The 57,671-nt window shown below is 73.4% G+C and carries 29 protein-coding genes (2 of these 29 cut by a window edge); 21 read left to right on the forward strand and 8 right to left on the reverse strand.

Annotated features, from left to right (window positions below):
- On the reverse strand, positions 1-3,343 hold the 5' portion of the coding sequence (gene eccCa, locus ACFZB3_RS01875) for a type VII secretion protein EccCa (protein ID WP_391369700.1). 584 nt of this gene lie to the left of the window's left edge; the window shows 3,343 of its 3,927 coding nt (coding positions 1-3,343); the start codon lies at positions 3,341-3,343; its stop codon lies beyond the left edge, outside the window.
- A 344-nt stretch (positions 3,344-3,687) separates the two neighbouring features.
- Between eccCa and eccD the strand changes: the two genes are divergently transcribed.
- From eccD to ACFZB3_RS01965, 18 genes are all read left to right on the forward strand, one after another.
- The gene (eccD, locus tag ACFZB3_RS01880) at positions 3,688-5,088 is read left to right on the forward strand and encodes a type VII secretion integral membrane protein EccD (protein ID WP_391368095.1); all 1,401 of its coding nucleotides are present in this window, start codon (positions 3,688-3,690) and stop codon (positions 5,086-5,088) included.
- 71 nt (positions 5,089-5,159) lie between these two features.
- Positions 5,160-6,740, forward strand: coding sequence for a type VII secretion protein EccB (eccB, locus tag ACFZB3_RS01885; protein WP_391368097.1), 1,581 nt, complete (start codon positions 5,160-5,162; stop codon positions 6,738-6,740).
- 221 nt (positions 6,741-6,961) lie between these two features.
- Positions 6,962-7,300, forward strand: a complete 339-nt coding sequence (locus ACFZB3_RS01890) for a hypothetical protein (RefSeq protein WP_391368100.1) — start codon at positions 6,962-6,964, stop codon at positions 7,298-7,300.
- Between the two features lie 54 nt (positions 7,301-7,354).
- A complete protein-coding gene (locus tag ACFZB3_RS01895) occupies positions 7,355-7,678 on the forward strand; it encodes a WXG100 family type VII secretion target (RefSeq protein ID WP_362598932.1) in 324 nt (107 codons plus the stop codon).
- A gap of 122 nt (positions 7,679-7,800) precedes the next feature.
- The gene (locus tag ACFZB3_RS01900; RefSeq protein WP_391368103.1) at positions 7,801-8,250 is read left to right on the forward strand and encodes a type VII secretion system-associated protein; all 450 of its coding nucleotides are present in this window, start codon (positions 7,801-7,803) and stop codon (positions 8,248-8,250) included.
- 103 nt (positions 8,251-8,353) lie between these two features.
- On the forward strand, positions 8,354-11,401 hold the full coding sequence (locus ACFZB3_RS01905; RefSeq protein ID WP_391368106.1) for an AAWKG family protein: 3,048 nt from the start codon (positions 8,354-8,356) through the stop codon (positions 11,399-11,401).
- A gap of 91 nt (positions 11,402-11,492) precedes the next feature.
- A complete protein-coding gene (locus ACFZB3_RS01910; RefSeq protein WP_391368108.1) occupies positions 11,493-11,942 on the forward strand; it encodes a YbaB/EbfC family nucleoid-associated protein in 450 nt (149 codons plus the stop codon).
- 7 nt (positions 11,943-11,949) lie between these two features.
- Positions 11,950-12,315, forward strand: coding sequence for a hypothetical protein (locus tag ACFZB3_RS01915; protein ID WP_391368110.1), 366 nt, complete (start codon positions 11,950-11,952; stop codon positions 12,313-12,315).
- 18 nt (positions 12,316-12,333) lie between these two features.
- Positions 12,334-40,575 carry a hypothetical protein gene (locus ACFZB3_RS01920; RefSeq protein WP_391368112.1) on the forward strand — a complete coding sequence of 9,414 codons (28,242 nt, stop codon included), beginning with the start codon at positions 12,334-12,336 and terminating at the stop codon, positions 40,573-40,575.
- A gap of 34 nt (positions 40,576-40,609) precedes the next feature.
- Positions 40,610-41,923, forward strand: coding sequence for a ricin-type beta-trefoil lectin domain protein (locus ACFZB3_RS01925; protein ID WP_391368114.1), 1,314 nt, complete (start codon positions 40,610-40,612; stop codon positions 41,921-41,923).
- Positions 41,924-42,071: 148 nt separating this feature from the next.
- Positions 42,072-42,326 (forward strand): hypothetical protein, encoded by a 255-nt coding sequence (locus tag ACFZB3_RS01930; RefSeq protein WP_391368117.1) that lies wholly within the window; start codon positions 42,072-42,074, stop codon positions 42,324-42,326.
- The gene (locus ACFZB3_RS01935) at positions 42,323-42,691 is read left to right on the forward strand and encodes a helix-turn-helix domain-containing protein (protein WP_391368120.1); all 369 of its coding nucleotides are present in this window, start codon (positions 42,323-42,325) and stop codon (positions 42,689-42,691) included. Before ACFZB3_RS01930 ends, ACFZB3_RS01935 begins: the two co-directional genes overlap by 4 nt.
- A gap of 127 nt (positions 42,692-42,818) precedes the next feature.
- On the forward strand, positions 42,819-43,331 hold the full coding sequence (uraD, locus tag ACFZB3_RS01940; RefSeq protein WP_391368123.1) for a 2-oxo-4-hydroxy-4-carboxy-5-ureidoimidazoline decarboxylase: 513 nt from the start codon (positions 42,819-42,821) through the stop codon (positions 43,329-43,331).
- Positions 43,332-43,335: 4 nt separating this feature from the next.
- Entirely contained in the window at positions 43,336-43,743 is a 408-nt protein-coding gene (gene uraH / locus ACFZB3_RS01945; protein ID WP_391368127.1) for a hydroxyisourate hydrolase, read from the forward strand.
- 4 nt (positions 43,744-43,747) lie between these two features.
- Positions 43,748-44,653 (forward strand): factor-independent urate hydroxylase, encoded by a 906-nt coding sequence (gene pucL, locus ACFZB3_RS01950; RefSeq protein WP_391368130.1) that lies wholly within the window; start codon positions 43,748-43,750, stop codon positions 44,651-44,653.
- Positions 44,654-44,777: 124 nt separating this feature from the next.
- Positions 44,778-46,154, forward strand: coding sequence for an 8-oxoguanine deaminase (locus tag ACFZB3_RS01955; RefSeq protein ID WP_391368133.1), 1,377 nt, complete (start codon positions 44,778-44,780; stop codon positions 46,152-46,154).
- 231 nt (positions 46,155-46,385) lie between these two features.
- Positions 46,386-47,774 (forward strand): solute carrier family 23 protein, encoded by a 1,389-nt coding sequence (locus ACFZB3_RS01960; protein WP_391368136.1) that lies wholly within the window; start codon positions 46,386-46,388, stop codon positions 47,772-47,774.
- A 55-nt stretch (positions 47,775-47,829) separates the two neighbouring features.
- Positions 47,830-48,450 carry a TMEM175 family protein gene (locus tag ACFZB3_RS01965; RefSeq protein WP_391368139.1) on the forward strand — a complete coding sequence of 207 codons (621 nt, stop codon included), beginning with the start codon at positions 47,830-47,832 and terminating at the stop codon, positions 48,448-48,450.
- Between the two features lie 5 nt (positions 48,451-48,455).
- On the opposite strand, the gene ACFZB3_RS01970 is transcribed toward ACFZB3_RS01965, so the two are convergent.
- Entirely contained in the window at positions 48,456-49,538 is a 1,083-nt protein-coding gene (locus tag ACFZB3_RS01970; RefSeq protein ID WP_391368142.1) for an AsnC family transcriptional regulator, read from the reverse strand.
- Positions 49,539-49,672: 134 nt separating this feature from the next.
- On the opposite strand from ACFZB3_RS01970, the gene ACFZB3_RS01975 reads away from it, so the two are divergent.
- Both ACFZB3_RS01975 and ACFZB3_RS01980 read left to right on the forward strand, forming a co-directional pair.
- Positions 49,673-50,935, forward strand: coding sequence for an amidohydrolase family protein (locus ACFZB3_RS01975; RefSeq protein WP_391368145.1), 1,263 nt, complete (start codon positions 49,673-49,675; stop codon positions 50,933-50,935).
- A complete protein-coding gene (locus ACFZB3_RS01980; RefSeq protein WP_391368148.1) occupies positions 50,935-52,506 on the forward strand; it encodes an AbgT family transporter in 1,572 nt (523 codons plus the stop codon). Before ACFZB3_RS01975 ends, ACFZB3_RS01980 begins: the two co-directional genes overlap by 1 nt.
- A gap of 5 nt (positions 52,507-52,511) precedes the next feature.
- Here ACFZB3_RS01980 and ACFZB3_RS01985 read toward each other — a convergent pair whose 3' ends face one another.
- The 4 genes from ACFZB3_RS01985 to ACFZB3_RS02000 are packed head-to-tail and all read right to left on the reverse strand — an operon-like array spanning position 52,512 to position 55,723.
- Entirely contained in the window at positions 52,512-53,309 is a 798-nt protein-coding gene (locus tag ACFZB3_RS01985; RefSeq protein ID WP_391368151.1) for an alpha/beta fold hydrolase, read from the reverse strand.
- Positions 53,310-53,353: 44 nt separating this feature from the next.
- On the reverse strand, positions 53,354-54,358 hold the full coding sequence (locus ACFZB3_RS01990) for an LLM class flavin-dependent oxidoreductase (RefSeq protein ID WP_391368154.1): 1,005 nt from the start codon (positions 54,356-54,358) through the stop codon (positions 53,354-53,356).
- The gene (fdxA, locus tag ACFZB3_RS01995) at positions 54,358-54,678 is read right to left on the reverse strand and encodes a ferredoxin (RefSeq protein ID WP_391368157.1); all 321 of its coding nucleotides are present in this window, start codon (positions 54,676-54,678) and stop codon (positions 54,358-54,360) included. The genes ACFZB3_RS01990 and fdxA overlap by 1 nt, the downstream gene beginning before the upstream one ends.
- Position 54,679: 1 nt before the next feature.
- Positions 54,680-55,723 (reverse strand): FAD-dependent oxidoreductase, encoded by a 1,044-nt coding sequence (locus ACFZB3_RS02000; protein WP_391368160.1) that lies wholly within the window; start codon positions 55,721-55,723, stop codon positions 54,680-54,682.
- A gap of 220 nt (positions 55,724-55,943) precedes the next feature.
- On the opposite strand from ACFZB3_RS02000, the gene ACFZB3_RS02005 reads away from it, so the two are divergent.
- Positions 55,944-56,933, forward strand: coding sequence for an ABC transporter substrate-binding protein (locus tag ACFZB3_RS02005; RefSeq protein ID WP_391368163.1), 990 nt, complete (start codon positions 55,944-55,946; stop codon positions 56,931-56,933).
- On the opposite strand, the gene ACFZB3_RS02010 is transcribed toward ACFZB3_RS02005, so the two are convergent.
- Entirely contained in the window at positions 56,902-57,327 is a 426-nt protein-coding gene (locus tag ACFZB3_RS02010) for an acyl dehydratase (RefSeq protein ID WP_391368166.1), read from the reverse strand. The two genes, ACFZB3_RS02005 and ACFZB3_RS02010, sit on opposite strands and share 32 nt — an antisense overlap.
- On the reverse strand, positions 57,324-57,671 hold the 3' portion of the coding sequence (locus tag ACFZB3_RS02015; protein WP_391368169.1) for a MaoC family dehydratase N-terminal domain-containing protein. It continues 159 nt past the right edge of the window; the window shows 348 of its 507 coding nt (coding positions 160-507); the start codon falls outside the window, past its right edge; its stop codon occupies positions 57,324-57,326. Before ACFZB3_RS02015 ends, ACFZB3_RS02010 begins: the two co-directional genes overlap by 4 nt.

Below are 57,671 nucleotides of genomic sequence, written 5' to 3' on the forward strand. Positions count from 1 at the left end.
GCAGCAGGTTGGTCTTGCCGCTCTCGGAGTCGGCGACGGCCACCAGGTGCGGGGTGCGGGAGAAGTCGTGCCAGACGGTGCCGAGGGTCTCCTCGTCCTGGCCGAGCGCCAGCCGGAGGCCGTCGGCGAGTTCCGGCGCGGGGAGCTCGGCGGCGGGCAGCCGGTGCGGCAGCATCCGCACCTGCGGGGCGCGCGGCCCCTGCCAGGCCGAGGCGATCCGGTCGACCAGGTCCGCGACGCCCTCGCTGAGCGTCTCCGGATCGGACGAGCCGTCACCTCGGGGCAGCGCGGACAGGAAGTGCAGCTTGGCGTCGACGGTGAGACCGCGGCCGGGGACCTGGGGCACCGAGCCGGCCTTCCGGATGTCCACCACGGAGTCCATGGTGTCGCCGAGCCGGAGTTCGAGCCGGGTCGCGGACTGGTCGCGGACCGGGGCGGTGAGCTCCAGCCAGCGGGCGGTGGCGACGACCAGGTGAATGCCGTAGTTGAGACCGCTGGTGGCGATCTGGTTGAACGTCGGGATGAACTGGTCGAAGTTCTGCCGGACCGCCGACCAGCCGTCGATCACCAGGAAGACGTCGCCGTGCGGTTCGTCGGGGAACTCCCCGGCGGCACGGCGGCGCCGGTAGGTGGCCATCGAGTCGATGCCGTGGTCGAGGAAGAACTGCTCGCGGTGGGTGAGGACCGCGGTGACCTCGGCGACGGTACGGCTGATCCGCTCGGTGTCCAGGCGCGCCGCGACCCCGCCGACATGCGGGAGCCCGGTCAGCTGGGAGAGCGTGCCGCCGCCGAAGTCGAGGCAGTAGAACTGCACTTCGCGCGGGGTGTGGGTGAGGGCGAGGGCCATGATGAGGCTGCGCAGCACGGTCGACTTGCCGCTCTGCGAGCCGCCCGCGACGGCGACGTGGCCGCCGGCCCCGGCGAGGTCCACCACCAGCGGGTCGCGCCGCTGGTCGAAGGGCTTGTCGACCAGGCCGACGGGAACCCGCAGCCGCCCGGTGCCGGTCCAGCGGGCGGCGACCAGGCCGCGCTCCGGGTCGGCGGCGAGGCCGCCGAGCAGGGTGTCCAGCGAGGTGGGGGCGTCCAGCGGGGGAAGCCACACCGGGTGGGCGGGCGGCCCGGAGTCGCGCAGCCGGTCCAGGGCCACCGACAGCAGGCTGTCGGCGCTCTCCTCCTCCTCCGGTTCCGGCACGATCGCGGCCGGTGCGGGGGCGCGGGGCACGATGTACCCGGTCGACCACGGCACCACCTGGGTGGCGACCCGGGCCTGGGCGACGGCGCCGCCGCGCCTGCGGTAGGGACCGGAGACGTAGGCCGCGCGGAACCGGGTGAGGGCCTCGACGCCGCTCTTGAGGTAGCCGCTGCCGGGCTGGGAGGGCAGTTCGTAGGCGTCGGGGACGCCGAGGACGCCCCGGGACTCCATCGCGGAGAAGGTGCGCAGACCGATCCGGTACGACAGGTGGGATTCGAGCTGGTGCATGCGGCCCTCGTCGAGGCGCTGCGAGGCGAGCAGCAGGTGCACGCCGAGGGACCGGCCGAGGCGGCCGATCATCACGAACAGCTCCATGAACTCGCGGTGCGAGGCGAGGAGTTCGCTGAACTCGTCGACGACGACGAACAGGCTGGGCAGCGGGGCGAGGTCGGCGCCGCCGGCCCGGGCCTTCTCGTACTCCAGGGCCGAGGTGTAGTTGCCGGCCGCCCGCAACAGCTCCTGGCGGCGGATGAGTTCGCCGTGCAGGGCGTCCTGCATGCGCTCCACCAGGGCGGCCTCGTCGGCGAGGTTGGTGATGACGGCGGAGGTGTGCGGGAGTTCGTCCAGACCCAGGAAGGTGGCGCCGCCCTTGAAGTCGACGAGGACGAAGTTGAGGGTCTCGGAGGAGTTGGTGAGCGCGAGGCCGAGCACGAGGGTGCGCAGCAGCTCGGACTTTCCGGAGCCGGTGGCGCCGATCAGCATGCCGTGCGGGCCCATGCCGCCCTGCGCGGACTCCTTGATGTCCAGCTCCACGGGCCTGCCGTCCGCGCCGACCGCGACCGGGACGCGCAGCCGGCCGGAGCCGGTGTGCCGACGCCACAGCGTGTCGGGGTCGAGGCGGTGCAGGTCGGCGATGCCGAGCAGGGTGGTCAGCTCCATGTCCGCGGAGAGCGGTTCGACCGCGTCGGAGGTGAGGCTCATCCGGTACGGGGCGATCAGCCGGGCCAGCGACTCGGCGGCGACCGGGCCGACCCGGTCGGGGCGGCCGAGGACCGTGGTCTGCTCCTTGCGGCTGCGGTCGGTGCGGACCAGGGCGACGGCGTCCGGGCCGACGTCGAGGCGGAGGGTGGTGCGGCCGGGCCGCCAGGTGAGGGTGTCGGACAGGTCGAGGACGACGGCGTTGCGGAAACCGGGCCCGTCGAAGCGGTGGCCCGCCGGGATGCCGGTGCCGTCCACGACGACGACCACCAGCGGCTCGTCACGGCCGGGCACGGCCTCCGGGTCGAAGGCGGGCCGCTCGGCGAACTCGCTGCCGAGCTGGTCCTCCAGATCGGTGAAGGCACCGGCCACCATACGCAGCGGGCCGGCGCCGTCGGTCTCCTGCGGGTGCTGGTTGTGCGGCAGCCACTTCACCCACTCCCATTCGCCGCGCACCTCGTCGGCGGCGCAGACGACGATCCACAGCTCCTCCGGCGGGTGGAACAGGGCGAGTTGGCACAGCGCGGCACGCAGCATCCCGCGGGCGGCGCCCCGGTCGCCGCGCAGCAGCACCCGGGACCAGGACCGCAGGTAGAGGGCGATGGGCTGGCCGGGGACGGTGCTGTAGGCGCGGATGAAACGGCGCAGGGCGTGCGCGCACAGCGGTTCGAGGTCCTCGACCGGCTTGGTCGAGACGGGCGTGAGCCGCATGGCGAGCTGCTGGTCGCCGACGGCGATCCGGACCTCGCCGAAGTCGTCGTCCTTGACCCGGCGTTCCCACAGCCGGCTGGTGCGGACGACGGAACGCAGCACCCGGGGTTCGGGGTGGCGCCAGGCGAGGGCGAGCTGCTGCTCGACCACGGCGCGCTGCACGGTGCGCCGGCTCTGCGCGAGGTAGCGCAGATAGTCGCGGCGTTCGCCGCGCAGCCGCTGCTTGCGGTCGCCCGCCTTGCGCATGACCTGCCCGACCATCATCGCGCCGGCGGCCATCACCATCATGCCGAGCGCGATGTACATGAAGACGCCGCTGGACTGCCCGCCGGTCCGCAGGAACAGCATCATCATCGAGACCGACATCATCGCCATCGGCAGATACGTCCACACCGCGGACGTGTCCGGGACGGTCTCCATGAGGGTCGGCGGCTCCTGGAGCACCAACTCGCCGGCCGGCATGTCGGGTCCGCGACGGCGGGCCGGACGACGGAACAGGACCACGCTCAACGCTTGGCACTCCTAACGGACTTCGCGCACCGCGGCGTACGTGGGGGGATGCGTGCCGGGCAGCACCTCGGCACTCGCTCGCGGATGACGCTGTCAACACCGTTCGTGGGGGCTCCCGTTGACAACGGTCGCAGGGAGTGTCAGTAGTGTGCACCCCGTCAACTCCATACGTCCATGTCACCCCCTGCTTTCCCACGCGCCCCCCTGTCGACCCCCGCCGTTCCGCCTCGCTCCCCCCACCCGGCACGCCGCGCCGCGTGCCCCCGTTCCGATGTCCAGGAGACGTGAGCCCCGGTATGACCGACACTTCCGTGACCGGCCTGTGCCATCTGACCGTCCGTGCCCCGCGCCGCACCGTCGACCTCGCCGTGCCGTCCGACGTGCCGGTCGCCGACCTGCTGCCCACGGTGCTGCGGTATGCCGGCGAGGACATCGAGGAGTCCGGTCTCGAACACGACGGCTGGATACTCCAGCGCCTGGGCGGACGGCCGCTGGACGAGGAGGCGACGCTGGCCTCGCTCGGGCTGACCGACGGCGAGGCGCTCCATCTGCGGCCGCGTACCGAGGCGTTGCCCGAGGTGCGGCTCGACGATCTGGTGGACGGGATCGCGGCGGTCACCCGGGACCGGCTGCACGGCTGGAGCCCGGAGGCGGCGCGGCGGCTGCTGCGCGGCTTGGTGGCGGTGGCGGTGCTCGCCGGACTCGTCCTGCTGGCCCTGCCGGGCGCCCCGGTGTCCCTGCGCGTGACCACCGCCTGCGGCACCGGCCTGCTGCTGCTGGCCGGCGCGGCCTCGGCGAGCCGGGCGGTCGACGACCCGGCCACCGGCACCGTCCTCGGCCTGCTGGCGTCACCGGCGCTGGCGCTCGTGGGCTGGCTGCTGCCGGGCGGCGAGCTGAGCGGGCCGCAGGCCCACCAGGTGCTGGGGGCACGGCTGCTGGGCGCGGCGGCGGCCTGGGCCGGTGCCGCGGTGCTGGCCCTGGCGGCCGCGGCGGCGCGCACGCCGCTGTTCCTGGGGTCGGCGCTGGTGGCGCTGGCGACGGCGGTGGGCGGCGTGCTGATGACGGTGTTCGACGTGCGCCCGGCGGCCGCGGCGGGTGTGGTCGCGGCCCTGACGGTGCTGGTGGGCGGCCTGGTGCCCGCGCTGTCGTTCCGGTTCGCGGGGATGCGGATGCCGGCGTTGCCCACCAACGCGGAGCAGTTGCAGGAGGGCATCGAGCCGTACCGGGGCGGCGACGTCGCCGTGCGCACCGAACTGGCCGGCGAGTGGATGACGGCGCTGTACGGCGCGACGGGCGTGCTGGCGTCGGCCTGCCTGGTGGCGCTGGCCCACCGGCCGAACCTGCCGGCGCTGCTGAGCGCGCTGGTCCTGTCGCTGCTGCTGCTCCTGCACGGCCGGGGCCTGGTGAACACGGCCCAGCGGCTGGTGCTGGTGCTGCCGGGCGCGTGGGGTCTGCTGCTGCTGGCGTTCGGCTGGGGACTTGAGCTGTCCGGCAGCGACCGGGCGCTCCTGGTGGCGGGGCTGCTCGCGGTGGCGGGGTCGCTCACGGTGGCCGTGTGGACGGTACCGGGGCGGCGCATGGTGCCGTACTGGGGACGGGCCGCGGAGCTGCTGCACTCGCTGCTGGCGATCGCGCTGCTGCCGCTGACGCTGTGGCTGCTGGGTGTGTTCGGCACCCTCCGCGGCCTCTTCGGCTGACTCGCCCTCGGATCCCGACCGACAAGAAGCCCGACCGACAAGAAGTACGACGACCCAGCCGGGAGGAAAGCGTGCGGTCGAAGCGCGACCAGGTGCAAGCGCACACGTTCATGATGGGCCGCCTGACCTCGGGCATGCTGATGGCCGACCCGGACGCGCCGGAGAGCCCGCTGGGCCGCACCACCAGGGGCGCGCTGGTCGGCGTGGTCGTCGGCGCGCTGGTCTGCGGCGGGGCGCTGGTGTACGGGCTGGTCAGGCCGGGCGGCAACGACGCCTGGCGGAGCGGCGACACCCTGATCGTCAACAAGGAGACGGGCGCCCGCTATCTGTACACGGGCGGCCGGCTGCGCCCGGTGCGCAACTACGCGTCGGCCGTGCTGATCGGCGGCTCCGACCTGAAGACCACGTCCGTCGGCACGGCGTCGCTGGCGGGCACCCCGGTCGGCAGGCCGGTCGGGATCACCGGCGCCCCGGACACCCTGCCGGGCCCCGGTGACCTGGAGTCGTCGCCGTGGCAGGTGTGCTCGACGGGCTCCGGCACGGGGACGGCGCTGGTGCCGGGTGCTCCGGTGGCGACGGATCCGATGGGTGCGGGGACGGGGCTGGTGGTGCGCGGCCCGGACAAGCGGCTGTACCTGGTGTGGCAGGGCAGCCGCCTGGAACTGGACGAGCAGTCGGGCGCGGCGGAGTCCCTCGGCTACGGGCCGGTGACGCCCCGTCCGGTGTCGGCGGCCTTCCTGGACGCCCTGGTGAGCGGCCCGAAGCTGGCCGCCCCGGAGGTCGCGGGCCGCGGTGCGGCGGGGCCCGCGCTGGGCGGCCGGGCGACCCGGGTCGGGCAGGTGTTCCGGGTGGTGGCGGGCTCCGGGAACCAGGAGTACGTGCTGCAGAAGGACGGCTTGCACCCGCTGACGGCCACCCGGTCGGCGCTGCTGCTCGGCGACCCGGACACCCGCAAGGAGGCCTACGACGGCACGGCACCCGCGGTCGTCACCATCGACGTCTCCGACCTGCGGGCGCACCAGGCGCCGGGGACGGCGGGGGACCCGTCGGTGTCCGGGCTGCCGGACAGCCCGCCGCGCGCGGTCCGGCCGGCGTCGGGGGAGTCGGTGTGCGCCCAGGTCGACCCGGACGACGGACAGGTGCGGGTGACGTCGGTGCGGGTGGCGGAGTCCGCGCTGTCCCCGGCGGCGCAGGCGGACACGGCGGCGCTGACCGCGGCGTGCGTGCGGGTGGACCGGGTGGTGATGCGGCCGGGGCACGGCACGCTGGTACGGGTGCTGGGCGCGGCCGGTGCGGCGGTCGGGGACACCACGTTCCTGGTGGACGACGACGGGGTGAAGTACCGCATCCCGGACGCGAACGCGCTCTCCGCCCTCGGCTACGACGGTGCGACCCCGGTCCGGGTGCCGTCCACGCTGCTGTCGATGCTGCCGACCGGACCGGAGCTGAGCACCCGGGCGGCGGCGTCGGAGCCGGTTTCCGGGGCGGCGCCGGTGCCGGGCGCGGCGGCGCAGTGCGGCAGCGGCACCCGCGGTGCGGCCGGGGGTGCGCCGTCGGACACCGTGCGGATCCAGGGGCCGGACCCGGGTGCCGCTTCGGACTCGGTCTCCGGGGCGGGCGCGGGTTCCGCGGGCGCGAGCCCGCAATCTTGACGAGTTCACGCCGAACCAGACCGAGTTCAGGCCAAGTCCCGCCGGAGTCGAACCGTTCCCCCGCGGAGGATCGTGTTCCAGTCAAGTTGCCTGACAGTTAAAGCAATTGATCGGAAACGGACACCAACCTCAGATCTTCCTCAGGTCGTTGTCAGTGCAACTTGCGTCAACCTAGGCTCACTTGTGCACGTACTGTAGATCGACTTACGAGAGGTGGGACGATGGCAGGAGACGGCCAGCAGTCAAGCGAAGGTTCGACACGGAACGGAATCCAGGCCCTGGAGAGCGCTTTCAGCGGCATTGTGAAGATCCGTCAGGACGTCGACAGCACGCGTTCCACCCTGGGCAGCGGCTACCAGGGCAGCGACGGCGGTCAGTACGGCGAGCTGCTCGCGCAGTGGGACGGCCAGTGCAACGTCATCCTCAAGAACCTGGAAGACGTCATCGACCGGCTGAACCAGAGCCTCGTGGAACACAACAAGACCCAGGGTTCCTCGAACGACTCCATCAACCAGGCCTACAACGCGGCGCAGTCGGCCTTCGACCAGCTGGCCGGCTGAGCGACGCCCCGCATCGACACGTCCGACCCCCACACCGCGTGAAAGAGGCAAGCCGTGGCAGACAACCTGACGGACGGTTACATCTACGTCAGCTACAACCACATGTCGAACGCCGCCGACGACATGGTGATGCAGACCAAGGCGATCGCGCAGACCCTGTCCAACCTTGAGCAGGAACTCAGCGAACTCTCCAAGACCTGGTACGGCAACGACGCCGACGTCTACCGCCAGAAGCAGGCGGCCTGGGACGGCGCGGTGACGAACATGGAGAACCTGCTCACCTCGCACGCGCAGCTCCTCAGCGACATCTCGGACAGCTACAAGTACAGCGAGAACTCGCTCAGCCAGATGTGGTCCGAGGTCACCATCGGCCGCTGAGCCGACCGGTCCCACCGCACCGCACCGGCCGGTCTCCTGCGTGGTCGGTGCGGTACAGGCATCTTCCCGAACCGCCGCCGCGCCGCACACCGGACCGGCGCGCCCCGCCAGCGGAGGCACTCATGGCAGACCTGACCCATCTGGACTCGACGGCGCTGAAGAACTTCAAGAACAACGACGTCGCCGACTTCATCAGCGACCTGCTGGAGATCCGCAAGGACAAGGCGGGGATCCGGTCCCTGAAGAACCTGCTCGCGGAGACCGGTGACGACTCCGCCTCGGGCGCCGCCAAGATCCTGCGGATCGGCCTGATGAACGGCGGCGACAGCAAGGACCCGGTCGGCGGGTCCACGCTCGTGGAGGCGCTCAAGACGCAGGCGGGCGCACTGGACAAGATCCTCAAGGGGCAGAAGACCCTCTTCGACGACATCGACGACGCGCTGGACGAGACGATCACCACCCTGCTGAAGACACAGGGCGACAGTCTCACGTCGATCGACGGCGAGAAGCTGCTGGACATCTTCGACACCGTCGACGGCGACATGAGCGGCACCGACTCGAACAACTCCTGAGGCCGGTCCGCGGTCCGCCGGCTCCCGCTGAGCCCCGGTCCCCGCGCCCCCGGACCCCCCACCCCGTCCCCGCCCCCCATCCCCAGCAGCGGAGTTCCGTCCCATGGCCGACAGCACCAGCACCTCCGGAACCCCCAGCTACGACCCGGACGACTACTTCGCCCAGGCCGTCACCGACTTCACCGGCTACACCCTGCCGCCCCGGTCCACCCTGTTCGACAAACTCAGCAGCTCGAACAACGACGACTTCTCCGACCTCAAGCTGTTCCGGATGGACATCCAGGGCATCGACATGCGAGCGGTGACCGCGGCCGACTACTCGGCGCTCTCCGGCTGGCAGGTCAACAAGGGCGAGGACTACGACCTGGCCTTCTACGACGCCGGCGGGGACGGCGCGCACAGCAGCGTGGACATGAAGAAGGCCCGGATCGTGATGATCGGCGTCACGGTCGACGAGAACGGCCGGGCCACGCTCTGGGGCGACGGGCAGATCACCGGCGGCGGCGCCTTCGAGGGGTCGTACTCGCACGTCCAGTGGGACTCCGGTCCGATGGCGCAGTACATCTCCGGCAGCAAGCTGGTCCTCGACCAGTTGCTGACGAGTCCGTCGTACTCGACGAAGGGCTTCTCGTACAGCGGGCTGTCGGTCACCGACGACAACGCCGTCGACATGCTCTCCTTCGAGTCGACCGGGCAGTCCTTCGACCGGGTGGTGCAGTTCTTCAAGGACCACTCGGACATCGTGAACCAGTGGATGACCTCGCTCGGCGAGGACCAGGCGGCCTGGAAGGGGAAGGCGGCCAGCCTCTTCTGGCACCTGCTGGACGAGCTGAAGACCAACTACGACGGCTACGTCTCCCAGTTGGGCGGACGTGACTTCACGGCGACCAACAGCACACTCGGCGGCTACGTCCCGAAGTCGAAGCTGAGCGACGCGCTGGCGGCGGCGCAGCAGGCGCTGAAGGACGCGGTCACCTCCCTGCAGACCGCGTGGAACGACTGGGCCTCGGACGGCCAGCACGACCCGCACTACCACGTGAAGAAGATCCTCGACGCGATCAGCCAGTGGATCATCAACAACAACATCAACCACGTGCTGGAGGAGACCTCGTACGGCGGTGAGACCTCCGTCACGACCTATTCCACCGACGCCGGGTTCAAGCAGTCCGTCCCCGAGTACGGCGACCTCACCCAGCACACCACGTGGCAGAAGATCGCCGACGCCGCCGTCAAGAGCTGGTCGGACAACGCCGACTCCAAGCTCAAGGAGCCGGCCATCGACGCGCTCAGCGCCGTGAAGAACGCCTGGGCCGACGTGCAGGACGCCTTCGACGACGAGATCACCAACAAGAACAAGGAAACGCTCGCCGAGGTCCTCCAGAAGGAGGAGAACGAAATCGCCGAGGAGGAGGCGAAGGAGAACAACGACAAGCTCAACGAGAACCTGAACAACCTCAACAACAATCTCAACGACAACCTCAACAACCTGAACGACAACCTCAACAACCTCGGCGACAACTTCAACAATCTCAACGACGGTCTGAACAACAGCCTGAACAACCTGAACGACGGCCTGAACGACAATCTCAACAACCTCGGGAACAACTTCAGCAGCCTCAACGACGGCCTGAACAACAGCCTCAACAACATCGGCGACGGCCTGGATTCGAGCCTCAACAGCCTCAACGACGGGCTCAACAACAGCCTCAACAACGTCGGTGACGGGCTCAACGACCTCAACGCCAACGACCTGGCGAACGCCGCGCTGACGAGTCTCAACCCGTCGCTGCTCAACAACGACTCCACGAAGAACGGCTCGACGTCGCTGAACTCCCCGACCGGGGGCACCACCCAGCTCAACGGCGACGGCACCCTCACCACCACGTTCCCGGACGGCTCCACCCAGACCATCGACCCGTCGACCGGCCTGGTCACCACCACGTCACCCGACGGGACCACCTCGGTCTCCCAGCTCAACCCGGGCAGCACCATCACCAACCCGGACGGCTCCACCACCACCCTCAACCCGGACGGCACGCTGACCACGAGCTTCCCGGACGGCACGAGCCAGACCATCGACCCCGCCACCGGCCAGGTCAGCACCCTCAACCCGGACGGCAGCCTGAGCACCTCCACGCTCAACCCGACCGCGGGCTCCTTCACCACCCCGGACGGGTCCACCGCCCAGCTCAACGCGGACGGTTCGGTGACCACCCACTTCCCGGACGGCTCCACCGAGACCCTCAACCCGGACACCGGTCAGATCTCCGTCACCGACCCCTCGGGCCACGTCACCACCTCGCATCTCAACGCGGGCGACTCCTTCACCAACCCGGACGGCTCGACCACCACGCTGAACCCGGACGGGACCCTCACCACGAAGTTCCCCGACGGCTCCACCCAGACCCTCAACCCGGACACCGGGCAGCTCACCACCACCGACCCGTCCGGGCACACGACCACCACGGACATCGACGGCAACGGCCTGCCGTCGTCGTCCTCGACCGACACCAGCGGCCTCAACAGCAAAGGTCTGGACACGAGCGGCCTCGACACGAGCGGTCTCGACAGCAGCGGTCTCCACACCGGCGGTCTGGACACGAGCAGCCTCAACAGCGGTGGCCTGAACAGCAGCGGACTGAACTCCTCGGGCAACCTGGACTCCGGTCTCGACGGCGGGTACGACGACTACGACAGCACCCCCTACACCGGCGGCGCGCTGCGCTCCGACGCCCTCACCGACGGGACCGCCCTCGCCGCCTCCACGGGCACCCAGAGCGCGTCCGGCGGGACCCCGCTCAACCCGATGGGGATGGGCGGCATGGGCGGCATGGGCGGTGGCATGGGCGGCGCCGGCGGGCAGGGCGGCAACAGCGAGCGCACCCGAGCCGTACTCACCGACCCGGCGGGCGGCGCCACCAGGCGCGGCCGGGGAAACCGGGCGACGTCCTCCGTGGACGAGGACGAGGACGTCGTGTACACCCGGCCCACCACGTCCAGCGCCCCGTACCCGGTGGGCGGCCCCGGTGCCGCGGGCCAGAACGGCCGCTCCACGGAGAGCGGCGACCGCACCCGGGAGGCGTGGCTCACCGAGGACGAGGACGTCTGGGGCACGGACGAGGGCGGGTCGCCCGCGGTGATCGGCCGCTGAGGCCGCACCGGCGCAGGAGGGCCGGGACCGGCGGCCGGGTCGGCGTCGAGGTCGGGGGAGTCCGGGATCTGGAGAGTCTGGGAGGTGCGGAGTGGACAGCGAGTCGATAGAGCAGCGGTTGGCCAAGGCCATGGCCGAACTGGAGGCCACCGAGGCCGCCGTGGCACGCGCGGAGGGTGAACTCGCCCACGCGGAGAGCACGGTGCGCTCGGCGGACCGCGCGGTCGAGGTGACCGTGACCGCGCAGGGCGACCTCACCGCGCTCACCTTCCTGGACGACAAGTACCGGACGATGCCCGCCGGTCAGCTCGCCGCGAGCGTGCTGGAGGCGGTGCAGGAGGCACGGGCCCGCATGGCCCGCCACGTCATGGCGACCTTCGCGCCCTTCACCGAGGCACACCCCGAGGCCCCCGAACTCACCGGCTTCGACGTGGACTGGAACAAGATCTTCGGGCCCGGTGTGCTGGAGGGCCCGAAGAACGGCCGTCGTCGCGGAGCCGGCCGGCTCCGCGACGAGATCAGCGAGGACCCGGAGGACTGAGGAGACGATGTCGGAGAACGCCTACTACGCCAGCCCCCAGGGGCTCGTCTCCGGGACCCGCCAGATCGAGCAGATCAGCCGGCTGGTCACGGACATGGTCAACGAGTTCATCACCGATGTGTCGGCCACCTCCGGCTGGCCCGGACACGACGACAGCTACGCCCAGCAGACGCTGCCGCAGGAGAAGCAGCAGCGGCTGAACGCCATCAAGACCGGCACCTCCCTGTCCGAGGCGATCGTCGGCGTGGGGGACGGCACGCTCGCCAACCTGAAGAGCGTGCTGGGCACCCAGGGCGGTGTGCTCGACGCCATCCACGACTCCAGCATCAACACGGGCGACACCGGCAGCGGTTCGCACGGCGGAAAGCACTGACGCAGCGGATCGCGCCCGATGTCCATCCAGGTGTCTCCCCAGCTGAACAACCTGTTGTTCGTGCTGATCGGCGAGAAGATGCTGCAGGCCGACGAGGACATGGCCTACGCCAACGGCAAGCCGTACGAACGGCTGGGCCGGCGTGTCCGCGACCTCTCGGACCTGATCGAGCAGACCGCCGGGGGAGTCGGGCGCTCGCTGCCGCCGCAGGTCGGGAACAACTACGTGCGCGCGATGCACCTGTTCCTCGACAGCGGCGGTGTCAACTACCTCAAGGACTTCGCCGACCAGCTCGACGACCTGGCGAAGTCCCGCACCAAGTCCTCCATGGACATCATGGAGGCCAAGTGGCAGATCATCGCCGAGCTGATCCGGCTGCTCATCGAGCTGGCCATCATCGCGGCGCTGTCGATCTTCACCGGCGGTTCCGCCTCCAGCCAGGCCGCCGTGGCGAAGGCCCGCAGCCGGGTCGCCATTCTCACGCTGCTGGAATGGCTGATGAAGCGCACGCATCTGATGCCGAGCCTCACCGAGGCGATCGAGGAGGCCTTCACGACCTTCGCGGTGCGGCTGGCCATGATGCTGGGTGCGCCCAAGGGCCGCCGCCCGGGCGGGTTCGACTGGTCGCAGATCGTCCAGGACGGCGTCTTCGGCGCCTTCACCGGCCTGTTCCACGGCGCCCTCTCGGACCTCGCGAAGAACCTGAAGAAGAACTTCAAGAACATCCTGAACGGCCCCAACCCGTTCAAGAACATCAAGACCGACGGCAACAAGTTCAACCACAAGTTCGACGACGCCTACACCAACGGCAAGCCGGACCCGAAGCCGAACCCGAAGACCACGCCGAATCCGACGCCCAACTCCAAGATCACACCCACGCCGACGCCCACGCCGACCCCGACGCCCACCCCGAAGACGAGCCTGGGCGACAGGGCGAAGCACGAGATCGGCGAGGACATCGAGCACTTCCTCACCGAGGGCGGCGCGGAGGCGCTCGGCGAACTCGCCACGGCGTCCGTCTTCGGCTTCCCCGTCGATCCCCTGACGACCTTCCTGGGCGGCGGGCTCAGCTCGGTGAGCGAACGCCACCTGGGGCAGGGCGCGAGCGCCTTCGGAAGCAAGTTCAACATCAACCAGCCGCCGGCCGTGAACTCCGTGAACACCATCGGCACCGCGGACACGCCGGGCGACGCCGACTCCTCGTCGAACGGCCCGTCCCACTCGTCCGGCACCGACGGCAGCTCGACCGCCTCCGGCCCCGGTTCCGTCAACACGGCGTCCAGCAGCCGTGGTTCCACCACGGGAAGCGACAGCGACGACGTCCAGGGCGAGGTGCGGAACACCGGGCAGACCGATGTGACCGATGTGACCGATGTGGGGAACGACATCCCTCAGACCACCGGTCAGCACACCGCCCCCGCCGGGACGGGCACGGCCGGCGGCAGCAACCCGCGGTCCACCGCGCCCACGAGGACGCCGGAACACGGAGACGCCGACAGCGACACGCAGACGCAGTCCCCGGAACAGACCTCGCAGGAGAACCCCGGGAGCACCACGGCGACCCCGCCCCCGTCCACCACCACGGTCACCCCGCCGCCGTCGGCCACCGGCACACCCCCGGCCGCCTCCGGTGCCCCGGCCCCCGTACGCACCGTGCAGCAGGAGCCGCACGGCACCGATGACGTCGAGAGCACGGCCGACACCGGCGGCCGGCAGACCAACACCCCGTCGGACACGGCTGCGCCCGCGCCTTCCACGGCCGTCCCGACGCCGGGTGCCGACACCACCGTCGTACCGCCGGGCACCACGGGCGCCGGCACTCCGACCACGGGCGCAACGACCACGGGCAGCCCGGCTCACGGCTCCGCCGCGAACCCGACCGGCGGCAGCGGCCCACGCGCCTCGGGCCCGGGGCGCACGCAGGACACGGGGCCGGGCACCGACGCCACGAACCCCACCGGCACGGAGAACACGGACAGCACCGGCTCGCCGGGCAACGACACCGAGCCCCTCCCCACGTCCGGCACGACTGGCACGACCGGCACGACCGGTACGTCCGACGGGACCGGCGACACGGATTCCGGTGCCGGTGTGCCTACGCCGGTGCCCACCAGCAGCAGCGCTCCGTCGCCGACCGTTTCGACACCGGAGCCGGCCCCCGCCTCGGCCCCGCTCGCCGACACCGGTTCCGCCACGCCGGCCCCGACGCCCGTCCGTACCTCGTCGGACTCATCGAACCCGTCGAACCCGTCGAACCCGTCGGACACTTCGACCGAACCGGCCCCGGACAGCCCGCCCACGCCGGACACCCGAACCACGCCCGACACCGGAGCGACTCCGGCCGGCATCACCCCCGCCCCCGGCCCGGAGACCTCGTCCACCCCCGCGTCCGTCGTGCTCACCCCGTCCGTCGCACTCGCGGCCGTGCCGGAGCCCGGCACTCTCGCGGACGCGCGGGGCGGGGTGACACCCTCGGAGCGCCGTCACACCTGGGTCGACCCGGTCTCCCGGCCCAGCGGGCCGGACGGCAACCCCACCCAGTACGTGGTGCGGTCCGCGTTCGCCGTACGGCGTTTCACCCATGGCGGCGAGCCGGTCACCGACCTCACCGTCGCCTACCGGCTCACCGGCAGCCCCCACCTCGGTCCGCACGCCGACGGGGTGCACCAGCGGCTCGCCGACGGAGTGGCACGGGTCTTCAACACCGGTGGCCACCGGCTGCCCGACGGGAGCCTGCTGCACGTCACGGTCGTATCGGCCGCCCCCGGCGAACCGGCCCACCTCGACGTCACCCTCACCGACCCGGCGGACGGGGTGCCGACCACCCACCACTCGTGGCCGGCCGACATCTCCGACTCCGACCTGGCCCACGAGATCGGCCACCAGCTCGGACTGCGCGACGAGAGCGGCCTGGACCCGACCGCCCCGCACCGCGGCGGCACGAACAGCGTGATGGGGGACCACACCCCGGTCACGACGTCGTCAGCGGCCACGGAGTCCGACCCCGGCCCGGACCCGGCGTACGAGCCGGGCGGGCTGCGGCCCCGTCACCTCGCGCTGATGGGCACCCTGATCGGCGCCCCTGAGGACGACCACCTCGGCAGCGGCGGCGGCCGACGCGGTACGGTCCCGCCGGCCGCGGTCACGGGCGACCCGGGCGCGGACCCGCCCGCCCCCGCCGTCCCCACCCCGCCGTCCCCGGTGGTCACCACGTCCACGTCCACGCCCGTCCCCGGCACCGTCACGAGCGACGCGGCCCCGCCCACGGAAACGGATCCGCAGGACCCGGAGGCGACGGATCCGCAGGACCCGGATCCGCAGGTCAGCGACCCGCACGGGACCGCCCCCGCCGTGGTGCCGGCCCTCACCGTCACCTCTCCGGAGGGCGACACCGTGTCCCTGGCCGACCCGGCGGCCGGCGGTGGACGCCGTACCTCCTACCTCGGCGGCTACGGGCGGCGGCACGACGGCCAGGTGGGTCTGGTGCACGTGGAGCCGTTCTCGCCGGATGTGGTCGACGGGGTCCACCGGCAGGTGCTGGCGGCGCTGGGCAGGCCCGCACCGCGCCCGGACGACCCCGTCCTGGCGCAGCTGCGGGACGTGCTGTCGGCGGAGCAGATGGCCATGAACCTGCCGTATCTGCGCAGCCTGGGCGGCCATCGGATCACCCTGCGGGTGAACGGCGTCGACCGGACCGTGGACGTGCGGCTGACCCTCGACGACGCACGGCCGTCCGCACGGCAGGGCACGCTCGACACGAGCGACCCGGACAAACACGTGGAGCGGCGCGGGCAGGGCACCCGGGAGATCGTCTCCGCACAGCCGTCCGGCACGTTCTCCACCCTCCCGGTGCCGTGGACCGGTTCGATACCGATCGGGGCGGCGGGCCCGGTCCGCGGGGTGGACCTGGCGCTGTCCGCGACACTCACCCACAACCAGGCGGACGGCTCGGCCACGGTCACCCAGGTCGTGCAGACCACCAGCGCGCAGCGCAGCAACGAGCCGTCCCGCGCCTACGACTTCACCGGCACCTGGCAGGTGCGCACGGACGCGGATGGGCCCGCGCCGACCCCGGCACCCGCCGCCGACCCCGACCCCGCCCCCGCCCCTGACGGCACTCCGGCACCCGACTGGCGTCCGGCCGTGCAGCACGGGCCGGTCACCGTCTGGTTCCCGCAGCACCTGGTCGATGCAGACGCCGACGCCGACGCCGACGCCGATCCCGACGCCGACCCCGCCCAGGAACTGCCCCGCCCCGCCGATCTCGACCAACTGCCGGTGTACGGGGTGGACTCGGTGCTGAACCCGCGCCGGCTGTACGAGGGCGCCGCGGACCACTTCCGGGCCGACCTGGACGCCACCGCGGCGGCCCAGCTCGCCGACTTCCTCTCGGAGCCGGTCCTGCGGGGCACCTTGCCGATGCAGCGCGACGGCGGGCTGTACTCGCCGGTGCTCACCGACGCCGACGGCCGTGCGGTGGGCATCATGCGACTGGACGCGGTTGTCACCCCGGTCACCCCGGTGGCCAAGAGCATCGACAAGAAGATCAACCTGGAGAGCCACCTCGTCAACACGGTCAAGAACGACCAGAACACCACGTTCAACAGCGGGGTGACCATCGCCGGCAGCGCCGGTCCGGCCTTCACCGGCGACCACCGGCCGGGGCACCCGGACGCCTCCGGCAGCGTCGGCGGAACGTTCACCGTCAAGGGCACCGCAAGCCTCGCGGCGCAGAACGCGTTCGGCACCAGCGCCCTCGCGGGCACCATGCACGCGGTGCGGACCAACCGCAGCCATCTGCTGACCGAGGCGGACGTCGCCTACACCCTCACCCTGATCCGCCCCGACGGCAGCATCCCCACCCCCTACGCGCCCGGCACCTGGCAGCACGCCCTCGATCTGCGAGTGCTCAGCGCCGAGGACGCGGGCGGCCACGCACCGGCCGAGGACGAGGTCCGCGCGCTGCCGCACGAGCTGGCGACGCTGGAGACGGTCGGGCAGTCCGCCGCGCCGCTCGGGGTGGACGGCGCCGGGCAGCTGTTCGACGAAGCGGAGACCTGGCTGCGGGACGAGGGCTTCCTGCCACCGCCGGCGACCGCCCCGCACCGCGGCCGGCTGCCCGACGAGACGCTGGTGCAGGCCCAGTTGAACAACCTGCGGCGGCTGCGCGAGCTGCGCTCCCAGCTCGGGCTGCGGGCGGCGACCGACTCCATGGTGGACGGCGGCCACTCGCTGTACCTGGAGATCCCCTCGGTGACGGGACGGCGCCGGGTACGGCTGGAACTGGGCGCCCAGCGGGACGCGGACCGGCCGGTGGTGCACAGCAGGGTGCTGCCCGGAATCCAGGTGATGGCCCTGGCGCAGGCGGCGGGCGGCGGCAGCGGCAGGCTCGGCAACACCTACGGCCTGGGGGCCGGGTTCGGCGGCGGGCCCAGCATCCCGATACGGGGCGGCTCGTGGACCCTGAGCGGTGCCGGCGACTACCAGTACGTCGGGCAGGCCACGCTCGGCAACACCACGGCCACCACCGTCGGCCACGACCAGTTCTTCATCGGTACCGGGCAGGACACCGAGGAGTTCGAGGTGCCCGCCCGACTCACTCTCGACCTCTACGAGGGGCCGGGCCAGGACCCGCAGGTGAGGTTCGGCGAGCCGCAGCCCGAGCCCCGCGCCCAGGACGACCTGGAGGCCGGTCCGCCGACCCCCCGGCCGCCGGGGGTCCCGGGCACGGTCCGGCTGGGTGTGCCGCACGAGCGGACCGTAACCGCCGAGGAGCCCGCGCCGGCCGGTGAGCCGCACACCGTACGGCAGGTCACGCCCCTGGACAGGGAGCGGCTGGCCATGACGGATCCGGCCACCGGCGACCCGCACCCGGACGTGGTCCGGGTCCCGGACGACGCCCTGATCGACGTGATGCGCGGTACGACGGCCCTCCAGGACGCCTTCCGTCGCATCGTCACCGGCCTCGGCACCGGCCCCACGCCGGAAATCGACACCGCGCCGGGCACCGGCCCAGAGCCGGACACCGAGGCACCCCCGGCGGACACCGAGGCACCCCCGGCGGACACCGACGCAACCGAGGGGACCGTCGTCCCGCCCGTCGTCGCGCCCCCTCCCGCTCCCGGCGCTCCCGTCCGGCCGCCGGGCGGCCTCGTCGGGTTCCTGAGCAGCTCGCTGCTGGGCAACTCGCCCGCCGACACCACCACGGTGAGCGCCGAGTCCCGTACCGCGGCGCTCTCCCCGGGGTCGCTGGTCGGCCGGGGGCACCAGATCCTCAACGGCACCTACGTGGTGGAGGGCCTGACGCTGCCCGGGCTCGGTGCCGACGGCCAGATCGCGATCGAGATCCAGGCCGTCGCCCACACGCCCCGGCTGACGCAGAGCGTGAACCAGTACCTGGAGACCGGCATCTCCGTCGCCGACTCCGCGCAACAGCTCAAGGGCCTCGGCAAGACGCACCAGTTCGGCCTGGCCGGCTCGGCCACCCAGAACAACCCGCCGAGCTCCGCGACCACGACCCAGCAGTCCGCTCCCGACCAGAACCAGAACCAGGCTTCGGGCCAGGCCCAGAACCAGACCCAGACCGCGGGCCAGACGCAGGGCCAGGACGGCTCCGCGACCCCGCACCCGTCCCGCTTCAACCCGTCCGGGCGCTACCAGTACGACCGTAAGAGCGACAAGTCGGACACCCTCACCAGCAGTACCGCCACCAATCGGGTGCCCACCCAGTCCGGTCTCCAGCACCGGGTCACGGCCGACGTCACCTACCTGATCACCGTCCGGTCCGGTCGCCGCAACGTGGTCGCCAACTCCCTCGGCTTCGGACCGGCGCAGACCGTCACGCTCGCGGTGGAGGTGCCGCGCGGGCTCCAGTTCCTGATGACGGAGAGCCAACTGCGGCGCGACTGGCGGTGGATGGGTGCCGTCGACGGGCGGCCGGCGGCACCGCCCGCGACGGGCCTGGAGAGCCCGCCGCTGCCCAGCCGGTACGTCAGGGACGGCACCCTCGGCCTGGCCACGGTCACCTCAGTCACCGAACTCTCCGCCCCGGGCACGCGGCAGACCGAGCAGCGCGGCCGACTCCACGACGAGGTACGGCAGTTGGTGGACCGGTTCGCTCCCGGCGTGACCACGCCCGGCCACGCCTCCTACCTGCCCGGTGTCGCCGCCCTGATCGCCGACCACACCGGTGTCTCCGGGAAGCGGGCGCTGATCGGGCGCGGCGGCGGACAGTCCAGGTTCAGCTTCCGGCACCACCGGTTCGGTGGAGCGGCCCTGGTCGAGGTGACCCTCTCGGCACGCCCCACGAGCACCACCGCCGACCGCGGCGCACGGCGCGGCATCGCGGTGTCCGGCGACAAGTCCGGTATCGAGCAGTGGGGTTCGCACACCCCGGCGGGCCGGTCGTCCTCCGCCTCGGTGGGCCGCCAGCACCGCCTCACCGTCAACCCGACGGCCCGCTTCAGCCGCCCCCACACCGACGACCGCACCGACCGGCTCGGCCCGTCCGTCCATCTGGTCTCCTCCTCCAGCAAGGCGGACAGGCGCAGCCGCACCGCCGAGGACCGCTTCTGGCTGCGCACCGACAGCGCGGCCGACTTCGACGACCTGGACTACGAGTTCGTCGCCACCGTCCGCTCCACGCTGGTCCTGGACTGGCCGCCCAACGTGCTGGGCGCGCTGGTGCAGCGCGGCTTCATCGCCTGGGACGACGCCACCCCGTCGGCCCGTTCCTGGCTGAGCCGCACCCTCTCCGGCGAACTCGGCGACCAGGTCCGGGTACCCGCCCGGGCGAGCCTGCGGTTCACCGGCAGCGAGACGGACCAGCCCGCCGCCGACCGGCCCCCGGTGCCGGTGTCCGTCTCCCGGGTCGACCCCCGGCACCTGTACAACGGCCGGTCCCCGCTGCCGGACGCCGACCTGTTCCACCCGACGAGCCATGTGCCGGTGTACGGCTTCAACGCCTGGGACCAGCTGTACCAGGCCCTCGACCAGGTGGCCCCGGCCACCGGCAGGGGCTGGCGGGCCCAGCCTGCCGCCACCTCCGACGAGCATGCCTCGGTACGGCTGGGCGAACTCATCCAGGCCGGCACGCTCTCCCTGGACACGCCTCGCCAGGCCGGCGGCATGCTGCCGACGATGCCGGGCGCGTTCCCCCTGGAGAGCGCTCCGGAGCAGCGGCCCACCCTCACCGTGTCCCTGTACCGCCTCCGGCCGGTCACCGACGGCGGCGACGTGGCCATGGACCGGCTGCGGATCACCTCGGACAGCAACAGCACGGTGTCCGGCACGGACACCACGACCGGGCTGTCGCTGCCGTTCGTACTGAGCGCCGACGACCCCGACCGCAACCTGCTCGGCGCGAACCCGCCGCTGCTGCAACGACCGGTGGACGCGCCCAACTTCGGCAGCGCGGTGTCCGGCGGCCGCCGGGACTGGCTGAAGACCGGCAGCACCAGCCTGCCCGCCGAGGGCCGCGGCACCCGCAGCTACGAGGTCCGGACCGATGTGCACATCGAGGTCTCGGGCCCCGAGGGCGTACGGCACGTCACCGGCACCGCCACCGTCCGCATCGAGGAACGCGACGCGCTCGGCCACGGCATCACCGTGCCCCGGCCGGTTCCCCGGGTGTACGACCTGCCGGCGCTGCTGGCCGCGCAGACCGGCACGGCCCCGGCGGACTGGGCGTCGACACCGGTACGACAGGTGCCGGACGCGCTCGTCCAGGGCCTCGACCCGAGCGACGACGGATACCAGTTCTGGGTGGCGACCGGCACCGACCCGGACGGCTCCCGGCTGGCCCTCGCCCTGTACGGCGTCTCCCGGGCGGCACGCGCGCAGGGCCGCCCGGCGGAGCTGGTCACCAGAGGGCCGGAGGGGCTCCGGGTGTGGTCGTTCGACCCGGACGGCACCCTCACCGGGCCTCCGGCCACGACAGCGGCGGCGGTGGCGGACGGCACGACACCGGACGTCACCACCGGGGACCCGGCGCTCGACCAGGCGTGGGCGGACTTCGAGACCGCCGCCGCCGACCTCGACCGGGCCGTGGCCGACCACGAGCAGGCGGTGGCCGACGAACGCGGCCTGCGGGAGCTGCGGCCGGACGCGGTGGACTCCCTGGCGCAGGCGGTCACCACGCTGGCGGACGCGGAGGCGACCGCCGGGCGGACCGACACCGCCGCCGACGCGGCCGAGCAGGCCGCCGACCGCGCCGAGGCGGACCTCCGCGGCCTCACCGACCGGATCTCCACCCTGACCGGGGACATCTCCGAAGCGCGCCGCACGCTCGGCCCGCTCACCGACGCCATCGCGGACGGCGAGCGCCGGGAGGTGCGTCTCAGTGCCGAGGCCAAGGCCGCCCGGCGCCGGCTCACCGAACTCAACGAGCGTGCCGCGGCCGCCGCCCGCCAGGCCACCGGATCGGGCGACGGCACACCGAGCGTCCCGACCCCGACCCCGGCCGGCCCGAGCAGCGGTACGACGGCCGGGACCCCGGCGCCGGACACGGCCGGGCTGGAGACGTCCGCGCGGGACACCGTCGTAGGACCGCCGGCCGTCGACGGCACCGCCCCCGCGGTCGACCCGAGTCTCGCCCGGCAGATCGAGGAGGCCGATACCCAGGTCGGCCGCCTGGGCACCGAACTCGCCGGAGTGCGGGCGGAATTGACGCGGGACCGTACGGCCCTGCGGAACACCGAGACCGCCCTCGCCCGCGACCAGGAGGCCCTGGACGACGCACGGGCACAGCTGCCCGGCGCCCGCGACACCGCGGACAGCCTGCGTGCCGACGCCGACACGGCGCGCGGGCACGCCGAGGACGCGGCGCTGGCCCTGGACGACGCACGCGAGTCCCGCGACCGCGCCCAGCAGCGGCTCGACGACATCGACACCGGACTCGACAACGCCCTCGGCCGCCGCGACGACGCCGCCGCCCGGCGAGCGGCGGCGGAGACCGCGCTGCCCGGAGCGGCGGGCCCGGTGCTGGCCGCCGCCCCCTCGGCGCTGCCCACCTCACGCACGACCCTGGCCGGCACCGCCCCGCGCTGGCCGGGCTCGGGCCTCCCGCGTACGGCGGGCCCCTCCACCGGCAACACCCCGCCGGCCGACGCGGGCGACAGCTCCGACAGCGACGACGACACCGGCAGCCGGGACGGGGAATCCGACGGCGACGACCGGTCGGACGCGGACACCGAGCTGACCGTGCCGGATCCGGCGACCACCGATCCGGCGGCCACCGATCCGGCGGCCACCGATCCGGCGAAGGGCAGCCCGCCGACCGACGGCGACCCTGCCGGCCAGAACGGTGGCGGCACGTCCGGTGATCCGGCCGGCGACACCTCGGACCAGTCCAGCGGCGATCAGGACACCGGCGATCAGGAAACCGGCGACCAGCAGGAGACGAAGGGCACGGACGAAGGCACGGACAAGGGCAAGGGCAAGGGCCGTGCCCTGGACGAGCCGGGCACCGACTCCGCGGACCCCGCGGACCCGGCAGGGGACGACGCCGAGAGCGCCCCGCCCCGGCCCGCGCCCTTCCAGGTGCGGCCGCCGCGGGGCCGGCTCGTGCAGACCCGCGGCGACGGCCGGTGCCTGCTCTACACCTTCATCGGCACCGACCCGGAGCGGGTACGCGACCGCCTGCCCGGACTGCGCACCGAGGCACCGGAGACCTACGCCTGGCTGAGTCGGCCGGATCAGGTGCGCGCCGGCCTGGCCCGGTTCGCACGCTGGGACGGGATCTCCCCGATGCCCGCGGCCGGCACCCACCTGCTGATCGCCGCGGACCGGCTCCGCACCCTCGCGGAAGACCGGCTGCTCACCGCGCGCAGCGGGCGCCCGCTGCCGCGCGAGGTCGTGGGCCAGGTGCGTCAGACGCTCGCGCCGTGGTTCGAGCAGCGGACGGCCGCCATGGACCGGGCCGCGCTCCTGGCGACCCTCCAGGAGTACGGCATCGGCGGGGTGACGGAGCCCGAGGACCTGAGCGACCTGGACACCCGCTACCGCGCGGCGCTGGCCGCTGACGGTGTGCCCGACACCGGGGAACCCGGCGTACGGCGGATGTTCGCGTATCTGCGGGACACCGACCGGCTGCCCGCGCCGAACGCCCTGACCGACCCGCAGCTGCGTCAGCTGCTCGGCCACGGATACACCGGCAGCGGCGCACCGTTCACCGACGAGGAGCTGGCCCACGCGCTCGACGCGGTCGCGAACTGGTCGCGGTCGTGGGAGAGCAACCAGGGCGAGTTGTTCCTGCCGCTTCTGGCGGACACCCTCGACGTGGCGGTGGAGGTGCTGCGGCCGAATCCGTCGACCGGACTCGGGACCGTGACCCAGGTCGGCTCGCCCACCGCCGACCGGACCCTGGAAGTCCACTACACGGGCCTCAACCACTACAACGCCACCGACGCGGGCCCCCTCACCGACCCGCCGGCCGTCACGCCGTCGAGTGCGCCGCGTCGTGCGGGGGATGCGCCGAGTACGCGGCCGCCGGGTCGGTTCCGTCCGGCGCCCGAGCGGGACGTGCGGCCCGCGGTGCCGCTTTCCGGTCCGGTGCGTCGGGAGGACTGGTTCGGGTTGCGTGGTCAGGCGCGTGCGGCGGTGCAGGCCACCGAGCGGTTCGATCCGCACACCGACCAGGGCAGTACTCCGCCCCGTCCGGGCGCGCTCGGTGGTGCGACGACGCTGATCCGGTCGCATGTCCGTCGTATCCAGGCTCCGGACCTGCGGTGGGTGCGTGATCACACCCTCAACCTCCCGGTGAAGGCGGGCGACCCGGCGCATGTCGGTGTGCTGGGTGAGCGGATCAACCGGCTGCTGGACGCCCATCTGAACAGCCGTTACGCGCTTCCGAGTTCGGGTGATCAGCTGCATGTGACGGTGCGTCTGGTGGAGGACGCAGGCCATCCGGAGGCCATCACCCTCACCGACACCGCGGCTCCCGCCCGTGCCGATCAGCTGCACCTGGATCTGAACCATTCGGACGAGGATCTCCTGCACGAGGTGCTGCACTATCTGGGTCTTCCGGACGAGCAGCGGGACAACGACTTCGTCTTCCGGTCCCATGCCAACAGCACCGCGGTGCACACCAGTGGGCTGATGGCGACCACCGAGGGCGCGGTGGAGATTCCGCGCCGTTATCTCGACATCATCGAGAGCGTCACCGCGGCGGGTCCCCAACTCCACGACCACCCCTTCCAGAACACTCCTCCCACCGGCCCCGTCCAGGACCCGGCCGACCCGCCGATCCCGGCCGACACCCCGCCCGCCTGGCCCACCTCACACGCGCCGACCGCGACCCCGCCCGCGCCGGTCCCGTTCCCGTCGAGCTACGTGAACTCCTACGGCGCGCTGCCGGACGGCACGGTCGGGCTGGTGTACGCGGAGCCGTTCTCCGACGAGGTGGTCGAGGGTCTGCACGGCCAGGTGTACGAGGCGCTGGGCCTGGACCCCGACAACCCGCCCGAGGCGGTGCGCGACCAGGTACGGGACGCTCTGAGCCGGGAGAACCTCGCGCTCCAGCTGCCGTATCTGCGCTCCAACGGCGGCCACCGCATCACCGTGCGGGTCGACGGCCGCGATCACACCGTCGACGTACAGCTGACCCTCTCCGGGGCCCGGCCCTCCCTGCGGCAGGGCCGCTTCGACCCGCGTGACCCGGACAAGCACGTCGAACGGCGCGGGTTCGGTACCCGGGAGAACTTCTCCAGCCAGCCGTCCGGCACCTACCGGACGTTCCAGGTGCCCTGGACCGGTTCCTGGCCGATCACGGCGCCGACCGCGGTGCGGGCGGTGGACGGATCGCTGTCCGCGACCATCACCCACAACCAGGCGGGCGACGCCACCACCGTCACCCAGGCCGTCCAGACGACCTCGGCCCAGCGCTCCAACGAGCCCTCGGACCCGGTGGAGTTCACCACCCACTGGCGGGTGCGGGTCGACGCCCCCGCGGTCACCCCGCCGCCCGCCGCACCCCCGGCGAGCACCGCGCCCGCCCCCGCGACCGGTACCGCCCCCGCGCCGGACGGGTGGAGTGCGCCGGAGTCGCACGGCTCCACCACGATCTGGTTCCCCCGGCACCTCACCACCGCCGATCCGGCACCGGGTTCGCTGCCCGCGCCCGCCGCGCCGGCCGATCTCCCGCTCTACGGCGTCGACTCCGTGATCGACCCCAGGGCCCTGTACGAGCACGTCCACCAGACCTTCCACGCCGACCTCGACGACACCGCCGCCGGGCAGGTCTCGGACTTCCTCTCCGAGCAGGTGCTGCGGGGCACGCTGCCCATGCAGATCGACGGCGGGATCTACTCTCCCGTCCTCACCGACGCCTCCGGCGACGCGGTCGGCATGCTGCACCTGGTCACCGTGCCCACCGTCGGCACCCCGCAGCGGCAGAGCAACCCGGGCCAGATCAACCTCGAAAGCCATGTGGTCAACACCGCGAAGGTGGACCTCTCCTCGAAGTACACCAGCGGCATCGGGCTCAGCGGCAGCGCCGCCGCCGCGCTCACCGGCGACCACCGGCAGGGCCACCCGGACGCCTCGGACACCATCGGCGGCAGCCTCGGCCTGCGCGCGCAGACCCAGGCGACCGTCACCAACACCTACGGCGCGAGCAGTTCGTCCGGCACGATGCACGCCATCCGTACCAACCGGAGCCATCTGCTCACCCCCTCCGGCGTCACCTACCGGGTCACCCTGATCCGGCCGGACGGCACCGAGACCCAGGCGCCGCCGCTGGCCCCTGCCCACGGCATGGACCTGCGGGTGCTGAGCAGGGCCGACGCCACCGGCCACCCGCCGACCGCCGCCGAGGTGCGGGAGCTCCCGGACTCGCTGGAACGGCTGGACGGCATCGGGCTGAGCACGGCCCCGCTCGACGTCACCGGCACGGACCCGCTGTTCGACCGAGCCGAGGACTGGCTGCGCCGCGAGGGCTTCCTGCCGCCCCGCCCCGCGGCCCCGGGCAGCACCGGGATCGGCGCGCGCCTGGCGCAGGCGGCGCGCAATCACGAGCCCGAGCACCAGATCCGGCTGCACGCCCAGCTCAACAACCTGCGCCGGCTGCGCGAGGCCCGCTCCCGCACCGGGCTGCGCGCCGCCACCGACGCGATGGTGGACGGCGGGCACGCCCTGCACTTCGAGGTGCCGAACAGCACCGACACCGGCGTCCGCCGGGTCCGGCTGCTGCTCACCGCCGTCCGTGACACCCCGAACCCCAGCACCCACCGCCGGGTCCTGCCGGGCATCCAGATCATGGGCCTGGCCCAGATGTCGGGCGGCGACACCGAACAGCGCGGCGAGTCCTACGGCGGTGCGATCGGGCCGATGGGAAGTGTCAGCGGGCCGCTGGGCGGCTGGGGCTCCATCGGGTTCGGCGCCGACTACCAGTACGGCCACCAGGTCACCCACGGCGACACCGTGGGCGGCGCCACCGCGCACGACCAGTTCTTCATCGCCTCCGGCCAGGACAGCCACGACTTCGAGGTGCCGGTGCGACTGGCCCTCGACCTCTACGCGGACGACGGTGACCGGCCCAGCGAGCGGTTCGGGCAGGACGTGAACCAGGCCGCCCTCGCCGCGGCGCCGCCCGCGGTCGTCCCACCGGCCGTCCCACCGGTCGTCCCGCCGGTCGTCTCCGGTGCGCCGCCCGTCGTCCCCGCGCCGCCCGCCCCCGTCCCGTCGACGGTCGCCGGCTCGCTGCGGCTGGCGGTGCCGCACGGCCGTACCCACGCGCCCTCCGCCACCGCAGGGCCGCTCGCCGCACGTGCGGACGGGGTGCCGCGCCCTGCCAACGCGACCGACCTGGCCCGTCTCGACGCGACCGACGCCACCGGCACCCCGCGTCCGGAACTGGTGCGGGTACCGGACGACGCCCTGATCGACACCGTGCGCGGCTCCGCGGCCATCGAGTCGGTCTTCCAGCGGGCCGCCGCGGACATCCGCCGCCAGGCCCAGCCGACGCCCCCCGCCACCACGACCACCGGCACCGGCACCGGCCCGATCCTCCCGGTCACCGCCCCCGGCGTAGCCCCGGCCCCGGCGCCGCCCGTCGCCGCGCAGCCGCAGCGCGACGGAGTCTCGCCGCTGGCCGGGCGTGGGCTGACGGACAGCAGGACCCGCGCCGCCGAGACCCGGCACGCCGCGCTCACCCCGGGCAGCCTCGTCGCCCACGGCCACCAGCTGTTCAAGAACTCCTACGTCGTGGAGGGCCTGAGCCTGCCCGGGACCGTCGCCGACGGCCAGTACTCCCTGGAGATCCAGGCCATCGCGCACCGCCCCCGGCTGCTGGACACCACCAGGCAGTACCTGGAGACGGGCGTCACGGCCACCGACAGCGCCCAGCAGCTCAAGTCCCTCGGGAAATCCCACCAGTTCGGCGGCACCGGAGTGCTCACCCAGAACCCGCCCACGGTGCCGGAGGGCCCGGACGACGCGGCCGGGCAGGGCAACACCGGCCCCGAGTCGGACGGTTCGGTCTCCCACGGTGCCCCGAGCCGCAGCGGCAAGCCTTACAAGGGCCTGTTCAACCCGTCGGGACGGCTCGGCCACGTGGCCCGCACCGACACCTCCGACACCCTCTCCGCCGCCACCGCCGCCAACCGCACCCCCACCGAGAGCGGCACCCTGCACCGGGTGGTCGCCGACGTCACCTATCTGGTCACGGTCCGGGCCGGCTCCCGCAACCTGTTCAACGGGGTCGGCGACCCCGGCACGATCGCCCCCGTCATCTTTGCCGTGGACGTTCCCGACGGCCTCCAGTTCCTCATGACCCAGGGGCAACTCGCCCGCGACGCCCGGTGGCTGGGCTCGGTGCAGGGGCTCGTACCGGCGCCCGCACCGGCTCTGACGGCGGCGCTGCCGGCTCCGTACGCCCGCAACCGGGAACTGGGCGTCGGCGGGGTGCTCTCGGTCATCGAGTACCAGCAGCCCGTCGCCGCGCCCCTCCCGTCGACGGGCAACCCCGCGGGCGCGGTCCCGCTGGTGCCGGTGAACCCGAGGGAGCGGCGCGGCCAGGTCCGGCGCGAGCTCCTCGGGCTGGTGGAGGCCGAGGCACCCGGCGCGGTCACCCCGGGGCACTCCGGCTACCAGCCCGGTGTGCACAGCCGGATCGCACAGCTCACCTCGACCGCGGGCCTGCGCTCGCTGCCCGGGCGCGGCCCGGACGGCACCCCGCGCCGCGCCACCACGCGCTTCCACTTCCGCCACCACGGACACGGCGGCGAGCGCCTGGTCGAGGTCACCCTGACCGCGGTGCCCCGGCGCACCCAGAACCTGGCCGCCGTCCGGGGTTCCTCGGCGCCCGGCTCGGGCCTCGAACAGTGGCAGTCGCACACCTCCTCGGGCCGTACCACCACCCGGGCCTCGGTACGGCAGACGCAGTTCCCGGTCACCCTGACCACCCGCTACCTCCGCCCGAACCAGGGTCCCGACCCGACCAGGGCGGACCGCGCGGCGCCGGTGTTCACCCCGCAGGCGGCCAGCAGCAGGTCGGCCCGGCGGGCCACCACCGCCGACAACCGGTTCTGGCTGCGCACCGACAACGGCGCCGACTTCGACGGCCTGGAGTACGACTACGCCCTCTCCGTCCGCTCCGCCCTCGTCGCCGACTGGCCGCCCAACGTCCTCGGCGGCCTCCTCCAGAACGGCGTCATCGCCTGGGCCGACGCGAACGGCGACGTACGCCGCTGGATGGACGAACTGCTGGCCCGGGGCAATCCCCGCCTCGGCAGCGTCCCGGTCCGGCTGACCCTGCGGTTCACCGGCACCGAGACCGGCGCGCCCACCCGGCCGGCCACGGTGACCGCCCCGTCCGTCGTCTCCGGCGCCGACCCGCGCAACACCGTGCTGCCCGGCCCCGCCCGCACCCCGTACCTCGCCGACGCGCAGATGTTCCACCCGGTGGGCCCGACCCCGGCGTTCGCCTTCGACGGCTGGGCACACCTGGAGACCGCACTGAACGAGGTGGCGCCGCGCGGCGGCCGCGGCTGGCACGCGCAGATCACCTCCGTCTCGGTGGAGGGCCAGGCGGTCCGGCTCGGCCAGCTGATCCAGGCCGGCCGGGTCTCCCTCGACCGGCCCCGGCTGGCCGCCGACCTCACCCGCCGGATGCCCGGCAGCACGCCCTTCGAGGGGGCGCCGGCCCAGTCCCCGTCGATCTCGGTCACGCTCTACAACCCGCGCCGCTCCACCCACGCCGACGACGTCACCCTCGACCAGCTCCACAACACCACCGACACGGTGTCCACCGCGGCCGGCGCCGACCACTCCTTCGCCACCGCGTTCACCGAACTCCTCAGCGGCGACGACGACAACCGCCAGCTCGCCGGTCTCTCCGTGCCGCTCGCCCAGCGGCAGACCCAGCCCTCCGCCTTCGGCGGCACGACGACCGGCAGCCGCCGCGACTGGCTCAAGTCCGGCAGCACCAACGCCCCGGCGAACGGGGCCCGTGGCACCCGCAGCTACGCCGTCGACGCCGATGTCCACCTGCTCGTCGAGGGCCCGGAGGGGACCCGCCACGTCACCGGTACCGTCACCCTCCGCGTCGAGGAACGCGACCTGCTCGGCCACGGTCTCATCACCCCGGCCGAAGCCCCGGCGAACGTCCACGACCTGCCGGCGCTCATCCCCGACTGGGCCACCGCCGCGCCGCACATCCTGCCCGAACGCCTGCACTCCGTGATTCCCGCGGGCAGCCACGGCGTGCAGTTCTGGGCGGCCCTGGGCGCCGACCCGCACGGCACCCGGCTCGGCCAGGCCCTCTACACGGCCTCCCGCGCCGCCGTGCTCGGCAACCGGCCCGTCGAGCTGATGACCCGTGACCCGCGGGGCATCCGCCGCTGGGAGTTCACCCCGGACGGCGCCCTCGTCACTGCCGACCCCGCTCTCACCACCGCCTGGACCGCCTTCCACGCCCAGGCCGAACTCCTGCACTCCGCCACCGACACCCTCACCGACAGCCCCCAGCGGCTCAACCGCCTCACCCTCTCCCTCCAGCACGCCAACCGCGCGCACACGGACGCCACGGACGCGCTCGGGTCGGCGCGGCAGGCGGTCACCGACGCGCTCGCCGCCCAGCAGCGCGCACGGGCCGCGGCCGTCGCCTCCACGCGGGCCGCGCGGGACGCCGGCGCACTGGTCAAGCGGTTGCGGAACGGGCTCGCGGACGCCCGGCGCACCGTCACCACACTGCCGGCGGTGATCGCGCAGAACGAACGGAACGAGACCCAGGGCCGCCATGACCTCCGGACGGCGCTGGCCAGGCTGACCCAGGTCGAGAACGCCGTGCGCGCCGAACGCGCTGCCGCGGCCGCAGCGGCAGCCGCAGCCGCAGCCGCAGCCGCAGCCGCAGCCGCGCAGGCAGGACGGGGCGGACAGGGCGGGCAGTCGAGCGCCGCTCCCACCGCTCCCACCGCTCCCACCGCTCCCACCGTTCCCGTCACTCCGGCCGCCCCGCCGGCCCCCGCCGCGGCCGGCACCCCGCGCTCCAGCCGTCCCGCGGCCGACGTCGCCGACGACCCCCGGGTGCAGGCCGTGGTCCCGGCGATCACCGCCGCCGAGAACGCGATCCAGCAGGCCACCGACCGGCTCACCGCCGACCGGGCGGCGCTGGGACAGGCACAGCGGATCGTCACCATCGGACCGGCCCGCATCCGCCAGGCGGAACAGGACCACGCGGACGCCGTCGCGCAGGCGCGGAACGACGCGAAGGCCGTGGACCGCCGCGACGAGAACCTACGCGTGGCCAGGCTCCGCGAGACCCGCGCCCAGGGCCATGTGACCCGGGCCCAGGCCAAGGTCACCCGCCGCAACAAGGAACTCGCCGACGCCGTCACCGCACAGCAACAGGCCGCGGCCGACCAGATGTCGGCCACCGGCGCGCTGCCGGGCCTGTCCGCCGCCGTCCACGACAGCGCCCCGACGCCCGAACAGGCACTGCGGACCACCTTCGCCACCACCCCGCCCCGCTGGCCCGACCCCGACGGCCGGGCCACCCCCCTCCCGGCCGGCGGCCAGACCCACGACCCGACCGCCGCCCCCACCACCGGCACCACCGTCACCGGGACGACGGGGACCACGACCACCCCGTCGACGTCCAAACCGGCGAACCAGCAGCCGAAGAAGACCGGCACCAGCAAGGGCAAGACCGCAGACAAGGGCAAGACCGCAGACAAGAGCAAGGCCGCAGACAAGGGCAAGGGCAAAGCCACGCTCGTGCCGCCGCCCCCGCCACCCGGCACCACCACCACGACGCCGGCCACTACCGCCACGACGCCCGGCACCAGCACCACGACGCCGGGCACCACCACCACGACGCCCGCCGTCCCGCCGTCCCCGTACGTCACGCCCCGCGGCAACGGCATCCAGACCCCCGGCGACGGAAACTGCCTGCTCTACGCCGTCATCGGCAGCGCGCCGCAGCTGGTCGCCGCCCGCCTGCGGCAGGCCGACCCGACCCTCGACGCGGGCCTCGCCGGCTGGCTCGGGCAGCCGGGCCGCGTACGGCAGACCCTCATGGCGCTGGCGCAGCACCCGCAGACCGCCGTCCAGGGATCCGGTCATCTGCGGGCCGCCCGCCAGGGGTTGCAGAACCTGGTGCTGACCCGGCTGGCGGCGGCCCGCAACCACACCCAGCCGCTCCCGCCGCAGGTCCTCGGCCAGCTGAGGGGCGTCCTCGTCGGACGGTTCGCGGCGGAGGCGCAGAACAGGTCCGCTGCCTGGGTCGACGGCCAACTGACCCGGTACGGCATCACCGGCGTGACCCGCGCCGAGGACATGGACCCGGTCGACCTCCAGACCCGGTACGCCCAGGCCGTCTCGGCGCCGGGCGCGCCGCCCGCCCCGGCCGGCAGCCCGCCGAGCAACCGGCGGATGTTCGCCTATCTGCGTGCGGTGAACGCGCTGCCGACGCTCGCCACCATGACGGTGGACGAGCGCAGGGCACTGCTGATCGCCCGCTACCACCAGAGCACCACCCCGCTCACCGCGCCCGAGGCGGCCGAACTCGACCGCGCCGTGCGCAACTGGTCGGCCGAGTGGGCGAACTCGGTCGGCGACACGTTCCTGCCGCTGCTCGCCGACACGCTCGGCGTTCCGATCCAGGTCTTCCAGCCGGTGTCCGCGGCGCTCGCCGGCACCACCGCGACCGGCGGCCCCCGGGGCATCATGCTGCGGTACGGGCCGGCCACCAACGCCCCCGCGATGGAGCTGTACTACACGGGCCTGAACCACTACAGCGCCAGCGACGCGGGCCCCGCCACCGCCGCCGGCCCTGCGGGTGTGACGCCGTCGAGTGCGCCGCGTCGTGCGGGGGATGCGCCGAGCACGCGGCCGCCGGGTCGGTTCCGTCCGGCGCCGGAGCGGGACGTGCGGCCCGCGGTGCCGCTGGCGGAGCCGGTCCGCCGGGGGGACTGGTTCGGGTTGCGTGGTCAGGCGCGTGCGGCGGTGCAGGCCACCGAGCGGTTCGATCCGCACACCGACCAGGGCAGTACCCCGCCCCGTCCGGGCACGCTCGGTGGTGCGACGACGCTGATCCGGTCGCATGTCCGTCGTATCCAGGCTCCGGACCTGCGGTGGGTGCGTGATCACACCCTCAACCTCCCGGTGAAGGCGGGCGACCCGGCGCATGTCGGTGTGCTGGGTGAGCGGATCAACCGGCTGCTGGACGCCCATCTGAACAGCCGTTACGCGCTTCCGAGTTCGGGTGATCAGCTGCATGTGACGGTGCGTCTGGTGGAGGACGCCGACCACCCGGAGGCCATCACCCTCACCGACACTGCCGATCCCGCCCGTGCCGATCAGCTGCACCTGGATCTGAACCATTCGGACGAGGATCTCCTGCACGAGGTGCTGCACTATCTGGGTCTGCCGGACGAGCAGCGGGACAACGACTTCGTCTTCCGGTCCCATGCCAACAGCACCGCGGTGCACACCAGTGGGCTGATGGCGACCACCGAGAGCGCGGTCGGGATTCCGCGCCGTTATCTCGACATCATCGAGAACGTCACCGCGGCGGGTCCCCAACTCCACGACCACCCCTTCCAGAACACCCCTCCCACCGGCCCCGTCCAGGACCCCGCCGACCCGCCGATCCCGGCCGACACCCCGCCCGCCTGGCCCACCTCACACGCACCGGTCCCGGCGCCGTCGTCCTCGTACGTCCTCGCGTACGGACGGCAGCTGGACGGCAACGTGGGGCTGGTGTTCCTCGAACCGCTGTCGGCGGCGGTCGTGGACGGGCTGCACGAGCAGGTCATGGCGGCGCTCGGGCTGGCGCACGCGCCCGACACGCACCCGGTGCGGGAGCAGTTGCGGACCGTGGCGAGCGCCGAGGAGCTGGTGCTCAACCTGCCGTATCTGCGCGGCAGTCTGGGCCACCGGATCACGCTGCGGGTGAACGGCCGGGACCGGGTGGTGGATCTGCGGCTGCGCCTCGCGGACCCGGTGGCGGCGGCCCGGTACGGGCAGGCCGAGGGCGCCGAGCGGGACGTGCGGGTGGAGCGGCGCGGCGTCGGCACCCAGGAGTCGGTGTCGGCGGAGGCGTCCGGCACGGTCCGCACGCTGCTGCTGCCGTGGACCGGGCTGTTCCCGGTGACCAGGGCGATCCCGGTGCGCGGCGTCGACGCCGCGCTGACGCTCGCACTGACCCTGAACCAGCTCGCGTCGACCTCGTCGGTGACCACGGTGGTGCAGACGACGTCGGCGCAGCGCAGCAACGAGCCGTCGGAGCCGTACGACTTCACCGCCCTGTGGGAGGTGCGGCTGGACACCCCCGCACTGGCCGCGCCGGTCACCTGGGGGGTGCCGCAGTCGCACGGGCCGGTGACCTTCTGGTTCCCGCAGCACCTGGCGCGGGACGAGGAGGGCGAGCTGCCGGCGGCCGCCGACCTGGACGACCTTCCGGTGTGGGGCGTGGACACGGTGGCCGAGCCGGGGCGGCTGCTCGCGGAGGCGCTGGAGCACTTCGGGGCGCGGCTGCGGTCGCTGGACGCGGACTCCCTCGCGGAGCTGGAGACGTTCCTGTCGGAGCCGTTGCTGCGGGGCACCCTCCCCATGCAGCGGGACCGGGGGGTCTTCTCGCCGGTGCTCCTGGACGGGTCGGGGCGCGCGGTCGGCATGTTGCAGCTGCTGACCGACGTGGCCGTCGGGGACCCGCTGCGGCGCAGTGTCCCCGGGAAGATCAATCTGGAGAGCCATCTGACCCAGGTGGTGCGGATCGAGTCCCAGTCGAGGTTCAGCAGCGGGCTGTCGCTGTCCGGGAGCGTCGGCCCGGCGCTCACCGGCGACCACGCCGAGGGCCACCCGGACGCGGTGCGGCGGGTCGGGGGCGGTGTGCTGGGCCGGGCCTCGGCCCAGGCGGGGACGAACGAGTCGCTGGCGCAGAGCGGCACCGCCGCCCTGATGCACGCGGTGCGCAGCAACCGGAGCCATCTGCTGGCGCCGGCCGAGGTGCAGCACCGGCTCGTGCTGCACCTGCCGGGCGGCGGGCAGGTGCCCTTCACGCCGGACGCCTGGCCGCGCGGGATGCATCTGCGGCTGCTGACCGCCGAGGACGCCCGCGGCCACGCCCCGTCGCCGGAGGAACTGCGGCGGCTGCCCGCGGAGTTGGAGCATCTGCGGGCGATCGGCACCACCACGACACCGCTGGGTGTGGAGGGCGCCGAGCCGCTCTTCGTGCACGCCGAGAACTGGCTGCGCCGGGAGGGCTTCCTGCCCGCCGACACCACCTCGCGCAACCGGGTGCTGCCCGACGAGGCCCTGGTGCAGGCCCAGTTGAACAACCTGCGCAGGTTCGAGCAGGCCCGGTCCCAGGTGGGGCAGCGGGCCGCCGCGGACGCCATGGTCGACGGCGGCCATCCGCTCTTCCTGGAGATCCCGACGGTGACCGGCACCCGCCGGGTGCGCCTGGTGCTCAGCGCGGTGCGCGGGGCGGGCGACAGCGTGCACACCCGGGTGCTGCCGGACGTGCAGGGGATGGGCGTGGCGTCCCTGTCGACGGCCGGCAACGACCAGCGGGGATCGTCGTACGGCGTGTCGTACGGCGGCGGCGGTTCGTTCGGGCTGCCGGTGCGCAAGGGCGCGTGGACGCTCGGCGGCACCGGCGACCATGTGCGCGGCCACCAGGTGCAGCACGACAACAGCGTCCAACTGTCCGTCGGGCACGACCAGTTCTTCATCGGCAGCGGGGCGGGACAGCGCAGCGAGGTGTTCGAGGTGCCGGCCGAGCTGGCGCTCGACCTGTACGAGGGGCCGGGGGAGGAGCCCCTGGTGCGGTTCGCGCACGAGACGGTGACCGAGCCGTACGTACCGCACGGCGCCCCGCCGGCCGGCCCGCCGGTCCCGCGGCCGGACCGGGTGCCGGGGACACTGCGGCTGTCGGTGCCGACGCACCGCACGCTGCCCGCCGCCGCGCCCGCCCCGGCGGCACCCGCGGCCCACACCGTGCGGGCCGCCACCCCGGCCGACCGCACCCTGCTCGACCTGACCGACGAGCACGGCACCCCGCTGCCGGACTCGGTGCCGCTGCCGGACGACTCGATGGTGGAGGTGTTCCGGGCGTCGGCCGCGCTGGACGAGGCGTTCCGGGCGGTGCTCGGCAACACCTACCCGGGGCATCCCGCCCGGGGCCTGCTGGGCGACGTACGGGACGCGGTGGCCGCGCGCACCCCGGCGCCGGTGGCGCGCGTCGGCCGGGCCGTCGGCGAGTCGCTGGCCGGTGCCGCCGCCACCGACCCGACCACGGTGGCCGCCGAGATGCTCACCGCCGCCCGCAGCCCCGCGGCCCTGCTGGCCCGCGGCCACCAGGTGTTCAAGGGCGCCTACGTGATCGAGGGCCTCACCCTGCCGGGGCTGGCCGCGGACGAGGTGCTGTCGGTGGAGATCCGGGGCGCCCTGCGGCGGCCGCGGGCGGCGGGCGACGTCTCGCAGTACTTCGAGACCGGGCTGAGCGCCGGCGACGGGGCCGGACAGCAGCGGGGGGTGTCCAGCACCGTGCAGTGGGCGGGCGGCTTCACCGCGGTCCGCAACACCTCGTCGGCGCAGACCCCGGCCGCCGACCAGGCCGCAGGCAACGACGACGGCGGCATGCACCACCGCCGTGCCGACGACCCTGCGCCGCAGCAGGGCGGCGGCACGACGGCGTCCACGCACCGGCCGTCGACCCTCAACCCGTCGGCCCGGTACAGCCGAACCACCCGGGGCGACCGGTCCCGGGCGCTCGCCTCCTCGACGGTGGTGAACCGTACGGCCACCGAGAGCGGCGCCCAGCACCGCATCGCGGCCGACGGGCTCCTCCTGGTGACGTTCCGGCGGGGCCGCCGCAACGCCGTCGGCAACGCGTTCGGCCAAGGTGAGGGCCGTACCGTGACGGTGGCGGTGGAACTGCCGGACGCCGTACGGTTCCTGGCCACCCCGGCACAGATCCGGCGCTACGCCGCCTGGTTCGCGCCGGTGGCCGGTCTCACCGTGCCCGCGCCGGTGCCGGGTTCGATACCGCTGCCGCGCCGGTTCGTCGCCTCCCGCGAGGTGGGACTCGGCAGTGTCCAGGCGATGGACCAGTTCACCGACGCCACCCGGACCGTGCGGCGCCCCGACGAACTGCGGCAGCGGCTGCTCGGACTGGTGGAGGACGAGGCGCCCGGCACGACGCGGCCGGGGCACTCGTCGTATCTGCCGGGGGTGGCGACCAGGATCGCCGACCTCACCTCCACGGCCGGGCTGCGCACCCTGGCCGGGCGGGGACCGGGCCGGGTGCAGCGGTTCCGGTTCCGGCACGTCGGCTACGGCGGCGCCCGCCTGGTCGAGGTGACGCTGCGGACCGAACCGGACGCCGACGAGCACGCGCTGCGCCTGCTGCGCGGGTTCCCGGCGGCGGCGGGCGCCGGGATCGAGCACTTCCTCGGCCACACCCCCTCCTCGGTGACCGACCGGACCGCCCGCAGCGTCCGGCACTCGGGGTTCGTCCAGTTCCAGTCGCGCATCCCGAGGCCCACCGGCGGCCCCCGTACCGACCGGGCGAACGTCCTGCTCGGCGGCGACACGGTGCGCGGCAACTCAGCGCGGGTGACCCGGGCCGCCGAGGACCGCTACTGGCTGCGCACCGACAGCGCCGCCGACTTCGAGGGCGTCCCGTACCGGATCGTCGCCGAGGTCCGCTCGACCCTCACCGCCGACTGGCTGCTTGACCTGCCGGGCAGCGTCCTCCAGCACGGGGTGCTGAGCCTGACCGACGCGGACACCCCGCTCGCCGACCGGATCACGCACCTGTTCCTGGGCCGGCCGGCCCGCACCGTCACCGTGCACGCCGCCGCCGCGCTGCGCTTCACCGGCAGCGAGACCGCCGAGCCCGCGCCCGCCACCGGGGCGCCCCTGGCGGTGGGACGGCACGACCGGCGCCCCGCGGTGACCGGGCGGCGGTTCACACCGGGCGGCCCCGCGCCGGTGTTCGGCTTCGACGGGGGCGCCGAACTCGCCGCCGCGCTCGCCGAGGTGGCCCCGGACCTCACCCACTCCTGGCGGTCGCTGACCGCCTCGGACTCCGCCGACGCCACCGCCGTACGGATCGGCGAACTCGTCCAGGCGGGCACGGTCTCGCTGGACCATCCGCGCGGCCCGGCCGGCATGACCACCGTGATGCCGGGCGCCTACCCGTTCCAGGGCCGTCCGGGCACCCCGCCCCGGCTCACCGTGGAGCTGTACCGGCCGCGCCCGGTGACCGACACCGGCGACGTGACGGTGGACCGGCTGCGGATCAGCACGGTCAGCGCGGGCTCCGCCTCGCAGGCGGGCCTCACCGGAAGCCTCTCGGTGCAGGGCGGCTTCAGCGCCGACGACGCGAACCGGCAGCTGCTCGGCTTCACCCTGCCGGTGCTGGCCCGCCAGCCGCAGCAGCCCGGGACGGGCGCCACCGTCAGCGGCGCCCGCCGGGACTGGCTCAAACACGGCAACACCACCACCCCGGCGGACTCCCGCGGCACCCGCAGCCACGAGACCCTCGCCGACGCGCTGATCACCGTGCACGGCCCGAACGGCGTCCGGTACGTGACCGGCACCGTACGGATCCGGCCCCTGGAGCGCGACCTGCTCGGGTACGGGGTCACCGGCGCCGCCACCGACCCGGGAGTGTTCGACGGCGCCTCCCTGGCCCGCGAGGCCGCGGACGCGCGGGCGGCGGACGGCCGAGCGGACGACGTGCTGCGGGACTGGCGGACCGTGCCGCTGCGGGACCTGCCGACCCTGCTGGCGGACGGCATCGGGGCGCACCCGGGAGGCGGCGACGGCATGGTGCAGCTGTGGCTGGCCGTCGACGGCAGCGCGGACGGGACCGCCCGCGCCCTGTACGCCGCGTCGGGCACCGCCGCCCTCCTGCGCCGACCGGTCGAACTGGCCCTGCGCGACGGCGAGGGCGTGCGGTTCCGCCGGTTCGACGCCCAGGGCGACCCGGACATCACGCCGACGGAGGACCAGGACGACGGCCCGGACGACGGCCGGGACGACGGCGAGGGGGACGGCCGGGACGACGGCTGGACGGCCGTACGCGCTCAGATACGCATGCTGGAGGAGGCCGGGCAGGCCGAGGACGCGGCACGCACGCATGAGGCTCTGCTCCAGGCACAAATCCCGGACGCCCGACGCGCGCGGGACGACGCCCTGCCGCCGGTGGCACAGACGGAACGGGAGCTGGCCGACGCCCGCGCCGCGGCCGGCACCGCGGCCGACGCCCGCACCGCCGCCGACACCGCCGTCACCGCGGCCGACCGCACCGACCGGGAACGGCGCGCCCGGGTTGCGGAGTTGACGGCCGATCTCGCCGAACGGACCGAGCGGGCCACGGCCGCGGCCGGCGCCGCCGACGAAGCCCACGAGGCGGTCAGGACCGCGGAGGCCGACCTGGAGGAGGCGGAGCAGGCCGTACGGCGGGCCGCCGCCCCGGCCACGCGGGACGGGAGCCGCCACAGCACGGACAGCGCCGCCTCGGGCGGGTCCCTCGCCCGGCGCGAGTCGCGCCGGAACCGGGCGCGCACAGCGCTGACCCGGGCCCGGACGGCGGCCGAGGCGGCCGACCGCGCCGCCGACACCGCCCGGCACGCCGCCGAGGACACCACGCGCCGGCTCGGCCTGGCCCGGGACGCGGCCCGTACCGCGGCCGAGGCACTGGCCCAGGCCCGGGACACGGCCGCGACGGCGGCCACGGCCGACCGCACGGCCCGGACGGCACTCACCGCGGCCGGCGCACGGCACGACCGGGCGGTCGCCGCGCGCGACGCCGCCCAGGAGGCGCTGGACGCCCTCGGACGCGAGGTCGACGCGGCCCTCGCCGAGCAGGGCACGCAGGCGGCCCGGCAGCGCAACGCCCAGCACGACCTCGCCGACGTGGTCGCCCTCCTGGAGGCGCGGCGGGCGGCGGCGGGCGACGGCACCGTGCCGCTGCCCACCGGCTCCCTGGCCGCCACCCCGGCCACCTGGCCCCGCCGCACCCCCCGCCCGACCCTGGCACGCAGCGGCGCAGGCCCGGCGGCGGCGCAGGAGGAGTCCGAGGAAGAGGGCGAGGAAGAGGGCGAGGATGCGCCCCCGGAGCCGGAGACCGCGGCGGCCGTCGCCGGGGGCGGGACCGACGGGGATTCCGAGGACGGCCACGACGGGGGCGAGGACAGCGAGGACGGCGAGGAAGAAGACGACGCCGACAGTGACGACGACGAGGACGGCGGCGGGAACGGCCGGGGCGGCGGGGGGCCCGCGGCCCGGCGGCCCGTCGTGTCGCGGGCGGCGCGCCCCGAGACGTTCGCCCGTTCCCTGGCCGAGCTGCTCGCCCCCTCCGGCACCGCCCCCGCCTGGACCCGTACCCGTGACCCGCACGGCGCGCTCCTCGCCTGGGCCCAGGCCGACGTGGCTGCGCACGGCGCCCCCGACGACGCGGCGCTCCCGGGCCCCGACGCCGCGCTGGCGACCGCTGCGCTGGCGCACATCGGCGCCCTCACCGAGGCGCTGCGCGCCCAGGCGATCCTCCAGAACGACACGCTGACCGTCGCCGAGGCCGGGCTGGACGACTCCGCGCGGCTCGCACTGGTGCTGGCCCGCCCCGACACCTCCTCCTACGTGTCCACTCTGGCGGCCCTCGTCGCACGCGACACCGGGCGACCGGTCCGGGTGCTCGGCCCCGGCGACCGCAGCCACCGGTTCGGTCCGGCCGACGGTGCCCCGCTGACCCTCTACTTCGACGGCAACCGGTTCTCGGTCGCTCCGCTCCCCGCGGACGACGACTGACCGGTGGCCACCCGATCACTTCGGAAGGAACACCATGTCCGGCAAGAACAGCCCGCGGCACCAGCCGACGACGGGCGAGACGGAGCCGGGCGCGGCCCCGGACCCCACCGCGGGCAGCGCGCCCGGGGCCGGAGCGGCACGGGAGGCCCAGGCCCAGGCCGCGGCAGCGGCCCCGCCCGCCGGAGGGGAGCCGGAGACCGGTCCCGGCGAGCCGGAATCCGGTCCCGGTGAGACGGAGACCGCCGCGAGGGCCGAGGCGGCTCTCACGGCCCGGTCGCGACCCGCGGCAGAGGCCCCGGCGGAGACCTCGGCAGAGGCCCAGACCTCGGCCGCGCGGGCGGCCACGACAGCAGGTGCCGACGCAGGTGCCGACGCGGGCGCCGGCCCGGAGGCAGCGGCCGGCGCGGGCCGGGGCCCGGAAGCGGCACCCGACGGCCGTGCCGGCACCGACCCCCACACCGACACCGACACCGAGGCCGACACGGCTGCCGACGCGGCGGCCGGGAGCGGAGCCGGTGCGGACGTCCTGGCGGCCCCCGCCTTCGGCCGTCCCTCGCGGGGGCTGCTGGCCGGCGCGGCGATCGCGGGGGCGCTGCTGATCGGGGTGCCGTTCCTGGTGTCGGGCATGCTCGGCAGGTCGGGCGCGGACGCGAAGACGTCGGACCGGGCGGCCGAGGCCGGCACGGTGCTGAACGGGGCGACGACGGACGGCGGTCCGGGCGCCTACGGTTCGGCCACCCCGGACCCGGCGTCCTCCTCGCCGACCGCGTCGCCCTCGCGGCCGGCGGGCGACGGCAAGAAGAACCCGGCGAAGAAGGGCGCGGGGGCCGCGGCCGCGGGCGCGGGCGCCGGGGTGGTCGCGGGCAGCTCCGCGGAGGCACCGAAGAAGGCGTCCTCCGGTGGGAGTTCCAAGAAGAAGTCCGCCGGCACCAAGGCCACGGTCACCGCCACGGTGACCAGCGCGCCGGGTACCACCATCTACAGTCACGCCTCCAACCGGTGCATCGAGATGGTGGGGCACAAGGGCGCGGACGGCTCGCCGCTGGAGATCTGGAACTGCAACGGCAAGAACTGGCAGAAGTGGGACTTCCGTTCGGACGGCACGATCCGCTCGATGGGCCTGTGCATGGACGTCGCCTGGGGCTCCTCGCAGAACGGCGCGGTGATCCAGCTCGCGGTGTGCAGCGGCAACCCGGCCCAGCAGTTCCGCCTGAACTCCAGCAACGACCTGGTCAATCCGCAGGCGGACAAGTGCGTGGACGTCAAGGACGAGCAGACCGGCAACGGCACCCGGCTCCAGCTCTGGGACTGCAACGGCCAGGACAACCAGAAGTGGAGCACCCGCTGACCGGGCGGAGGGGCGCCCTGGTCGGTTAGGGTCGGCTCGTGGCGGACGCAGCGGCTCCGTCGCGGTGGAACTGACTGGCCCGGGATGTGTCGCGGCTGTGCGGCGGTCGGCCGAAGCCCAGGTCAGAGGCGCGTTTTCTGGGGGCGCAATGCGACTGAGAGTGGAGTTCACGACCGAGCCCTTCGATCTCGACGAGGCACCCGCGCACGCGCTGGTCGCCCGCGAGGTCATCGAGGGGGCCGAGCTGGACGCGGTGGACGTCGGGCCGTTCGGGAACACGGCCGAGGGCGGCTCCGACGCCGTGCTCACCGCCGTGGACGCGCTGCTGCGCAGGGCCCTGGCGGCCGGGGCCACCCGGATCTCGCTCCAGGTCAACGTGGTGGGGGAGGGTGACGACAAGTGACCCGGAACGGGGACGAGCCCTTCATCACCGCAGTGAAGCCGCTGGTCGACGCCATGGGCGGGGAGATGCTCCCGCCCGACGAGGCCGGCCCCGACGACGTCGTGCTCGCCTGGGAGGGCGTCGACGTGGTCGCCGTACGGCTGCCGCAGCTCGCGGACTCCCTCGACCACATCCTCGCCGCCATGGAGCGTCGGCAGGGCAAGCCGCTGGCCGACCTGGACCGCAAGGCGAAGCAGGAGGTCGTGCGCATACTGGAGGCGCGGGGTGCCTTCTCCGTACGGCACGGCGTGGAGACGGTGGCGAGCGCGCTCGGGGTGAGCCGCTTCACCGTCTACAACTACCTCAACCGCGAGAAGGAGAGCTGAGCCGGCCGGCCAGGGGCGGGGCTTGTTACGCGGAATTTTCAACAAAGTGTTGACGCTGGGTTCCGGAGGGCGTTAGCTAACGGCAGCCCGTTCAGCACGAAGGCCGCATACGGCCACGGAGGCTCCCGTGACGTCGACTTCCACGCCCCCGGGCCTGGCCCGGTTCAACGAACTGGAGGAGCACGCGGCACTCGCCGCCCTCCACGAGGCGTGCGCCTCCACGGCCTGGGCCCGGCGCCTGCTCGCCGCCCGCCCCTACGCCAGCCCCGGGGCCCTCTACTCCGCCAGTGACGCCGCCATGGCCGGGCTGGGCGCGGCGGACCTGGCGGAGGCCATGGCCGGGCACCCGCCGATCGGCCGGCCCAGGCCGGGCGACCCCACCTCGGCCCGTGAGCAGTCCGGCATGGCCGGCGCCGCCGACGCACTGAAGGCGGAGATGCTCGAACTCAACCTCGCCTACCAGGAACGGTTCGGGCATGTCTTCCTGATCTGCGCCACCGGCCGCACCGGCGAGGAGATGCGGGACGCGGTCAAGGAGCGGATCGGCAACCGGCCGGAGCAGGAGCGGGAGATCGTCCGCACCGAACTGGGCAAGATCAACCGCATCCGGCTCGCCCGACTCGTCGAAGAGGACGCCTGACACCATGAGCACCAGCACCACCGCCTCCGTGTCCACCCACATCCTGGACACGAGCGTCGGCCGTCCCGCCGCAGGCGTCGCCGTCCGGCTCGCCGCCCGCCCCGGCCGGGAAGCGGACTGGCAGGCGCTCGGCGGTTCCGCCACCGACGCGGACGGCCGGTGCAGGGACCTGCCGGCGCTGCCGGAGGGCACCACACACGTACGGCTCGACTTCGCCGTCGAACCGTATTTCGAAGAGAACACCGCGAAGAAGCAAGCCGATGCGCAGCAGGACGCCCCCGCGAATCGGGACAGCGGACCGGCCGTGTTCTTCCCGGAGGTGGCGATCACGTTCGCCGTCGTGCCGGGCGAGCACTACCACGTACCGCTGCTGCTCAACCCGTTCGGCTACTCCGTTTACCGAGGGAGCTAGCTCTATGCCTACGATTCTTGGACAGAACCAGTACGGCAAGGCCGAGAACCGGGTCGTCAAGATCACGCGGGACGGTGCCACCCACCACATCAAGGACCTCAACGTCTCGGTGTCGCTCTCCGGCGACATGGACGAGGTCCACTACTCCGGCTCCAACGCCAGCGTCCTGCCGACCGACACCACCAAGAACACGGTGTTCGCGTTCGCCAAGGAGCACGGCATCGAGTCCGCCGAGCAGTTCGGCATCCTCCTCGCCCGGCACTTCGTGACCAGCCAGGAGCCGATCCACCGGGCCCGGATCCGGATCGAGGAGTACGCCTGGGAGCGGATCGAGCACGGCGGCAAGGGCGCGCACTCCTTCGTGCGCCAGGGCCAGGAGACCCGGCTCACCCAGGTCACCTACGACGGCGAGCGGTGGGAGGTCGTCTCCGGGCTCAAGGACCTCGTCGTGATGAACTCGACCGACTCCGAGTTCTGGGGCTACGTCAAGGACAGGTACACGACGCTCCCCGAGGCCTACGACCGCATCCTGGCCACCCAGGTCTCCGGCCGCTGGCGGTTCAACTGGACCGACGACGAGCAGGAGACGCCCGACTGGGAGCAGTCCTACGAGCAGACGAAGAAGCACATGCTCCGGGCCTTCGCCGAGACGTACTCCCTCTCGCTGCAGCAGACGCTGTACCAGATGGGCGCGCGCATCATCGACCACCGCGGCGAGATCGACGAGGTCCGCTTCTCGCTCCCGAACAAGCACCACTTCCTGGTCGATCTGGAGCCGTTCGGGCTCAAGAACGCCACCGAGGACGGTGCCGTGTACTACGCCGCCGACCGGCCCTACGGCCTGATCGAGGCGACCATCCTGCGGGACGGCTGCGAGGCGAGGATCCCGGTGGACCTCACCAACCTCTGACCTCCCGACTTTTCGGCACCCTCGGCCGGGAGCGCGAGCTCTTCGGGCTCCCGGCCGCGGCACTCAAATCCCCGGGGTCCTGCCGTGCCCTCACCACGAGTCCGCTGAGCGAAAAGGACGAACCATGGCAGCAGACCAGCGCATCGTCATCGAGAACTGTTCGATCGCGACCGTCGACGCCCACGACACCGAGTACGCGGACGGGTACGTCGTCATCGCCGGCAACCGGATCGAGTCGCTCGGCGCGGGCAGGGCCCCCGGGGACCTGGAGAACGTCGTACGCCGGATCGACGCCACCGGCCACCTGGTGACCCCCGGCCTGGTCAACACCCACCACCACTACTACCAGTGGATCACCCGGGGCCTGGCCACCGACCACAACCTCTTCGACTGGCTGGTCGCGCTGTACCCGACCTGGGCGCGCATCGACGAGCCCATGGTGTACGCGGCCGCGCAGGGCTCGCTCGCCATGATGGCCCGCGGCGGTGTCACCACCGCCATGGACCACCACTACGTCTACCCGAAGGGCTCCGGCGACCTGTCCGGCGCGATCATCCGTGCCGCCCGCGAGACGGGCGTCCGCTTCACCCTCGCCCGCGGCTCCATGGACCGCAGCGAGAAGGACGGCGGGCTGCCCCCGGACTTCGCCGTCGAGACCCTCGAAGGCGCCCTCACCGCCACCGAGGCGACCGTCGAGGAGCACCACGACCCGTCCTTCGACGCCATGACGCAGGTGGCCGTCGCGCCCTGCTCGCCGTTCTCCGTCTCCACCGAACTCCTGCGGCAGGGGGCGGAGCTGGCCCGCCGGCTCGGAGTGCGCCTGCACACCCACGGCTCGGAGACCGTCGAGGAGGAGCAGTTCTGCAAGGAGCTGTTCGGAATGGGCCCGACCGACTACTTCGAGTCCACCGGCTGGCTCGGCGAGGACGTGTGGATGGCGCACTGCGTCCACATGAACGACTCCGACATCGCCGCGTTCGCCCGCACGAGGACCGGTGTCGCCCACTGCCCGTCCTCCAACGCCCGCCTCGCGGCCGGGATCGCGCGCGTCCCCGACCTGCTCGCCGCCGGCGTCCCGGTCGGCCTCGGCGTCGACGGCACCGCGTCCAACGAGTCCGGCGAACTCCACACCGAACTGCGCAACGCACTGCTGATCAACCGCCTCGGCGCCCACCGGGAAGCAGCCCTGAACGCCCGCCAGGCGCTGCGCCTCGGCACCTACGGCGGCGCCCAGGTGCTGGGCCGCGCGAGCCAGATCGGCTCCCTCGAACCCGGCAAGCTCGCCGACCTGGTCCTCTGGCGGCTGGACACCCTCGCGCACGCCTCCATCGCCGACCCGGTGACCGCCCTGGTCCTCGGCGCGGCCGCCCCGGTCACCGCCTCCTTCGTCAACGGCCGTCAGATCGTCGCGGACAACCGGCTGCTGCACGTCGACGAGGACGCGATCGCCCGCGCCACCCGGGCCGAGGCCCAGCGGCTGGCGCAGCTCGCCGGGCGGTAACCCCACTTCTCTGCAACGCACCTGAGCTCCGGTCGGGAGGGACGGCTCCCGGCCGGTGGCCGTGGACCCCGGAAGGGCCCACGGCGGCCGTCTCCCGGGCGCGCGCTGCCCTGCGCGCGCCCGGGACCGGTCACCGTCCTCCTCTCGGGTCCCGCACGACCTGGATCACATGCACCACCTCCCTGAAACCCGTGTCAGAGCCGATGCGTAACCGACCGGAGGAGAGCCGCAGTGTCAGCAGCGTCCGCGCCACCAGTGCACCCCGTCGACGAGAAACTCCCCGCCCTGAAAATGGCCACCACGGGCCTCCAGCACGTGGCCGCCATGTACGCGGGAGTGGTCGCCCCGCCCCTGATCGTCGGCGCGGCCATCGGCCTCACCGGCACCGAACTGACCTTCCTGACCGCCGCCTGCCTCTTCACCGCGGGCCTCGCCACCTTCCTCCAGACCCTCGGGGTCTGGAAGATCGGCGCCCGGCTGCCCTTCGTCAACGGCGTCACCTTCGCCGGGGTCGCCCCGATGACCGCGATAGCCGCGTCCACCCGCGACAAGTCGGACGCCCTGCCGGTCATCTTCGGCGCGGTGATCGTCGCCGGCCTCCTCGGCTTCCTCGCCGCCCCCTTCTTCAGCAAGGCGATCCGCTTCTTCCCGCCCGTCGTCACCGGCACGGTCATCACGCTCATCGGCGTCTCGCTGCTCCCGGTCGCCTTCGGCTGGGCGCAGGGCCCCGACCCGGCGGCGAAGGACTACGGGTCGGCCGGGTACCTGGGGCTGGCCGCCGCAACTCTCGTCCTCGTGCTGCTCCTTCGCCGCTTCACCCGCGGCTTCGTCAAGCAGGTCGCCGTGCTGATCGGCCTGGTCGCCGGCACGGTCGTCGCGATCCCGTTCGGTGTCACCGACTTCGGGCCGGTCGCGGACGCGGACGTGATCGGCTTCCCGACGCCCTTCCACTTCGGTGCCCCGCAGTTCCAGCTCGCCGCGATCCTGTCCATGTGCGTGGTGATGGTGGTCTCGATGACCGAGTCGACCGCGGACATGCTGGCGCTCGGCGAGATCGTCGAACGGCCCGCTGACGAGCGGACCATCGCGGCCGGGCTGCGCGCCGACACCCTCGGCTCGGCGCTCAGCCCGCTGTTCAACGGGTTCATGTGCAGCGCGTTCGCGCAGAACATCGGCCTGGTCGCGATGACCCGGATCCGCAGCCGGTTCGTGGTCGCGGCCGGCGGCGGCTTCCTGGTGCTGATGGGGCTGTGCCCGATGGCCGCCTCGCTGATCGCCGTCGTACCCCGCCCGGTGCTGGGCGGCGCGGGCGTGGTCCTGTTCGGCTCGGTGGCGGCCAGCGGTATCCAGACCCTGGTCGGGGCCGGCCTGGAGAAGGGCGAGAACGTCCTCGTCGTCGCCGTCTCGCTCGCCGTCGGCGTCATCCCGGTCACCGAGCCGGACTTCTACCACGCCTTCCCGGAGACAGCCCGGATCGTCCTCGACTCGGGGATCTCGACGGGATGCCTGACGGCGGTGGTGCTGAACCTCGTCTTCAACCACCTGGGCCGGCGGCGCGCGGAGGCGAGGGACGCGGCGGAGGCCGCCGTACCGCTTGCTGCACCTCAGTCGATCACGTGACCCGGCGCCGGGGGTGGCGGTAGAAAGTCACCGTGAGCCGACGGGGGAGTACGTCATGAACGAGTCGGGCCGTGTGGAGGCCTTCAGCGACGGGGTCTTCGCCATCGCCGTCACCCTGCTCGTCCTGGACATCAAGGTGCCGAAGACCGCGGAGGGCGGCAGCCTCTGGCAGGCACTGGGCGCCCAGTGGCCGTCCTACGCCGCCTATGTGGTGAGCTTCCTGGTCATCGGGATCATGTGGGTCAACCACCATCAGCTGTTCAGCTACGTCGCCAGGGTCGACCGGAGGCTGATGTTCCTCAACCTGCTGGTGCTGATGGTGGTGTCCGCCGTGCCCTGGCCGACGGCGATGCTCGCCGAGTACCTGCGGGAGGGCACGTCCTCGCACGCGGCGGCGGCCGTCTACAGCCTGGTGATGGTCCTGATGGCGGCCGCCTTCCAGGCCCTGTGGTGGCATCTCACCCGGACCGGCCACCTCTTCGACGCCCGCGTCGACGTCGAGGCCGCGCGAGCCACCCGCGCCCGCTTCGCGCTCGGCTCGCTCGGCTACCCGATCACCGTCGGCCTCGCCTTCGTCTCCGCGCCGCTCACCCTGGCCGCACACGGCCTGCTCGCCCTCTACTACGGCTTCAACCAGGTACCGGTCCCGACCCGCCCGGACCGGTCCACGCCGTAGCGTCCTCACGCCCGGGCAGCCGAACCGGGCGCGCCGCGCTCGCCGGGCACCTGGGGATTGCGCAGCGGGACCACCCCCACGCAGCGGCCGTCGTGGTCGAGCAGCCGGCCCATGTGCTTGACGGTGCGCAGCACCACCGAGCGGTCGGCGACGGTCAGCCGGGGCAGCTTCCGGGACAGGTGCGCCTCGAACGCGTGCACGTCGCGCAGGTCGCGCAGCCAGACGTCGATCATCAGGTTGTACGGCCCGGCCGAGATCGAGCACGAGCGGACCTCGCGCACCCCGGCCAGCACCCTGCTGGTCTCCTCCACGTACTGGCCCGGCACCGAGGCGAAGTAGACCGCGGACAGCGGCCAGCCCGACAGCGGCCGGGCCAGGTCGCAGCGCAGGCAGAGCCGGGACGCGAGCAGCGACTGCACCCGGCGGCGCAGCGTGGTGAGGCTGGTCCCGGTGGCCGCCGCCAGGTCGCGCAGCGACATCCGGCCGTCCACGCTGAGGAGTTCGAGCAGGCGGGTGTCCAGCTCGTCCCAGCGCGACTCGGCCGGGGTCGCCGGCAGGGCGGACGGGGGGAGCGCCGCTTCGAGGCGGGCCGCCTGGGTCTCGTCCAGGCTGCGCAGCCGCCACCGGCTGCCCTCCGTCGAGACGCCGGTCGAGACGTGCGTACGGGTCGCCCGCACCCCCGGCGTCCGCTGGAAGAGCGAGGTGGTGAGCCGGGCCAGCTCGTCCAGGCTGCGGGTCTGCACCGCGGCCACCAGGTCCCGGCCGCCCGCCGTGAGCTTGATGTTGGGCACCGCCGGGTCCTTCGCGATGGCCTGCGCCACGTCCTCGGCGGCGCCCGGCTCGGCGTCCACCTCGACGGTCGCGGTGACCACGATCCGCGGGTCGTACAGCCGGGGGTAGGCGGTCACCCAGGCCAGGCCCGCCTCCTGGAGCCGCTGCCAGCGCCGGGCCGCGGTGACCGGGTTGACCCCCAGCACCTCGCCGACGAGCGTCCAGGGCGCCCGGGGATGGATCTGCAGGGCGTGCACGACGCACCGGTCCAGCTCGTCGAGTTCCGCGTCCGGGGCGGCACGATCCTGCACGCCCATGAGCGGCGCATCCCTGCGCGCGGTGCGGGAATCCGGCGCGAAGTCTGCATCGTCACACCATGTCTTCTTCAGCATTCCACACTCCCTTCTCCTGTCCCCGACCGTTCTCCACTGAGGAGGAGTGACCGCACCCCATGACGGAAACCGACGCACCCCAGACCGCTCTGCGGATCCATGGCGCCCGCCTCGTCGACGGCACCGGCGCCGCACCGGTGGCCGACGCCGTAGTCACCATCGATGCCCAGGGCTCCATCGCCTACGCCGGTCCCGCCGCGACCGCCCCGCCCGCCGCCGGCGAGCGCAGCGTCGACGCCGGTGGCCGCACCGTACTGCCCGGCTTCTTCGACTGCCACGTCCACCTCGCCTACGCCCACGGCGCGGCACCCGGCCGCCGCGCCGAACTCGACCCCGTCCTGGTCACCCTGGACACCGTCACCCGGCTGCGCCTGACCCTCGACGCCGGCATCACCACCGCCCGCGACCTCGGCGGCCTGTCGGCGGGCTTCCGCACGGCCGTCGAGACCGGCCGGATCGTCGGCCCGCGGCTGCACACCGCGGTACGCATCATCAGCCACACCGGCGGGCACGCCGACGTCCGGCTGCCCGACGGGACCGACCTGAGCGCCGGGATGTCCGAGATCGCCGACGACACGGCGGCGGCCCGGCTCGCGGTGCGCCGGGTGCTGCGCGACGGCGCCGACCTGGTGAAGGTCTGCGCCACCGGCGGCATGGGCAGCCCCTACGACGACCCCGACGACGAGGGCCTCCTGGAGGAGGAGATCCGGGCCGTCGTGGACGAGGCCCGCCGGCACGGCGGCAAGCCCGTCGCCGCGCACGCCCAGGGCAACGCCGGCATCCTCAACGCGATCCGCGGCGGCGTCACCAGCATCGAGCACGGCTACGGCCTCGACGAGCGCGCCCTCGACCTGGCCGGAGAGCGCGGGGTGTTCGTCGTACCGACGCTGTCCACCGTCTACGCCGGCATCAACAAGGACACGATGCCGGACTACCACTACCAGAAGAAGACCCGCTGGTCCGGCGTCACCAAGGAGAACATCGCGCGGGCCATCGAGTACGGTGCCCGGATCGCCCTCGGCACCGATGCGGCCGTCGGCCCGCACGGGGTCAACCTGATGGAGCTCTCCTACCTGGTGGACCTCGGCATGGACCCGATGGCCGCCATCGTCGCCGGCACCCGCACCGCCGCCGAACTCCTCGGCGTCGCCGACCGGCTGGGCACCCTCACCGAGGGCCGCACCGCCGACCTGGTCGTCTGCGACGGGGACCCGCTCCGGGACATCGGCGTCCTCGGCGACCCCGCGAACATCGTCTGCGTCGTCCAGGGCGGCGTCGTACGCAAGGATCTCCTGCCAGCAACGCCGGAAGGGCGGCTCTGATGTCCTCACTCACCGACCTCCCCGCCCCGAGCGAGTCCCCGGACAGACGGCGCCCCAGCGGCGTCGACCGGGTGCTCGCGCTGATCGAACGCGTCGGCAACGCGCTGCCCAACCCGATCCTGCTGTTCACCGCCCTCTTCCTGCTCCTTGCCGTGGTCTCCACCGCGCTCGCGCTCGGCGACGTGCACGTCACCGTGCCCGGCACCACCGACACCAAGCCGATCACCGGGCTGTTCACCGGCGAGGGCGTGCGCTGGCTGACGGAGAACCTCGTCACCAACTTCTCGACCTTCCCGCCTGTCGCCGCCGTGCTGCTCATGATCATGGCGGTGGGCGTCGCGGAGAAGGCCGGGCTCCTGGAGACCGTCATGCGGGCCACCCTGGCCCGCGCGCCCCGGGCGCTGCTGCCCTATCTGGTCGCGCTGGTCGCCTGCCAGGCGCACATGATCAGCGACGTGGCCGCGATCGTGCTGCCGCCGCTGGCCGCCGTGGTCTTCAAGAGCGCGGGCCGCCACCCGGTGGCCGGTCTGATCGGCGGCTTCGCGTGCGTCGGCGCGGGCTATGCGGCCGGGTTCACCATCGGCTCGCTGGACGCCCTCTACATCGGCATCACCCAGCAGGCCGCCTCGGTCCTGCCCGCCGCCAAGGGCCTCGACCTCAACCTCCTCGTCAACTACTTCTTCACCGCCTCCAGCAGCCTGGTGCTCGGTCTGCTGGGCGGCTTCCTCATTAGCCGTGTCCTGGAGCCCCGCCTGGGCGTCTACGAGCCGTCCGCCGACGAACCGGAGGAGGAGCAGGACCTCGCCCTCACCCCCGTCCAGCGCCGGGGCCTGCTGTACACCGCGCTCGTCGTCCTCGCGTACACGGCCGCGGTGCTGTCGCTGTGGCTGCCCGAGGGCGCCCCGCTGCGCGGCGACGGCGGGGCGCTGGTGCCCTCCCCGCTGCTCACCGGCATCGTGCCGGTGCTGTTCGGGGCGTTCCTGCTGGCCGGCCTGACCTACGGTTTCACGGTCAAGGCGCTCAGCGGCTCGGAGGGCGTGGTCACCGCGATGACCGGCTCCGTGCAGAACATGGCCGGCTACATCGTCCTGATGTTCGTGGCCTCCCAGGTCATCGCCCTCTTCAACTGGTCCAACGTGGGCATCCTGCTGGCGGTGAAGGCGGCGGCCGGACTCGACGCGATCGGCCTGACGGGCTTCTGGGCGCTGGTCGCGTTCGTGCTCCTCGCCGCCTGCCTGAACCTGTTCATCGTCTCCGGGTCGGCGCTGTGGTCGCTGGTGGGGCCGGTGTTCGTACCGGCGTTCATGCTGCTCGGCATGAGCCCGGCCCTCAGCCAGGCGGCGTTCCGCATCGGCGACTCGGCCACCGGCATCATCACGCCGATGAACCCGTACGTCTTCCTGCTCCTCGCGATGCTCCGCCGCTACGAACCCGACGCCCGGCTCGGCACCCTCATCTCCCGGCTGGCGATCTTCACCGTGCCGTTCCTGGTGGTGTGGCTGGCGATCCTGGGCGTCTTCTACGGCTTCGACCTGCCGCTGGGTCCCGGCGCGCACATCGGCCTCAAGTGACCGGATTACCCGGCCGCGACCCAGTCCCGCACGACCCGCGCGAGCTCCCCGGGCAACTGCTCGGGGAGTGGCACATGTCCGCCGGACAGTACCCGGGTCTCGCAGCCGAGAGCCGCCGCGAACCTCTCCAGGGACGGCAGCGAGTAGTGGTCGCCGGGGGCGCACACGGCGAGCGTGCGGGCGGTGATGTCCGGCAGCCGGCGGTCCATCTCGTAGGTACGGACGGCGACATGACCGTCCTCGACGCGGTCCAGGACGGTCAGCGCGTCGACCATGAACCGGGTGAGCGCGGCCTCCTGGCCCACCTCGTAGAAGCCGCGCCGGTGGTTCCACAGGTCGAGGAGGTGGGAGCCGTCGGGCACCGGGTCCACATGGTCGACGGGCTTGCGCTCGGCGGCCGTTCGCCGCTTCTCGTCGTCGATGAACGGGGTGGCGGACAGCACGAGACTGGCCACCCGGTCCTGGAGGCGGGCGGCCAGCTCCACCGCGATCACCCCGCCGGTGTGGTGGCCGACGAGGTGGAAGCGGTCCAGGCCGAGTTCGTCGGCCAGGTCCTCGGCCGCGTCGGCGAACCGCTCGATGGAGTGCGGCCCCGCGGGCTTGGCGGAGGCCCCGAAGCCGAGGGTGTCCATCGCTATCGCCCGGTGTCCGGCGCCGACGAGCGGCAGGACCTCCAGGTACTCGGTCCAGGAGCGCGGGGTCTGATGCAGCATCAGGACGGGTTCGCCGGCGCCGCACTCGGCATAGTGCAACTGGCCGAACCTGCTGGGCACATAGCCTTTTCGCACGGTCTTCTCCCTCATTGAAGCTCTCACTTGAGCTTTCACTCGAACTCTCACTTGAGTTCTCACTTGATCCGGGGCAGTACAGCGCTGCCCACCGCTTCGATCAGCTCGGTGGGCGGGTCGTAGGAGCCGACGTGCTGGAGGAACACGCCGTCGACCCCGCCCGCAGCCAGGGCGCGGAGCCGGGCGGCGATCTCGTCGGCGGTGCCGAACAGGCAGAACTCCTGGGCGAACCGCAGCGCGTTGTCGTCGCTGATCCAGGCCGAGCAGAGGTCGACGGCCGCCTTCCAGTCCTCCGCGTGGACCAGGTCCGGGTAGACACCCTCGACCTTCTCCGGCATGTGGACGTCGATGCCCGCGAGAGCCAGGAAGGGCGCCCCGCCGTTCTGGGCGATCGAGGCGCAGATCGGCTTGAGCTGCCGGGCCGCGGCCTCGACGTCGTCGGTGACGGCACAGAACGCGGAGACGGTGAGCGGCGGCCGGGCCGCGCGGGCGGCGGCTCCCTCTCCCACCCGGGCGGTCGCCTGGGCGAGGGTCCGCGGGGAGACCCCGCTGAGCAGGATCACGCCGTCGGCGATCTCCCCGGCCAGCCGCAGGTTCTTCGGCCCGCTGGCGGCCAGGTACAGGGGGATCCCGGGGCCCGGGTCGCGCAGGCGCGAGCGGACCCCGCCCGGGAACTCCCACTCCACCCCGGCGAGGAGGGCGCGCAGCAGGCGGATGCCCTCGCGCATCGCGGCCGAGGTGCTCTGCGGCAGCCCGACGGGGCCGACCGAGCTGTTGCCGACGCCGAGGCCGAGCGTGAAGCGGCCGGGCGCGAGTTCGGCGACGCTGCGGGCGGCGGAGGCCACCACCGCCGGGTGGCGGGTCGCCAGGTTGGTGACCGCGGTGCCGAGGCCGATGCGGTCGGTGCCCAGGGCGGCGGCGGTGAGCGTGGTGAACACGTCCCGCCACAGCAGCTGGGAGTCCGGGAACCAGACGTCGTCGAAGCCGAGTTGCTCCGCCCGCCGTACGGTCTCCAGCACGCGGTCGGCGCGGTCGCAGGGTGGGACGCGGATGCCGACCCTCATCAACGGGCCTGTACCAGCGGGGTGTCGACGCCCACCGGGCCGAGCCCGTTCGCGCCGCCCGGCGTCCCCAGCGGCGCCGCCCGCCCCGGCAGGGTCTCCTCGAAGAACCGTCTGTTGTCGGTGCGGAACTCGGGGTCGGCGAGCCGGTCCACGGTGATCGCCTGCTCGGGGCAGGCCGTCTCGCAGGCACCGCAGTCGATGCACTCGACGGGGTTGATGTAGAGCTTGCGTTCGCCCTCGTAGATGCAGTCGACCGGGCACTCCTCCATGCAGGAGCGGTCCATGATGTCGACGCAGGCCGGGCCGATGACGTAGGCCATGTCAGTTCTCCTTCTGGGCGGGATGCCCGGGGTTCTCGGTCGAGTGCCCGGGGAACAGCGCGGCCTCGGGGTCGATGACGGTGGCCGCGTTGTTCACGGCGGTGGCGACCTCGCCGAAGCCCACCGCGATCAGGCGCACCTTGCCCGGGTAGTCGGTGATGTCGCCGGCGGCGAAGACCCGGGGCAGGTTGGTGGCCATCCGGGTGTCCACGCTGATCCGGCGCGCGTTCAGGCCGAGGCCCCAGTGCTGCAGCGGGCCCAGGTCGGCGAGGAAGCCGAGGGCCGCGACCACGGTGTCGGCCGGAACCTCCAGGGTCGCCCTGGTGACGCGGTGCCGCAGCTCCACCCGCTCGACGCGCGCGGTGCCGTGCAGGGCGCCGACCTCGGTGTCGGTGATGATCTCGATGCCGAGGTCGCGCACCTTCTGCACGCTCGCGTGGTGGGCGCGGAAGCGGGCGGTGCGGTGCACGAGCCGCACGGACCGGGCGACCGGGGCGAGCACGGCGGCCCAGTCGAAGGCGCTGTCACCGCCGCCGACGACCACCACGTCCTTCCCCGTGTGCTCGACGGGGTCCGGTACGAAGTACACCTGGCCGCGGCCCAGGAAGTCCTCGCCGGCCGGCAGCGGCCGGGGCGTGAAGGTGCCCACCCCACCGGTCACGACGACCGCCCCGGCCCGGACCACGGCCCCCCGGTCGCTGCGCACCACCGGGAACAGGTCGGGCCCGTGCGTCAGTTCCACGGCCCGGTGGCCGAGCAGGTAGCGCGGGCCGTACGGCTCCGCCTGCGCGACCAGGTTCGCCACCAGGTCCCGGCCGCGCACCGCGGGGAACCCGGCGATGTCGTGGATGGGCTTCTCCGGGTACATCGCGCTGATCTGGCCGCCCGGCTGCGGCAGGACGTCCATGACAGCGACCCGCAGTCCGCGGAAGCCGGCGTAGTAGGCGCCGTACAGGCCGGCCGGACCGGCGCCGACGATCAGGATGTCCGTCTCGATCGCGCCGTGCGCGTCCGTGCTCGTCGGCACGTCGGTGAGAACGCTCATGGCCCGGGAGCGTAGGAGCGGGGTCCGGTACCGCCCTACGGGTTCGTTCCGGTGAGCAGGACGCCGGGCCCGTGCCCGCGCGGTCGCGCCGCATCGGTCCGGTGAGCGGGACGCCGCGCCCGCCCCGGCCGTTCCGGTCAGCAGGACGCTTCGCTCACACCTCCCCGCCCGGCGCTGGGACCGTCCTCCCACCCATGCAGCACGACCCCGGGAGGGCGAGATGCACACGGACGCGATCGGTAGGACATCGGGCAGGAAGGGTGTCCTCGGCGCGGCACTGGTCCTGCTCCTGGCCACGGCCTGCTCGGCAGGCACGACGGACTCGACGGGGGTGTCGGCGGCGGGGCTGCCGACGGTACGGGTCGCCCTCGGCGTGGACGCCTCGTACGCCCCCTTCTATCTCGCGGAGGAACGCGGGCTGTTCAGGAAGGCGGGCGTCGACGTCGAGCTGGTGAAGACGGAGGGCGGACCCGCCGCGTCCCAGGCCGTGACCGCGGGCACCGCGCAGATCGCGGCCAACGCCGACTCCACCGCCCTGCCCCTCATGGTCAACGACCCCGGCCTGCGCGCCCTCGGCGTCTTCCAGTCCTCCGACCGCTACCTCAAGGTCGTGCTCCGCGACGGGATCACCAAGCCCGGGCAGATCAGGACCATGGCGTCGATCGGCGGGCTCGGCCTGTACGCCACCCACCAGTACCTGCTGCACAACGGCATCGACCCGAACTCCGTGAAGATCCTGCAGAGTTCGGCCCCGGAGATGCCCGGCATGCTGGAGCGCGGCTCGATCGACGGGTACGTGCTGTACGAGCCCTGGGCGGCCAAGGGCGCCGCGTCCGGCGGCCACGTCACCGCCCGCATCGGCGACTTCGGGGTGCGCTACGTGCAGTGGCTGCTGGCCGACCAGAGCTGGCTCAAGGACAACGAGGACACCGCCGGCAAGGTCTTCAAGGCCGTCGCCCAGGCGGACGAACTCGTCACCTCCGACCCCGCGGCGGCCGCCGAGGCCACGAACAAGCAGGTGAAACTGCCCGTCGCGGACACGGAGAAGGTACTCCCCGAGATCACCTTCTCCGCCCGCGGCCTCGACGGCGCCGACGTCACCTCGTCCCAGAAGATCGTCGACTTCCTCCTCGACCAGAAGCTGGTCAAGAAGTCCCCCGACCTCGGCACCACCCTCCTCAAGGGCTGGTACGACCAGTACGCCAGGTGAGTTCCACGAGCCCTGTGACACAGGGGACGCCGTCGCCCTTCACCACGGCGACGTCCAGCGTCACGCGCGTACCCCCGTCACAGGGCTCGGCCGCCCGGACCGTCCCCGTCCAGGTCAGCGGCTCCCCGGCCACGGCGGTGGCCCGGTTGCGCCAGCTCACCGACGCCAGCTCCGCCCCCGGCCCGGCCCAGTCCAGGGCGTGTCGGCTGAGGGTCTCGCCGTGCAGGGTGGACTGGACGACGACCCCGGGAAACCCCTCGGAGGCGGCGTACCCGGCGTCGTAGTGGATGCGGTGGGAGTTCCACGACACGGCGCTGAACCGGAACAGCTGCACGGGGGTGTGGGTGTAGGAGCGCGGCGGACAGACCTGCCCGGCCGCGGGCGCGCCGCTCACGGTCCCTCCAGTACGACGATCGTCTCGTCCATCGCCATCAGTTCGGCACCGTCCTGCGCGGTGAAGCGGGTGGTGACGCCGAGCAGCACGAAGTCGCCGGTCCGCCCCTGCCGCCGGTCCGCCGAGGTGACCGCCCGCGCGGCGGTCACCCGGGTACCGGCCACCGGGGTCCGCCGCAGCCGCACCGTCTGGCCCCCGTGCACCTGGCGGACCGGCAGGCCCGCGGTGCACGGCGACTCCCGGACGGCCAGCCCGTCGGGACGCAGCTCGTGCTCGGCGGGGCCGTCCTGCCAGCTCATCGTCCCGGCCAGGAACAGCGCGGGGGCCAGAACCTCGTCCCCGGC

Origin of the sequence: Streptomyces sp. NPDC008092, from assembly GCF_042957285.1 — a bacterium.
Classification (GTDB): domain Bacteria; phylum Actinomycetota; class Actinomycetes; order Streptomycetales; family Streptomycetaceae; genus Streptomyces.

What these genes read in the sequence shown, in the direction of transcription:
- ACFZB3_RS01990 (WP_391368154.1), bottom strand. Translation starts at nt 54,358, where the DNA reads ATGAGGGTCGGCATCCGCGTCCCACCCTGCGACCGCGCCGACCGCGTG.
- ACFZB3_RS01980 (WP_391368148.1), top strand. Translation starts at nt 50,935, where the DNA reads ATGTCCTCACTCACCGACCTCCCCGCCCCGAGCGAGTCCCCGGACAGA.
- ACFZB3_RS01920 (WP_391368112.1), top strand. Translation starts at nt 12,334, where the DNA reads ATGTCCATCCAGGTGTCTCCCCAGCTGAACAACCTGTTGTTCGTGCTG.
- ACFZB3_RS01985 (WP_391368151.1), bottom strand. Translation starts at nt 53,309, where the DNA reads ATGAGGGAGAAGACCGTGCGAAAAGGCTATGTGCCCAGCAGGTTCGGC.
- fdxA (WP_391368157.1), bottom strand. Translation starts at nt 54,678, where the DNA reads ATGGCCTACGTCATCGGCCCGGCCTGCGTCGACATCATGGACCGCTCC.
- ACFZB3_RS01930 (WP_391368117.1), top strand. Translation starts at nt 42,072, where the DNA reads ATGCGACTGAGAGTGGAGTTCACGACCGAGCCCTTCGATCTCGACGAG.
- ACFZB3_RS02000 (WP_391368160.1), bottom strand. Translation starts at nt 55,723, where the DNA reads ATGAGCGTTCTCACCGACGTGCCGACGAGCACGGACGCGCACGGCGCG.
- ACFZB3_RS02005 (WP_391368163.1), top strand. Translation starts at nt 55,944, where the DNA reads ATGCACACGGACGCGATCGGTAGGACATCGGGCAGGAAGGGTGTCCTC.
- ACFZB3_RS01900 (WP_391368103.1), top strand. Translation starts at nt 7,801, where the DNA reads ATGGCAGACCTGACCCATCTGGACTCGACGGCGCTGAAGAACTTCAAG.
- ACFZB3_RS01915 (WP_391368110.1), top strand. Translation starts at nt 11,950, where the DNA reads ATGTCGGAGAACGCCTACTACGCCAGCCCCCAGGGGCTCGTCTCCGGG.
- ACFZB3_RS01925 (WP_391368114.1), top strand. Translation starts at nt 40,610, where the DNA reads ATGTCCGGCAAGAACAGCCCGCGGCACCAGCCGACGACGGGCGAGACG.
- ACFZB3_RS01890 (WP_391368100.1), top strand. Translation starts at nt 6,962, where the DNA reads ATGGCAGGAGACGGCCAGCAGTCAAGCGAAGGTTCGACACGGAACGGA.
- ACFZB3_RS01965 (WP_391368139.1), top strand. Translation starts at nt 47,830, where the DNA reads ATGAACGAGTCGGGCCGTGTGGAGGCCTTCAGCGACGGGGTCTTCGCC.
- ACFZB3_RS01975 (WP_391368145.1), top strand. Translation starts at nt 49,673, where the DNA reads ATGACGGAAACCGACGCACCCCAGACCGCTCTGCGGATCCATGGCGCC.
- eccD (WP_391368095.1), top strand. Translation starts at nt 3,688, where the DNA reads ATGACCGACACTTCCGTGACCGGCCTGTGCCATCTGACCGTCCGTGCC.
- pucL (WP_391368130.1), top strand. Translation starts at nt 43,748, where the DNA reads ATGCCTACGATTCTTGGACAGAACCAGTACGGCAAGGCCGAGAACCGG.
- ACFZB3_RS01970 (WP_391368142.1), bottom strand. Translation starts at nt 49,538, where the DNA reads ATGGGCGTGCAGGATCGTGCCGCCCCGGACGCGGAACTCGACGAGCTG.
- ACFZB3_RS01905 (WP_391368106.1), top strand. Translation starts at nt 8,354, where the DNA reads ATGGCCGACAGCACCAGCACCTCCGGAACCCCCAGCTACGACCCGGAC.
- ACFZB3_RS01955 (WP_391368133.1), top strand. Translation starts at nt 44,778, where the DNA reads ATGGCAGCAGACCAGCGCATCGTCATCGAGAACTGTTCGATCGCGACC.
- uraH (WP_391368127.1), top strand. Translation starts at nt 43,336, where the DNA reads ATGAGCACCAGCACCACCGCCTCCGTGTCCACCCACATCCTGGACACG.